The organism is Halolamina sp. C58 (genome assembly GCF_051195095.1).
GTDB lineage: Archaea > Halobacteriota > Halobacteria > Halobacteriales > Haloferacaceae > Halolamina.
Genome location: NZ_JBNTJY010000001.1, coordinates 1206023 through 1260726, shown reverse-complemented (window position 1 = coordinate 1260726; position 54704 = coordinate 1206023). Strand labels below are relative to the sequence as shown.

The following is a 54704-nucleotide window of genomic DNA, read 5'->3' as shown; positions in this document are numbered from 1 at the left end:
AGCCGCCGATGTTCCTCGAGATCCCCTCGAACTACCCGATCAACTGCGTCGGGCCGGTCGTCGACGGCGCCTGTCAGGGGACGCTCCAGTACCCGCTCGGGACGACCCAGAACGGCAAGGACATCTTCAAGATCATCATCTACGGGATGCAGATCAGCATGAAGATCGGCTTCATCGCGACGCTGATCGTCATCACCATCGGCACCGCGGTCGGGACGGTGTCGGCGTACGCGGGCGGCCTCGTCGACGAGGTGCTGATGCGCTGGGTCGACATCCAGCAGTCGTTCCCGACGTTCATCCTCTACCTGCTGATCCTCTACATCTGGGGCGGCGGGCTGTTCCTGTTCATCGTCCTCTTCGGGCTGTTCGCCTGGGAGGGGACCGCACGCTACGTGCGGTCCAACGCGCTCGCGAAGACGGAAGAGGAGTACATCAAGGCCACCCAGCTCAGCGGCGCGAGCACGTACCGGATCATCCGGGCCCACATCGTGCCCAACAGCGCGAGCAGCATCATCACCAACATCACGCTGCTCGTGCCGGCGTTCATCCTCGCGGAGGCACAGCTCGCGTTCCTCGGCCTCGGTGACTCGGCGGTCCCCTCCTGGGGGCAGCTGATCTCTGCGGGCCGCAGCGACCTCGGGTTCGCCCCGTGGATCACGCTGGCGCCCGGGATGTTCCTCTTCTTCACCATCCTGGCGTTCAACTTCCTCGGGGACGCCCTCCTCGACGCACTGAACCCCGAAGCCGACGCGGAGTCAGAATGATGACAGACGAACCACTACTCACGGTCGAAGGACTCACGACGGAGTTTACGACGGACAAAGGAACGCTGGTCGCCGTCGACGGCATCGACTTCGAGATCCCCCGCGGCGAGACGGTCTGTCTCGTGGGCGAGTCGGGGTCGGGCAAGACGGTTGCCAGCGAGTCGATCACTCGCATCGTCCCCACGCCCCCGGGTGAGGTCTCCGGGAGCGTCACGTTCGACGGGCGGGAGGTCACGACGATGAGCGAGTCCGAACTGGAGGAGATCCGCGGCGGGCGGATCGCCCACATCTTCCAGAACCCACAGGACGCGCTCAACCACTGCTACACGGTCGGCTGGCAGATCGTCGAGGCGGTCCAGACCCACGAGCCCGACGTCTCCAAGCAGGAGGCCCGCGAGCGCGCGGTCGAACTGCTCAACGACGTGGGCGTCGCCAACGCCGCCGCGCGGCTGGACGACTACCCCCACGAGTTCTCCGGCGGACAGAAACAGCGCGTGATGATCGCGATGGCGCTGGTCACCAACCCCGACCTGCTGATCGCCGACGAGCCGACGACCGCGCTCGACGTGACGGTGCAGGCCCAGATTCTGAACCTGCTCGAGGATCTGCAGGACGAGTACGACATGTCGATCCTCTTCGTCACCCACGACCTCGGCGTCGTCGCCGGCATCGCCGACCACGTCGTCGTGATGTACGCCGGGAAGGTGATGGAGCGGGGGACCGTCACCGAGATCTTCGAGGACCCCTCCCACCCGTACACGCGGGCGCTGCTCGAGTGTCTGCCCGGGCAGGCCCGCGCCGCGGAGGGGATCCCGGGGACGCTCCCCTCGCCGATCAACCCCCCGGACGGCTGCCGGTTCGCGCCGCGGTGTGACTACGCGGTCGAGGAGTGCACCGCCGGCGAGCAGCCCCCCGAGGAGCCGATCTCGGACACTCACGCCGTCTCGTGTGTCCACTACCAGCAGGGGTACGACCCGTCGACGGTGAAAGAGGAGATCGTCCAAGACGACGGCGCGACCACCGGGGGTGTCACCAGTGACTGACGAACCGCTGGTCTCCGTCCGGAACCTCCAGAAGCACTACCCGATCACCGAGGGGATCCTCTCCCGGCAGGTCGGCGCCGCCAAGGCCGTCGACGGGATCAGCTTCGACATCGCCGAGGGCGAGACGCTCGGACTGGTCGGCGAGTCCGGCTGTGGGAAGTCGACCGCGGCGTCTTCGATCATCCGGCTGGAGGAGGCCACCGACGGCGAGGTCATCTTCAACGGCGGCGGCCGCGCCGGCCGCGAGCGGAACGCCGACGGCACTCACCCCAACGACGTGACGAAGTTCGACGACGAGGAGCTCAAGGCGTTCCGCCGGGACGCCCAGATGATCTTCCAGGACCCCTCCTCGAGCCTCGACCCGCGGATGACCGTCGGGCGCTCGGTCGCGGAGCTGCTGATGGTCCACGGGATGACCGACAAGCAGCGCCGCCGGGAGATCGTCGAGGACCTGCTCGAACGCGTTGGGCTGGAGGCGGACTACTACGACCGCTACCCCCACGAGTTCTCCGGCGGGCAGAAACAGCGCATCGCGCTGGCCCGCGCGCTCGTGCTCAACCCCGAGTTCATCGTGGCCGACGAGCCCGTCTCCGCGCTCGACGTGTCGATCCGCGCGGAGATCCTCTCGCTGCTGAACGACATCCAGGAGGAGTTCGGGCTCTCGATGCTGTTCATCAGCCACGACATGAGCGTCGTCCGCGAGGTCTGTGACCGCGTCGCGGTGATGTATCTGGGCGAGATCGTCGAGATCGGCGACACCGACGAGGTGTTCACCAACCCCCAGCACCCCTACACCGAGGCGCTGCTGTCGGCGATCCCGCGGCCGGACCCCTCGGACCAGCGCGAGAACATCGAGCTCACGGGCACCGTCCCCAGCCCCATCTCCCCGCCGTCGGGCTGTAAGTTCCACACGCGCTGTCACATGGTGATCCAGTCCGACGAGTACGACCTCGAACAGGAGGACTGGCGCGCGGTGCTGACGTTCCGGGACAAGGTCCAAGCCGGCGAAGTCGACCCCGAGGGGATCCGACAGGCGCTCTCCCCGCCCGACGAGGAACCGACGGTCGTCGACGACGAGACGGTCGAAGACGAGCTCAGGATGGAGTTCGACCTACCCGAGACGCTCGCCGACGACGAGGCCGAGGCGATCATCGACCGCGCGCTCGACGCGCTCACGGACGGCGACATCGAGACGGCCGAGACCGAGCTCTCGACGTTCACCACGCCGTGTGAGGAGGAGGAGCCCGAGGAGACCGACCACGGGAACGGCCACCTCTCGGCGTGTCTGCGCAACAAGCCCGACACCGAACACGGCGCGCCGCTCGCGGACGACTGAGCGGCGCGATCAGCGCTCTGCTGCCGTCCGGACCCGTTCCGGCGTGAGCGGCATATCCAAGTGATCGACGCCGACCGCGTCGGCGACCGCGTTCACCAGCGCCGGCGGCGCCGCGATCGTGCCGGCCTCGCCGATCCCCTTCACCCCGAGCTCGTTCTTCGGACTGGGCGTCTCCTTCGCCCGTGCCTCGATGTCCGGCAGGTCACCGGCCCGCGGGAGCGCGTAGTCGAGCATCGTCGACGCCGCCAGCGTGCCGTCCTCGTCGTACGTCGCCCGCTCGGACTGGGCCTGCCCGAGCCCCTGCGCGACGCCGCCGTGGACCTGCCCCTCGACGATCCGGGGGTTGACCCGGACGCCACAGTCGTCGACGGCGACGTAGCGCTCGATCTCGAACTCCCCCGTCTCGGGGTCGACCGCCACCGCGACCGCGTGGCTGCCGAACGTGTAGGCGGTGTCTTCGAGTTCGTAGAACGTCGTGGCTTCGAGTCCCGGCGAGAGCCCGGCAGGGAGCCCCCGTCCGTAGGCGGCGTCGGCCACGTCGGCGAACGAGCAGCCCTCGCCGTCGGCCCGGAACCCCGAGTCGGTCTGCTCGACTTCGGCGGGGTCGGCGTCGAGCTCGTGGGCGGCGATCCGTTCGGCCTTCTGCAGCACGTCCGCGGCGCTCTCGGCGACCGCGTTGCCGCCGACGACCGTGCTCCGGGAGCCGAACGTCCCCGTCCCGGTGGGCACCTTGTCCGTGTCGCCTTCGACGACCTCGATCTCCCCGGGGCCGACCGGGAGCGCCTCGGCGACGATCTGTGCGTAGATCGTCCCGTGACCCTGTCCGTGGTCGTGGGTGCCCGCCGAGACCGTGACGCCGCCGTCGGGGTGGACGCGGACGACGCCGCTCTCGAAACCGCCGCCGGTGCTCTCGACGTAGCCCGCGACCCCGACGCCGCGCAGGCGCCCGTCGTCGTCGCGTTTGCCGCCACTGGGGTAGTCCGCGACGGCGTCGGCGGCCTCGTCGAGTGTGGGCTCGTAGTTCCCGCTGTCGTACGTCGCGCCGACCGCGGTCTCGTGGGGGAACGCGTCGGGGTCGATCAGGTTCCGCCGCCGGAGTTCGACCGGATCGACGCCGAGCTCGTCGGCGGCCACGTCGACGAGGCGCTCGGTGACGTACACCGCCTCCGGCCGGCCCGCGCCGCGGTAGGAGTGGACGGGCGCGGTCGTCGTGAACACACAGCGCGACCGGCAGTAGATCGCGGGGATGTCGTACTGGCTGGCGAGCAGCCGGCCGTACCACCCCGGCATCGCGCCGCCGCCGCCGAGCGCGTAGCCGCCGATGCCGGCGTACGTCTCCGCCCGGAGGCCGAGAAAGCGCCCGTCGGCGTCGAGCGCGAGTTCGGCGGTCGTCCGGTGGTCGCGACCGTGGGCGCCCTCGCGGTAGTTCGCCGAGCGCGTGGCGGTCCACTTCACCGCCTCGTCGAGCTCGCGGGCGGCCCAGGCGGCCATCGCCTCGCCGGGGTGGTGGTGGCCCTTGTGGCCGAACCCGCCGCCCACGTCGGGCGAGATCACCCGGATCTGCCGTTCCGGCTCGCCGAGCGTGTGTGAGAGCTTCCGCCGGTGGCCGTGGGGCGACTGGCTGGTCATCGTCACCGTGAACCCCTCCGTCCGGTCGTACTCCGCGAGCGCCGCACGCGGTTCGAGCGCGCTGGGGATCAGGCGGTTGTTCTCGAGGTCGACGCTGACGATCTCCTCGGCCTCGGCGAACGCGCGATCGGTCGCTTCCCGGTCGCCCAGCTCGCCGACAGCGGCGACGTTGTCCGGCGCCGCCCCGAACAGCGTCGGCCCGTCCTCGTCGGCGGCGGCGCGGGGGTCGGTCTCCACGCCGAGGGGGGCGTACGCCACGTCGACCGCCTCGACGCCGTCGGCGGCGGCGTAGCGGTCCCGCGCGACCACTGCGGCGACGGGCTGGCCGTCGTACCGAACGCGGTCGGCCGCGAGCACGGGGTGGCCCGGCACCTCGCAGTCCAGCGGGTCGGTCCGGACCGGCAGCCGCATCGGCGCGTCGCTGTCGGCCAGATCACCCCACGTGTAGACGGCGATCACGCCGTCGACGGCTTCGGCCGCCCCGACGTCGACCCCCTCGACCCGGGCGTGTGCGTGCGGGCTCCGGACGAACGAGAGCGCCGCGGCCTCCCGCCCGAAGTCGTCGGTGTACGTCGTCTCCCCGCGGAGCGCGCGGGCGTCCTCGCGGCGCAGCGGGCTGTCGCCCACCCCCTCGCCGCCCTCGGCCGCGCCGGGGTCGGCGGTCGCCGGCACCGACCCCTCGGCCTCGATGACGCTCTCCTCGCCGCTCATACGGCCACCCCCTCGCGCCCGACCGCGCGAGCGACCGCGCTCGAGACGGCCGCCTCGGCACACCCCGGTAGCAGCCTGCGGCGCTGGTCGGCGGGGACGACGTGGTCCTCGCGAACCGACCGCTCGACACGCTCGCCCGCCCGTTCGGCCGCGTCCGCGATCGCGGCCACCGGCGCGCCCGCGTCGGCACCGTCGAGCTCGCGCTCGACTGCCGCGAGCCGGACCGGGGCCTCACAGAGGCCGACCGCCGCCACCCGCGGGTCGGTCACGACGCCGTCGACCACCTCGACGCGCGCGGCGACGCCGACCGACGCGTACCCCGTCGACGGGTGCGTTTTCCGGCTGTACGCGCTCCCGGCGGTCGGCGAGAGCGGCAGCGAGATCCGCGTCAGCAGTTCGTCTCCCTCGCGGACGGTCTCGTGGTCGCCGGTCGCGAACTCGCCGGCCGGGACCGTCCGGTCGCCGTCCGGGCCGACGAGGTGGAGCCGCGCGTCGCCCGCGAGCGTCGCCGCGGGGATGTCGCTCGCCGGGTGGGCGGCCGCGAGGTTGCCGCCGACGGTGCCGCGGTTGCGGATCTGTGCGTCGCCCACGGCGCGGGTCGCGTCCAACAGGCCGTCGACCCCCGCCGGGTCGGCGTCGAGCAGGTCGGCGTCGGTCGTCAGCGCCCCGACGGAGAGCCGTTCGGTCGCCCCCTCGTCGGTGACGACGCGTTCCACGCCGCGGAGTTCCGCGAGGCCGCCGAGGTCGACGACCGTCCCCGGGTCGCGCTCGCGGGCTTTGAGCAAGGGGATCAGGTCGTGCCCGCCCGCGAGGGGGATCGCTCCCTCCTCGGCGAGCGCGTCGAGCGCGGCGTCGAGGGAGTCGGGGCGCTCGTAGTCGAACCGCGGCGGGAACATCAGTCCCCACCCCCAGCGGCCGGCCCGTCCCCCGGCGACTCGCCCGCTCCGCCGTCGGTCTCGATCGGTTCGAGCTTCTCGGCCGCGGCCTCGACGGCGTCGATCACGTTCTCGTACCCCGTGCAGCGACAGACGTTCCCCTTCAGCCCCGCGCGGATCTCCTCGCGGTCGGGGTCGGGGTTGTCGGCGAGCAGGTCGCGGCTCCGGAGCACCATCCCCGGCGTGCAGTAGCCACACTGGAGTCCGTGCTCCTCGTGGAAGCTGCGCTGGACCGGGCCGAACTCGGCGTCGGCGCCGGGCTCGGGGACGCTCTCGTCGGCTTCCGCGAGCCCATCGGGCGCCCCCTCGACCCCGCCGACGGTGGTGATCTCGCTGCCGTCGGCCTGCACCGCGAGCACGCAGCAGGACTTGACGATCTCGCCGTCGAGTTCGACGGTGCAGGCGCCACACTTCCCGGAGTCGCAGCCGACGTTCGGCTGGGTGTACCCCCAGTCCTCCCGGAGCGCGTGGACCAGCAGCCGCCGGGCCTCGACGGTCGCCGTCTCGGTCGTCCCGTCGACGGTCGCCGTCACCTCGTGTTCGGACATACCCGTGGGTTGGATCGGAGGACCATATTGGTTGGTGCGGGCCGGCACGGTTGCCGGTGCGTCGCTGCCACACCGCCACCGAGAGGCGTATGCCCGTCGAGACGCAAGCGGGGGTGATGCTCCCCCCGCTGGCCGCCGGCGTCCACGGGCAGGACCCCGCGATGTTCGTCCTGCTCTCGCTGGCGGCCGCGCTGACCGCCGTCGTCGCCGGCGTCGCGATCGCGGCGTTCGTCCGGCGGCGCTCGCGGCGCTACCTGCTGGTCGCGCTGGCGCTGTCGACGCTGCTCGCCCGCAGCGCGGTCGGCGTGGGCGCCTACCTCGGCGCGGTCGGGCCGGGGCTGCACCACACGCTCGAACACGCCCTCGACGTGTCGATGGCGGCGCTGGTGATCGCCGCCGTCTACCTCGTGGGCAAGCCGGCGTACGCGAGCGCGGCCCGGGCCGACGGGGGCGATCGGGACGAGGACGGAGGGGACGAGCCATGAGCGAGCTCCGGGAGCGGCTGCTCGAACACGTCCGCGACCACCCGGGCCGGCACGCCAACGCGCTCGGCCGGGAGTTCGACCTCGCGACCGGGCAGCTCCAGTACCACCTGCGGCGGCTCCGCCGGGCTGGCAGCGTCGTCGCCGACGAGCGGTACGGCCGCGTCCACTACTTCCCGCCGGGGTACGACGAGCGCGAGCGCGAGCGGATCGCGCTCGCCCGGCGGGAGACCGCCCGGGCCGTGCTCGCGGCGCTGCTCGCGGGGGAGGCGCCCGCGGCCGACCTCGCCGACCGCCTCGGCGTCGCCCGGAGCACGCTCTCCTACCACGTCGACCGCCTCCGCGGCGCGGGGCTGATCGACCAGCGCCGCGACGAGCGGGGCCGGGTCCACCTCTCGCTCGCCGACCCCGACGCGACGCGGTCGCTGCTCGCGACGGTCGACCCCGACGCGGGCGACCGGCTGGTCGACCGCTTCACGCGGCTGGTCGACGAGCTACTCGACGGGTAGCGACGGTCTCGACGGCGTTTCGAGAGTCGCACCAGAACCCACTTTCCCGTCGATCCCCTACCGCGAGTATGAGCGACTCCCACGGGATCGACCGCCGCGAGTTCGTCAAGTCCGCGGTCGCGATCGGCGGCGCGGCGGCGCTGTCGGCCTGTCTGAACCGGGGGCCGGAGATCGACGTGCCGCGGGGGCCCGAGGCGCCCGGCTCCGCGTTCCCGGAGCGCCAGCACGCCTGGAACGAGTTCCTCCCGACCACCGAGGCGGGGAACAACCACCACCCGCGACACCGCGTGCTGCTCCCGCTGGACTACGGCGAGGGGACGCCGACCGACGCCGAGCGCGAGACCGTCGAGGCGGCGCTTTCCGGCGTCGAGCGCGCCTACGAGCGCTCGGCCGCGGGGCTGCTCCTGACGGTGAGCTACTCGCCGTACTACTTCGACCGCTTCGACGCCGACCTGCCCGAGAGCGTCGACCTGCCCGAGCCGCGGGCGCTCTCCTCGTTCGAGGACCCGGACCCCGACGACCCCGACGCGATCGTCCACCTCGCGAGCGATCACGGCGAGGTGGTGATGGGCGCCGAGGAGGCGCTGAAAGGCGAACTCGACGAGCTCAACGGCGTTTCCCAGCCCGACGCCGCGCTGACGGACGCGTTCACCGTCCGCGAGCGCCGGACCGGCTTCATCGGCGACGGGCTGCCCGCCGAGAATCAGGACGTCGACGGCGTCCCCGACGACGGGCCCGTCCCGGAGGACGCCCCGCTGTACATGGGGTTCGAGTCCGCCTACGAGGGGAACCAGCCCACCGAGGACCGCGTGACGATACAGTCGGGCCCCTTCGCCGGCGGCACGACCCAGCAGATCTCGACGCTGACGCTGAACCTGACCCAGTGGTACGAGCAGGACAGCCGCGAGCAGCGCGTCGCGAAGATGTTCTGCCCGCATCACGCCGAGAACGACGTGGTCGAGGACGCCGGCGAGAACCTCGGCACCGACCCGCGGATGGACGACTGCGCCGACCCGATGGACAGCGCCCGGCGCGACGGCGTCGTCGGCCACGGGCAGAAGATGGTCGACGTGCGCGAGGACGACGCACCGATCATCCTGCGCCGCGATTTCGACTCGACGGATCAGGGTCGCGCCGGCGTCCACTTCCTCTCGCTGCAGCGCGAGATCGCCGACTTCGTCACCACTCGCGAGGCAATGAACGGCGAGGAGATCGACCGCAACTCCGCGGTCGGCCAGCGCACCAACAACGGGATCCTGCAGTACATCAACACGGTGCGCCGAGGCAACTTCCTCGTCCCCCCGCGCTCGCTGCGGGCGCTCCCGCCCGCGAACCCCGAGGTCGCCGAGGACGGGGAGGTGGCGCATGCGTAGGCGGTCGTTCCTCGCCGGCCTCGGCGCCGCCGGCGCCGTCGGTACTGCGGGCTGTCTGGGGTTCGAACTCCAGTCGGGCAACCGCGAGCCGCCGCTGGTAGAGAACCGCCCGGACGGCGTCTACTACCCCACCCACACCGAGGGGATGCTGATGGGCGGGATGGCGAGCGACGGCGGGTACAGCTGTGCGCTGACGTACAGCTTCCCCCACCGCTTCTGGACGATCACCGGCAGCGACACCACGCAGGTCGAAGTCGGCTCGAACGACGCGCTCCACCTCATGCCGTTCGTCTGGCACAGCGAGACGGGCGTTGTCCCCTCGGACGTGAGCCCGACCGTCGAGATCTCCCGGAACGGCGAGTCGGTGGACAGGAACAACCCGTGGGCGATGCTCTCCCAGAACATGGGGTTTCACTTCGGCGACAACGTCGAACTTCCCGAGCAGGGCGAGTACGACCTGACCGTCACGGTCGGCGAGGGGAGCAGTCGCCGGACGGGATCGCTGGCGGAGGCCGGCTCGGCGGCGTTCGAGTTCACGATCGACTACCAGCGCTCCGAACTGCAGGAGGTGCCGTTCACCGACATTCCCGAGGCCCGGCAGGGGACCCTCGGCGCCGTCGAGCCGATGGAGATGGAGATGGTCCCCGTCAGGCGGGCGCCCGCGGTCGACGCGCTGCCCGGGACGGCTCACGGAACGACCGAGAGCGGTGACGCGGTGCTGGCGGTGACCAGCCTCGACGACGCGACGGCGTTCGACGGCGGGGAAGACCAGCAGTATCTCGCCGTCTCGCCGCGCACGCCGTACAACCGCTTCCCGCTGCCGCTGATGTCGCTGTCGGCGACGTTGACCCGCGACGGCGAGACGGTGTTCGACGACTACCTCTACGAGTGGCTGGATCCCGACCTCGGCGTCCACTACGGCGCGGTCGTCGACGGCGTCGAGTCCGGCGACGAACTCACGATCTCGGTCGGCACGCCGCCGCAGGTCTCCCGGCACGAGGGGTACGAAACGGCGTTCCTGAACATGCCCGACGCGACGCTCACCCTCTGAGCGACCGCGGAGTTCGCTTCTCGACCTCGCGCTACTCTACCCGCCGCACAGAGCGCTGCCCCTCGTGGAGCTTGATCTCGGGAATCTCGTCGGCGGGCTCGAAGCCGAACGTCTCGCCGTAAAAGGCAAGTTCGAGTTCGAGCGCCCGCCGGCTCGCCTCGGCGGTCCGGAACCCGTGGCGCTCCTCGGGGAACAGCGCGTAGGCGTACGGCGTCTCCGTCGCGACCAGCGCGTCCACCATGTCCTCGGCCTGTTCTTGGGGAACGACGCGGTCTTCGCCGCCCTGCAGGAGTAGCAGCGGCGCGTCGATGGATTCGGCGTGGAACGCCGGCGAGCGTTCCTCGTAGGTCTCCCGGGCCTCGGGCAGCGAGCCGACCAGCCCGTCGAGATAGCGCGACTCGAACTTGTGGGTGCCCGTCGCGAGCGCTTCGAGGTCGGCGACGCCGTAGTGGCTCGCGCCGGCGTCGAACGTGTCGTGGAACGCCAGCGCACAGAGCACCGCGTAGCCGCCCGCGCTGCCGCCCGTGATCGCGAGCCGGTCCGGGTCCGCGCGCCCAGTCTCGGCGAGGTACTCGGCGGTGTCGACAACGTCGGCGGTGTCGAGCACGCCCCACTCGCCCTGCAGCGCGTCGCGGTAGTCGCGGCCGTAGCCCGTGGAGCCGCGGTAGTTCACGTCCGCGACCGCGAAGCCGCGGGTGGTGAAGAACTGGATCGCGAGGTTCGCGACGGGCAACGTCTGACTCGTCGGGCCGCCGTGGACCATCGTCACCAGCGGCGGCTCCTCGCCCTCGGGTGCACGCTCGTCGGCGTTCGTCGGCGGGTAGTAGTAGGCGTGGGTCGTCTCGCCGTCGCGGGTGGGCACGTCGACGTGCTCCGGCGCCGAGACCATTCCCGCCTTCAGATCGAGCGTGAACGACTGCCGGAGTCGGGTGGGATCGTCGTCGCCGGGCGTCCAGCGCGCGACCGTCGCGGGCGTCTCGGGGCCGCCGGCGACGAACGCCAGCGCCTCGCCGTCGGTCGCGATCCGGGCGTGAGGGTAGGCTGAGAAGGGGAGGCCGGCCGTCCGGAGTTCGTCGTCCTCGTCGAGCAGGCAGAGCGACCACTCGCCGTCGCTGTTGCGGAGCACCGCGACGCGGCCGTCGTCGAGGAACGCGTACGTCGCCGAGCCGAAGGACCACTGCGGCACGCCGAACTCCGCGTCCTCGGGCGTCCGGTTCCGCGGCTCGTCGTCGCCCGCGGCGTCGATCGCGTAGAGGTTCCACCAGCCCGTCCGGTCCGAGACGGCGTGGAGCCGGCCGTCGGGGCTCCAGCCGGGCTGGAACACCGACTCCTCGGGGCCGCCCAGAACGACGCGCTCCTCGGCGAGCGAGCCGTCGTCGCCCACGTCGGCGACGTGGAGCTCGGTGCCGTCCCACGGCATCCGCGGGTGGTCCCACGTCGTCCACGCGAGCCGCTCGCCGTCGGGGTCGAGCCGCGGGAACGAGTAGAAGTCGTGGCCCGACGCGACGACCGCGGGCGCCTCGCTGCCGTCGGCGGGCAGCGTGACGAGCTCGTTGATCACGTCCTCGGCGTCGTCGCCCTCGTGGCGCTCCCGGACCGCGTAGAGACGGTCGCTGTCGGGGGACACCGCCACGTCGGCGTAGCGGTGAGCGCGTTCGGCTTCCGGCTCCGGCGTGATCGGTTCGGGCTCGCCGCCCTCGTCGAGCCGGTAGAGTCGCTGATCGTCGAACGCGGCGTAGAACACGGTGCCGTCCTGTACCGCGAAGTCGCCGCCGCCGTACTCGTGGACCAGCGTCCGCACGTCGGCGTCCTCGGGCGTCACCTCGACGGGATCGCTACCGTCGCCGTCGGCGCGGACGACCACGCCGCGGCCCTCCTCGTCGGGGCGCCGTTCGAGCCAGTAGACGCTGCCGTCGTCGACCGCGACGGGGCCGAACCGCAGCGTGTCGGCGGCCACGTCGGCCGCGGCGACGGGGGAGTCCCACTCGCCGTACGGAGTTGTAGACATACGCGTCGCTTCGGCGGACGCCGGCTTGACAGTTCGGGTGGGCGAGGGTGTCGCCGATTCGGCGCGGCGTCGCCGAACTGGTGCGGCTCAGTCGCCCACGCCGGCTGACAGCGTGCCGTCACCAGAACGCTTCGCGTTCTGGTTGGCGAACGAGAGCTCCGCTCTCGTAAACGGCGAGATCAGTCACCGTCGGTCCGCAGGTGGTGGAACACGTACGTCTGGGCGTAGCCCGCGTACGCGTCGGGGCCGCTCTCGCCGAACGGCTCGTCGCGTTCGGGCAGGCCGGCGCCGAGGCGCTCCCGGATCGCCCGCGAGGTCTCAGTGTAGTTGCCGCCCTCGCAGTCGGGGAAGTAGTCGCCGATGGCGGTCTTGATCCACGTGTCCAGCGGGATCGCCTGCAGGTAGCCCAGCGAGAACAGCAGCACGCAGTCGGCTACCTTGTCGCCGACGCCGACGAACTGCGTGAGTTCGTCGCGCGCGTCCTCGTACGGCAGCCCACGCGCGTCGTCGGGGTGGGCCTCGCCGGACGCCACCATCTCGGCGGTGCGCTGGACGTACGGCGCACGGTAGCCCAGGCTCAGCTCCCGCAGTTCGTCCTCGGTGCGCTCCGCGAGCGCCTCGGGCGTCGGGTAGGCGTGGAGCGTCCTGTCGCCGAGGTCGACCGGCGTGCCGTACGCCTGCCGGAGCGACCGCTGCATCCCGAAGATCCGGCTCACCCGCATCTGCGCCGAGCAGATAAAGGAGATCAGACAGGGAAAGGCGGGGTCTCGGACGAGCCGCAGCCCGCGGTAGCGGTCGTACGCCCGCGAGAGCAGCGCGCCGTCGTCGGTCGCGTCGTAGATCGCCGCGAGGTCGTCGTCGAGTCTGAGTAGGTGCGTGAGGATCGCTTCGCCGTCGGCCGACGCCGTTGGCGCGGCGGGCGTGCCGTCGTCACCCGCATCGGCCGGAACGCCGCCGGCCTCCCACTCGATCGTCCCGTCGTCGACGTGATCGGACTGCGTCCGATCGGCAGACGAGCGTCGCTCGTCGACGCCGCCGCGCTGCCGGGCGCGGACGACCGTGGGCTGGTCGACGAGTCCCGGCGTCGGCGGGAGGACGGTCTCGTACCACGCGTCGCCGCCGTGGGCGGCGGACTCGGTGTAGCCGTCGCCGTCGGCGCGCTCCCAGAGGTAGCTCTGCCCGCTCTCCAGCGTCGACTGCAGGTCGAACGGTCCGTCGAGCGTCGAAACGTCGATGCGGCCCGACTCCATTATCGGGCGGAGGCCGGCGGCGGGTTTCGGGGTTTCGATCCCGGCGTCGCTGCACGCGACGCGGGGCTCAGCGGTTCCGGCTGACCGGGAAACGGATTCGATCCGGCGCCTCGTTGAAGCGCTCGAGGATCCGTTCGTACAGTCGGTTCCGCGTCCGGGTCGCCCGTCGCGGGTCGACGAGGTAGCGCAGCCGGAGTTCGACCCACGACTCCCGCTGGACGACGTTCACCGTCGGCGCCTCGTCGACGGTGAGCTCGACTGCGGTCTCGCTGAGCTCGTCGCGGTAGCGTTCGACCCGCCGGCGCATCTCGTCGCCGAGCAGCGCCTCGGCCTCCTCGACCATCAGCTCGCGGGCGTAGGGGAGCTCCGTCTCGTAGGCCACCTGTACCGAGAGCTCGTTCCAGACGAACTCGCCGCCGGCGCCGCCGAACGTCGTGAGGTCCGCGGAGAGCACCACGCTGTTGGGGACCGTGACACGCCGGCCGGAGGGCTGATTGGTCGAGACCAACTCCCCGCCGACCTCCCAGAGCGTGGTGACGAGGAAGTCCACCGCGACCACGTCGCCTTTCACGTCGCCGATCCGGACGCGGTCGCCGACGCCGTAGGGCCGCTTGGCGGTGATGTACACCCAGCCGAGCAGCGAGAGGAGGGGCTGCTGGAGCGCGAACGTGATCGCGAAGCCGACGACCCCCAGCGAGAACAGCACGCCGAGCCACTGGTCGGTCAGCGCGCCGAGTACGCCGACGAGGCCGACGACGCCGAACCCCAGCCGCAGGACGTTCCGCAGGTCGTGCTGCCGGCGTTTGGTCGCGTCGCGCGTGAGCCACGAGAGGACGAGCCGGTAGCAGCCGAACACGACGGCCGTGAACGAGAGCGCGAGCAGCGCGCGGGCCACCAGCGGATCGAGCGGCGTGTCGCCGACGGCCACCCCCAGCGGCGTCGCCGTCGAAACGTACCAGCCGGTGGCGCCCGCGGCGACGGCGACCGCGATCGCGCCGAGAAACGATGATCTGCTCACTCTCTCTCGGCGTGTCCGGAAAGGCAAAAACCCCGCGTCGGGCTACCCGTCGAACAGCTTCCGGCCGGCGCCGTCGGCGACGGCGCCCGCGGCGTGCTCCATGGCGTGGCACATCTCGGCGAACGCGGCGGTATCGCGCGTGGAGGGTTGCATGCGACGAACTGACACGACCCTCCCTTGAGTATCTTCGGGGGGTGTGGCACAACGGCTATGGGACGCCCGCCCCCACTCCGTCCCATGACCACGAGCGACTGGGGCGACTGGCTTCCCCGCGCGATCGAGTCGGCCGATCCGGACTCCGTCGCGGTCTGGTATCTCGGCTGTAACGGGTTCGTGTTGAAGGGGAGCGAGGGGACGACGCTGTTCGTCGACCCCTACGTGGGCACCGGCGACCCGCCGCGAACGGTCCGGATGATCCCCGTCCCGTTCGATCCTGCGGACGTGACCGAGGCCGACGCGGTGTTCGCGACCCACGAGCACAGCGACCACGTCCACGGCGAGTCGCAGGCGCCGATCCTCGAAGCCACGGGCGCGCCCTTCGTCGCCCCCGACGCGTCGCTCGCGGCCGCACGCGAGCAACAGTCCTGGGAAGATCGCTGGGCGCTCGACGCCGACCAGTTCCAAGAAGTCGCCGAGGGCGACGTGCTGGAGGTGGGTGAGTTCACGGTCCACGTCGTCGCGGTGAACGACCCCGACGCCGAGCACCCGGTGGGGTACGTGTTCGAACACGAGTCCGGGACGGTGTTCCACCCCGGCGACTCTCGGCCGGCGGACTCCTTCGGGCGGCTGGGCCGGGAGTTCGACATCGACCTCGGGATCGTCGCGTTCGGGAGCGCGGGGATGATCCCGGACAAGGAGACGCGCGAGCCGAAGTACACCAAGTGGTACAACGACGAGAGGGAGGCCGTCGAGGCCGCGAGCGCGCTCCGGGTCGACCGACTGCTGCCGAGCCACTGGGACATGTGGAAGGGGCTCACCGCCGACCCGACCGCGCTCCACGAACACGTCGACTCGTTCGAACACCCGCGTAGCCTCGAACTGGTCGAGATCGGCGACCGCGTCGACCTCTGAGTCCGGGCGATCGGTCCCGAAACCGGGCCGCCAGCCGTTCTCTCCGGGGCGTCGAACGCCCGAGCAACGGACAAATAAAGTGGCTTTGTCGCGCACGAACCAGTATGACCGACGACCCGATCGACGACGTCGACAGAGCGATCCTGTACGCGCTCCAGGAGGACGCCCGAAACATGGCGTCCGGAGATATCGCGGAGCGCACCGGGACCTCCGATAGCACCGTCCGCAAACGGATTCAGCGTCTCGAATCCGACGGCGTAATCAAGGGGTACAGCGCCAGCATCGACTATCAGACGTCGGGCTACCCGCTCCGAATGCTGCTGTACTGCACCGCTGCGATTTCCGAACGTGGCGACCTCGTCTCGGACATTCTGGAGATCGATGGCGTCGTGTCGGTCCAGGAGCTGGTCACTGGCGAACAGAACCTCCTCGTCACCGCGGTCGGCGAGACGGACAGCGACATCACGACCGTCGCACAGGAACTGCTCGACATGGGGCTCACCGTCGCCGACGAGGTCCTCGTTCGGAGCCACGAGACGACGCCGTTCGGGAAGTTCGATCCCGAGACGCAGACCGGAGACGGGTCCTAGACGAGGACACGTTCGACGCCCACGGGGACCGACTGTCTGTACTGGCGCTCGGCAGATCGGCCGAATCACGGTCGAGAACGGACGATGCTGGGTGTCGGCTGGGAGCGCGACACCGCGATCGAATATAACGTTCTTTAATGGGGTATTCGAGAACAGAATGGTAATATAGACATCTTTAACAACCAGTATGTTCAGTATACGGTTGAACGCGACCGAAAGCGGAGTTCTCGAGTGGGGGCTCGGGTGCCGCAGCGTGTCGTACGATAGGCTGAACGATGTCAGGACACAGTTCGAAACCGACGGTCGGAGCGCTCCCGGATACGACGGCGGATTCGCCGTTCGTTCCTGTCGCACTAACGTGGGTCGTGTGGGCGCTGTTCGTCGCGAGCATCGTCGCTCTCGTCGCCAGAATCCGTTTCGGCGACGTGTGGGAGATTCCCGGATGGGTCGCCGTCGACGGCCTGACTGTGCTGATGTGGGTGGTGGTCACCTTCTTCAGCGGAATCGTCCACAGCTACTCGCGCCGCTACATGGCCGGCAGCAGCCACGAAACGAGGTTCTTTCTCGCAACGTTCGGGTTCACTGTGGCCGTAATGGCGCTCCTCGCGGCCGACCACGTCGCACTGTTCGGGGTTCTGTGGCTTGCGATGGGGTTGGTGATGGCCGAGCTCATCGGCATCGACGCAGGCTGGAAACAGGCACAGGCCGCCGCGGCCGTCGCCCGCAAGTACTTCGTCGCCAGTAGCGTCCTGCTCGGGATCGCGCTGACGGCGCTGTGGTCGGCGACCGGCTCGACGACGGTCTCCGGGATCGGTGCGGCCGCCGACACGCTCGGCGGTCCGGTGTGGCTGGTCGCCGCCGCCGCGCTCGTCGGCGCGGCGATGATCCAGTCCGCCCTCATCCCGTTCCACAACTGGCTGCTCTCCTCGATGACCGCACCGACGCCGGCGTCCGCGCTGATGCACGCCGGGTTCGTCAACGCTGGCGGGATCCTGCTGACTCGCTTCGCCCCGGTGATCACGGTCGACTCCACGCTGATGCTCGCAGTGGTCGCCGTCGGCGCGGCGAGCGCCGGCGGCGGGAAGCTCCTGAAGTCGGTCCAGACGGATATCAAATCCCAGCTCGGCTGCTCGACGGTCGGGCAGATGGGCTTCATGATCATGCAGGTCGGGCTCGGCTTCTTCGGGGCCGCGATCACCCACCTCATCCTGCACGGGTTCTACAAGGCCTACCAGTTCCTCAGTTCGGGCGAACAGGTCGAACAGACGAGCCCGAGTGAGACCACCGGGCACACGATCGGCCCGGTGACGAGCGTCGCCGGGTTCGTCGTGGCGTTGCTGACCGGCCTCGCCGGTGGCGTGGTGTTCGCGGTCGTGACGGGGAAGGGGACGAACGTCGACAGCGGCCTCCTGTTGACGTTCTTCGTCGTGTTCACGACGCTCCACGCGGCACGCAGCGCGGTCCAGCACACCGAACTGCCGGCGCTCGCCCGCTACGGGGCGGTCCCGCTGGTGTTCTTCCCCGCGATCGTGATCTACGCCGTCGTCTACGAGGGCGTCTCGGGCCTCCTCTCCGTCAGCATGGCGACGACCGAACTGACGCTGCTCCACGGCGTCGTCGCGGTCAGCTTCGTCGGCGTCTACGTCGCCATCGAGACCGGGGTCCACGAGAACAGCCGGCGTCTCTACGTGGCACTGCTGAACGCCACCCAACCGTCCTCGGACACGCTCCTGACGTCCACGGAGGAGTACAATGAGCACTGAATCCGCCATCCGCGACAGCATCGACGACGCAGCGACCGCCGTCGGCTCCCTCTGGCCCATCCACTCGTTCGTGACGGCCAACCCCCTCGCCGGGTTCGAGGACCAGCCGTTCGGGGAGGCCGTCGAACGGGCAGCGACGCTGTTGGGCGGCCGGGGCTACCCCAGTGCGCAGACGTTCGAAACGGCGCTGGAGCGCGGCCAGATCGACCGGGAGATCCTCGGCCGAGAGATGACCGAGGCAGGCTACGAGAACGACCCCGAAGCGGTACTCGACCGGCTGGCCGACGCGACCGACGACGTGAACGCTGACGCCGACGCTGCCGTGGACCACGTCGACAGGGTGTTGACGAAGTGGTTGTCGGCGTTCCTCGACGAGGAGACCGCCCACTGGTCGATGCCGAACCGCGAGGCGGGGTTCTACGCCGCCTTCCGTGGGATGGCCGAGTACGACGGCGACATCCCCGAGGAGGGGGTCGTCGCCGACCTCCCCGAAACGCCGACCGCGGCTATCGAGGCGGTCTTGGAGTCGTACCCCGAGCAGCAGTGGGAGGCCATCTTCGAGGAGCAACTGGCTGCGCTCCCGGGCTGGGCCGGGTTCATCAAGCAGCGCGCCGGGGACGAGGGCGTCTGGCAGTCGACGTACCCGATCTCGCTGGAGGGCTACCTCGCGGCGCGTCTGGCACTACTTGACGCCGTCGACGCCGCCATCGAACCCTCGAACGACGGCGGCGACGAGCACCCGGCGGACGACATCGCTCAAGCGTTCCTGCGTGCGTGGGAAGCGACCTACCGCGACGAGCTGGTCGGCACCGTCGCGGCTCAGAGTCGCTCGATGGCCGACTGCGATACGTCGGGGCGCCCGGACGCGCAGTTGGTCTTCTGTATCGACACCCGGTCGGAGGTCATCCGTCGTCACATCGAGGCGACGGGCGACTACGAGACTCACGGGTACGCCGGCTTCTTCGGCATCCCGATAGAGTACCGCGAGTACGACGCTGACGTGTCAGTCGACGCCTGTCCGCCGATTCTCGACCCGCAGCATCAGATCGTCGACGTGTCGACCGACGACGACACCCGGGCCCGTCACGACCGCTGGTCCGGCATGCGTGCGGCCGCCGACGAACTCATCGGGACGCTGGAGGCCAACGCCGCCACCGCCTACGGATACGTCGAGACTGCCGGCAGCGGCTACGGGCTCTCACTCGCGGCCCGGACGCTCGTTCCCGGTCGCGTCCACGACCTGCTCGACGCCGCCGCCGGGTTAGTGCCCGACGTCGAGGAGTTCTGTGAGCCGTCGATCGACCACCAGCACGCCGACGCCGGCGACCTGCCGGTCGGGCTGACCCACGAGGAGCGGGTCGAGTACGCCGCGACCGCGTTCGATCTGATGGGGTTCACGGCGTTCAGTCGCCTCGTCGTGTTCACGGGCCACGCCAGCGAGACGGCGAACAACCCCTTCGACTCGAGTCTGGACTGCGGTGCGTGTGCGGGCAACCCCGGCGGCCCGAACGCGCGCGTCCTCGCGAAGCTGTGTAACGACGAGGCTGTCAGGGCCGAACTCCACGACCGTGGGTTCGATATCCCCGAGGACACGGTGTTCGTCGCCGCACAGCACAACACGACGACCGACGAAGTGGAACTGTTCGCCGAGGACGTGCCGGAGAGCCACGCGGACGATCTCGCCCAGCTGCGTGCGGACCTCGCGACGGCTCGCGAGAGCGCGGCGAGCGAGCGCGCCGAAGCGATGGGCGCCGACGGCTCGACCGGCGTCGCCGAGACGGAACGCCGTGCCGCCGACTGGGCCGAGACGCGTCCCGAGTGGGGGCTGGCCGGCAACGCCGGCTTCGTGATCGGTCCCCGCGAGTTGACCAGTGGGTTCGACCTCGACGGGCGTGCGTTCCTCCACTCCTACGACTGGTCGACCGACCCCGACGGGGACGCCCTCGAGGCCATCTTGACCGGCCCCATGGTCGTCACGCAGTGGATCAACGCGCAGTACTACTTCTCGACGGTCGACAACGCCGTCTACGGCAGCGGGTCGAAAGTGACCCAGAACCCGGTCGGGAATGTCGGCGTCTATCAGGGCAACGGCGGCGACCTGATGTCCGGGCTCCCGCTCCAGTCGCTGATGGTCGCAGACGGCGACCCGTACCACCAACCGCTCCGTCTCTCGACGGTCGTCCACGCGCCGGTCGAACGGGTGACGGAGATCCTGACTGACCACGAGGAGCTCACCGAACTCCTCGACAACAACTGGCTCTCGCTGACGGTCGTCGATCCGACGCAGGATCACCGCGCCGTCCAGTACGGCGAGTCCCTGGAGTGGACGCCGGCGGCCGAACGCGCCGAAGCAGATCCGGAGCCGCCGAACGCGCAGGCTGTCGCGGACGACTAGCCGCCGTCCAGCCCCGGCGCGGTCGGGGCATCCGGGCATTCCGTTGCTCCGGCGATCCAGTCCGCCGGCGAAACAGTTAGGGCACTGATCCGAGTAGCGCCGGACGTGTCACGCGGCAAACGACTCTCCGGGCTGGCCGCGCTTGCGCTCGCGGGAGCGACGGCGGTCGTCCTCGCCGAACTCGCCGCGCTCGCGCTCTCGGTTCGTCTCGCCGCGGCCGCCGTCGACGGCTGGCTGCCGGCGTCGGCATCGACGCTCCCGGTGGTCGCGGTCGCCGCGGCGGCCGGCGGTCTCACGGTCGTCGTCGCTCGGCACGCGGACCGCGGGGTGAAGTCGACCGCCGCGGGGGCGGTGCTGATCGCGGCCGCCCCGGTCACCGCCTTCGGCGGCGGCTGTGGGTTCGTCGGCGACGGCGTCAGCCTGTTCCGCAGCGGCGTCCGTCTCGGCGTCGCCGTTCCCCCGTGTGTGACGTTCCTCAACGGCGCGCTACTGGTGCTGGGCTACGGGCTGCTCGCGGCCGGGCTGTGGTTCGCTGTCGCGGAGCGATGGCCGTCGGGCGCCGCCAGTCCACGGTCGCCGGAACGCTCGGATTAGTCCCACGCGATCCGGAACAGCTCCACGTCGATCTCCTCGCGCTCGCGCTCGTGGTGCTCGTACAGCCGCGGGATCTCGAATGCCGCGGCGAACGCGTGGGTCACCTCGCCACCGTGGTCGGCGGCGAACGACTCGACGAACGACTGGCTCCCGGCGTTGTGGATCGAGTAGGAGATCCCCGCGACCGACGCCGCGGTTCGGAGGAACGCCCGGTCGGCGCCCTCGTTGCCCGACTGGGCGCCGAACGGCGGGTTCGTCACGACCGTCGCGACTGAGTCCGCGGGCAGTGGCGCGCGCGTCGCGTCGGCGCGGAGCCAGTCGACTGCGGTCCCGGGCGCGACCGTACGCTCGTTCTCACGGGCGACCGCGAGCGCGTCGCCGTCGCGTTCGAGCCCGAGCACGCGGGCGGGATCGCGGCAAGCCGCCGCGAGCGCGAGGATTCCAGTTCCGGCGCCGAGATCGAGCACCGTCCGACCGGCGATGTCGCCCTGCAGATCCGCGAGGTGGAGAAGATGCGCCGCGAGGTCCGGCGGCGTCGGGTACTGTTCGAGGGTCACGTCGGGGTCGCGAAACCCCGCGAGCCCGTGGAGTCGTTCGGCCAGCGCCCGTTTGCCCATTCAGGCCGCCACGTCGAGGCCGTCGACCGAAAGGGTGACGCCTTCCCGGCGGGCGCGCTCCTCGAGCGCCTCCAGCGCCGGGCGGACTTTCTCGGGGTCGCTCACGTCCTCGACCTCCACGCGGACGATGCCGACGCCGAGGAACGCGCCCGCCCGGACCACGTCACGCAGGCGGTCAGCCTCCTCCTGCGTCGCGAGCGAGCAGTCCTCCGCGAAACAGGCCTCGACCGTGAGTTCGGCGGGCTGGTAGCCTTCGGTGGCGAGTTCGGCCTTCAGCTCCCGCAGGTACTCGGGCGCGGTCGTCGACAGCGACGACGCCGCGAGTTCGACGGGCTCGACGTTCGACGGGCGACAGGAGTCGACTGCCGATTCGACGCGCGTGGGGCTCGTGCTCATACGACTCCATAGCTACTGGTTATCCAAAAAGCTTTCTCAATACGCAGTAGTAATTACTCCCTGTCGACTACCCCCCTCCGGGGCGACGGGCGAGAGGCGGCGAGAATCTCCGGGCGTTCCCCCGTCTATCGATTAGTTCTGTGCTCATATCGAGGACGAAAAAAGCCTTATCTGTCGGGGTCACCAGAAACCTTTTAATGGAACGTCCGAGCCGGGAGCGACAGCGGGAGTCCGAGGACGAGGACGAGTCGGCGGACGAGGTTCTCACCTGCCCGGAGTGTGGGTCAGACGAGGTCGTCACCGACGACGACCAGGGCGAGCTCGTCTGCGACGACTGTGGGCTGGTGCTCGACGAGCGCCAGATCGACCGCGGCCCGGAGTGGCGGGCGTTCAACCACTCCGAGCGCCAGAGCAAGTCTCGGGTGGGCGCGCCGATCACCGAGACGATGCACGACCGCGGGCTGACGACGACGATCGACTGGAAGGACAAGGACGCCTACGGGCGGTCGCTCTCCTCCGAGAAGCGCAGCCAGATGCACCGCCTGCGGAAGTGGCAGGAGCGCATCCGGACGAAGGACGCCGGCGAGCGCAACCTCCAGTTCGCACTGTCGGAGGTCGACCGCATGGCCTCCGCGCTGGGCGTCCCCCGCTCGGTGCGAGAAGTCGCGTCGGTGATCTACCGCCGCGCGCTCAACGAGGACCTGATCCGCGGGCGCTCGATCGAGGGCGTCGCGACCGCGGCGCTGTATGCGGCCTGCCGGCAGGAGGGGATCCCGCGCAGCCTCGACGAGGTCGCGGAGGTCTCCCGCGTCCCCCAGAAGGAGATCGGCCGCACGTACCGCTACATCTCCCAAGAGCTCGGCCTCGAACTCAAGCCGGTCGACCCCAAGCAGTTCGTCCCGCGCTTTGCCTCCGAACTCGGCCTGAGCGAGGAGGTCCAGTCGAAGGCAACCGAGATCATCGACGTCTCCGCCGAGCAGGGGCTGCTCTCGGGGAAGTCCCCGACCGGCTTCGCCGCCGCGGCGATCTACGCCGCCTCGCTGCTCTGTAACGAGAAGAAGACCCAGCGAGAGGTCGCCGACGTGGCCCAGGTGACGGAGGTCACCATCCGGAACCGCTATCAGGAACAGATCGAAGCGATGGGCTTCCGCTAGACCCCTCGCCCGCTCCGACGTTCTTCACTCGGCGTTTCGTTCCGCCACGAACACGATCAGCCGCCGGTTCGTGAGCGCCTGCTCGACCGCGTAGGACTCGTAGCCCGACAGTCGGTCCTCGACCGCGAGCCGATGATCGGGCGTCGTGACGACGACGGGCGGCGGTGAGTCCGGCATCGCGTTCGGCTCGGGGACGCTCGCCGTCTCGGCGCCCGCGCGTTCGAGGTACCACGACAGCGGCAGCCGCGCGGCGAACGCCGCCCGTGCGCGCTCCGGGACGGGCGGGCTGTCGAGCGTCGATTCGTCCTCGACCGCGAGGTCGCTCCCGACGTAGAGCACGTCGGTTCCCCCGTTCCTCCCGACGGTCCCCTCGATCGCCGTGACGGCCGTCCGGTACTCGAATCCGGGCTGGGCGTACCCGGGGAGAGCGTCGTCGGCAGCGGGATCGTCGTACACCTCCCCCGCGACGACTGCACCGGTGTGGACGCCCGCCGCGGAGAGCACCAGAAGCGCCGCGACCACCCGGGCGGCGTCGCCGGCGCTGACGCTCTCGCTGGCGTATCGCCACAGCGCCGCCAGCCCGACGGCCGCGGGGATCGTCGCCGGCGCGAGCACGTGGACCGCGACCCACGGCTCGTTCACCTCCGACGCGACGGGGAACAGCAGCAGCCCGACGCCGGCCCAGTAGGCGGCGAAGTTCACGAGCGGCCGCGACCGACCGGCGTAGCGCTCCCGGAAGAACCCCCAGACGGCGAGGGCGACGACCGGTAACGCCGCCGCCAGCAGCACCGCGGCGGTGCCGGCGACGAACGGGAGCAGCGCGTGGTCGTTGGTGTACGTCGGCGGCGCGTGCCGGCCGAGCACGCGAACCGAGAGGAACCGCTGCAGTGCGCCGACGGTGCCGGCTTCGAGCGCCGTCAACAGCGTCGAGGGCTCGGTGAGGTCGACCCGGCCCCGCGGGAGGTAGAACGCGATCGCGACGACGACGGTGATCGCGGCGGCCCGGAGCAGGGCGACTGACCGCTCGGCAACGCCGTCCGCGATCGACCGAACGCGCTCGCGGAGTGCCGCCGGGGCCTCCCCCCGGACGCGTGCCTCGTCGAGCGTGAGGACGGCGGCGAGCAGCCAGCAGCCCAGCACCGCGAACACGAACCCGGAAGTGGTGAGCGCGAGGCCGACCGCTCCCGCCGCGGCGTACAGCGCGCGACGGCTCCCCCGATCCCACGCACGCCACGCGAAGCCGACGGCGACGAGCGAGAACGCCGCCAGCGGGAGGTCGCCCCGGCGGACGCGGGAGTAGTACAGCAGCGGCGGCGCGAGCGCGAGCAGCACCGCGAGTGCGGTCGTCTCGGCGCCGGAGAGCCCGGTTCGGTCGGGGTCGCGCTGCCGGAACAGCAGCGCGGCGAGCGGGAGCAGCCCGCCGATCAGCGCGACCGGGAGTCGGGCGGCGGCGTCGCTCGTGAGCCCCAGCGCGAACAGCCGACGGCCGACGACGTAGAGGAACGGCCCGCCGGCGACGGGGCGGTACTCGTAGACGCCGGTTTCGAGCGATCGGAGCGTCCAGTAGCCGACCCGGGCCTCGTCCCAGTGGAACGGGCGCGTTCCGAGGCCGACCAGCCGGGCGAGGACGGCCAGCGCCGCCAGCGCGACGACGGCCCGCTCGACCCGATCGAGTCGGCGCATGCCCGTCCCTGCCGCGCGCTGTGGCAAGAAGTTTCGGAAGCGGCCTTGCCGCGAGGGAACGTTCGGAAGCGACTTCCGCCGCGCCGGCAGACCGTCGACCATGAGCGTGCTGGACTCCCTCCCGGACCGCCCGCTGACCGACGCCGAACTCGCCTCGTTGAACCACTCCGACGCGCTCGAGATCGCGGTCGACGTGGCCGACAGCGAGGGCGCCGGCGAGGGGGCGATCGTGGGGCTGCTGCTCGCGACCGACGACTGGGTGAAGGGGCTGGTCTACGAACGGGACGGCTGGCGCGTCGCGGAGACGGTCGCGCTGGGCGACGACGCGAACGCCCGCTACGAGGGGATGCAGACGTGCGAGGCCGCGATCAGGACGGCACTCGACTGAACCGGGGTTTCTAATCCCTTCCCCCCGTGAACTCGGGACGAGATGTACGACGACATCCTCGTTCCCACCGACGGAAGCCCCGCCGCGACCGACGCGATCGACCACGCCGTCTCGCTGGCGGAGACGTACGGCGCCACCATCCACGCGCTGTACGTCGTCGACGCCAGCGCGTTCTCCTCGATCGAGTCCGGCTCCGAACTGGTGATCGACGCGCTGGAGGAGGAGGGCCAGCGCGCGGTCACCGAGGTCGTCGACGCCGCCGAGGCCGCGGGCGTCGAGGTGGAGACCCACGTCGTCTCCGGGACCGCGTACCGCCGCATCCTCGACTACGCCGACAGCGAGGACATCGATCTGGTCGTGATGGGGACTCACGGCCGCAGCGGCGTCGAGCGGTTCCTGCTCGGTAGCGTCACCGAGCGCGTCGTCCGCACCTCGGACGTGCCCGTGCTCACGATCCGACACAAAGCCGAGGACGAGGCGTAGGTCGGATCGGGAAACGCTTTTCTCGACTCCCCACCCAGCCTCGGGGGATGACCGAGCACACCGTGGAGTTCGTCGGCACCGGCGAGACCATCGAGGTTCCCGAGACCCGGCCGATCCTGCAGGTCTGTATCGAGGAGGGGATCGCCCAGGAGTACTCCTGTCGCGTCGGAATGTGTCTGGCCTGTTCCGCGGAGATCGTCGAGGGCGAGGTCGAACAGACCGTCGTCGAACAGCGCGCGCTCACCGAGGAGGAGGCCGAGAACTACGCGCTGACGTGTATGGCCCGCCCCAAGTCCGACCTCAAACTCGACCGCGGGAGCTACCCGCCGAGCATCGAGGACGCCGAGGCAGCCGCCGCCGACGCGGCAGCGGACGACGACTGAACTGCGACAGCAGGCCGCCGAGTTCTATCTTGCCGCGCAGTTGTTCGGCCCGAGTTCGAGGTCCAACGCCGTCTCGTCGTCGACCGTCTCCGTCCCCGAGTTGATCCGGATGATCTGCTCGTCGTTGGCCGGTCGCTCGGGCAGCGATCCGGTCACTCTCTCGACGAACTCGTCCTCCCGAAGCGAGAGCAGGCCGTGTCGCTCTCGGAGGTCGCCGACGGTCGCGACGTACCGACCCGCCCCGTCCGCGCTGGTCGCGCTCGCGACGTGGCCCGGCGCCACCCGCGTCCCGTCCGGCAGATTCAGCAGTTTCGACAGCGATCCGTGGAGCGCTCGGGCCATCGCCTCGACCGCCCCGCCCTCGACGGCGAGATCCGGCCGCGCGACGGCGTCGAGAAACAGCGTGTCGCCCGCGAGCAGCACGTCGCCGTGCTCCTCGTCCGCGATCCGGAACCCTACTCCCTCGGGCGTGTGGCCGGGCAGCTCGATCGTTTCGAGCACCGCGTCGCCCACCGATAGCGTCTCCCCGTCGGCGAGCAGTCGGTCCGGCTCGAACCCGACGCCGCGCTCGCTCGCCCCTGCCGGGAGCGTCACTCGGGCGCCGGTCGCCGCGGCGACGGCGCGGACGCCGCTCACGTGGTCGGCGTGGACGTGCGTGTCGATCGCGTACTGGATCGTGGCGCCGTGAGCCGCCGCGTCCTCGGCGTAGCGGTCGGCGAACGCCCGGAGCGGGTCGATCACCGCCGCCTCGTCGCCCGAGACGAGCAGGTAGCCCAGACAGCCCGAAGAGGGGCGCTGGTACTGGAGCAGCGTCCCGCCCGAGAACAGGAGTTCGACCGCCTCGTACTCGCGGGCCCACGCGTCCATCCCGCCGGCGAGGTTTCGGGCGTCGACGCCCGTTTCGCGGAGCTGGTCGGCGACCTCGGCGCTGGCCTCGCCGACGCCGCAGACGACGAGGATCGGTTCGGGACCGTCCGGGATCAGCTCCTCCGTCGTCCCCTTCGCCCGCGCGGCGATGAACTGCTGGTGGGCGATCTGCACCGCCTCGGCGGCGTCGACGTGCCAGGCCTCGAACTCGTCGCGGTTTCGCACGTCGAGCACGGTGAACGCCCGCCCCTCGCGCTGCCACGCGGCGAGTTCGGCGGCGTCGACGGCCGGCGCCTCGGCCTCCTTCTCGGACATGGGCCGCGATACGGCGGGCGCGGGCAAAACGTCGGCGCCCGGGCCGGGAGACCTTTCCTCGCGCCCGCCGAACTGGGAGTATGGACGGCGCGACGTTCCGCGAGCAGGTGACCGACGCGAAGCGGACCCAGCTGAACCGCCTCGGCTCGAACAAGCTGTTGGTCGCGCTCACGGACGCCGACCTCACCCCCCGGCGCGTGCTCGAAGCCGCCGCTGACTCCGAACACGCCGCGCACACCACCTTCACGGCGTGGGCCGAGGACGAGCCGAACGACCTCGCCCGCGAGACGTTCGCTGCGGTGGCCGAGCGGGAGGCCGACCACCGCGAGCGCGTGCTCGACGCGATGGACGGCGAGTACGAACCCAACGACGGCGGCGCGCTCCACGAGTACCTCCGGGGGCGCGAGGGCGCGGTGCTGCGCGTGGCCGCGGGGATGGTCGGGCGGGGGCTGGTGGCGGATCGGACCCACCAACAGGTGGTCTCCTTCTTCGTCAACGAGGCCGACAACGCCCGCGCGGACCTGTTCCGCGAACTCCGCCGAGAGACGGCATCGGGGACCGAGCGCGGGCTGGAGCTACTGGAGACGCTGTGTGAGTCCGAATCGGACTGGACCGACGCCCGTGACGTGGCGGAGTACACGATCCAAGTGGCGTACGACGACTACGCCGACGCGCTGCGGGGGATGGGCGTCGATCCCAAGCCCGTCTGCTGAGTCGGCGGTTCGCGGTCGAACGACTCCGGCCCAACCTTGAAACGGCTCGCGGAACAAATGCCGCGGGAAGAGCCATGAGCGTGGGACTCCTGAACACCATCTCGGACGCGATCTCCGGGGGGTCCGACGGTGACGACGACGTGTTCACCTACCGGTGTGCGTCGTGTGGCACCGAGTTCGACCTCCCGAAGACGCGCATGATCGGCGTCCGCTGTCCGGACTGCCGTTCGATGGACGTCCGGGACGCCTCCGAGCGCTGAGCCCCGCCCGCCGGTCGACCGCCGGCCGGCCGTTCTCCCAGTTTTCGCGACCGGTGAGCGACGCTGCCGCGCTCCGGCCGTCCCCCGCGATGGACAGCCATATGCGGACCCACACCCAAGCCGGCGTGTGCAGTTCGTGGGCTACGACTCGGGCGACGGAGGGCTGCTACTGGCCGACGAGGCTGGGGTGGAGTACGTCGACCTGACGCCCGGGACCGAACTCGCCTACACGCTCGGCGACCGTCACTGCGCGGGTGTCGTCGACGACGGCGAGCACGTCGCCTGCGACGCCGACGCCGCGCCGTACTGCGACCAGCACAGCCACGTCTGGGTCTGTGCGCGCTGTACCGGCGACTGTCTGAAAGACGAGATGGACTGCTTCGAGGACCACGCGGTGTACCTCGCCGCGTTCGCTCCGGAGACGTTCAAGGTCGGCGTCACCCGCGAGTGGCGCCTCGAAACCCGGCTGCTGGAGCAGGGCGCCGACCGCGCGGCCCACATCCGGACCGTCGACGACGGCCGCGCCGCCCGGCGGATCGAGGCCGGCATCGCCGAGCGAATCCCGGATCGCGTCCGCGTGCCCACGAAGATCGACGGGCTCCACCGCTCCGTCGACGAGGACGCGTGGCAGGGGCTGCTCGCGGAGTTCGACCCGATCGAGACGTTCGACTTCGACCACGGCCTCGATCTCGCGGATCGCCCGGTCGCCGAGACGATGGCCACCGGGACGGTTCGCGGCGTGAAGGGGCGGATCCTGCTGCTCGATCGCGGCGGCAGCACGTACGCCGTCGATCTGCGCGAACTGGTCGGGTACGAGGTCGTCGAGGGGGCGAGCGAGCGCGAGATGCAGTCGAGCCTCGGGGCCTTCGGCTGACCGGAGGGCGACGGTTTATAGGCCCGGCCGTGGAACGGTAGGGCATGATTCCGCTCGACGACGCCGTCACCGCCCGGCTCGAGTCACACGGCGAGCGCTTCGAAGTGCTCATCGACCCCGACGCCGCTCTCGAGATCAAACGCGGCGAGTTCGAGGGCGATCTGGAGGACGTGATCGCCGCGGAGGACGTGTTCGAGAACGCCTCGCGGGGGGACCGCCCCGCCGAAGCGGACTTAGAGGAGGTGTTCGGCACGACCGATCCGCTGGAGATCATCCCCGAGATCGTCGAGCGCGGGGAGATCCAGATCACCGCCGAGCAGCGCAAGGAGATGGAGGAGCAGAAGCACAACGCGCTGGTGAACAAGATCGCCCGGAACGCGGTCAACCCCCAGATGGACAACGCGCCCCACCCGCCGGAGCGCATCGAACGGGCGCTGGAGGAAGCCGGCTTCTCCGTCGACCCCATGGAGCCCGTCGAGTCGCAGGTCGACGACGCGCTCGACGCGCTCCGGCCGGTGATCCCCATCCGCTTCGACGAGATCACCGTCGCGGTTCAGGTACCCGCCGACTACGCGGGCAGCGCACAGGCCAAGATCCGGCAGTACGGCGACCTCGAACGCGAGGAGTGGCAGGCCGACGGCTCCTGGATCGGCGTCGTCACGTTCCCCGCCGGGATGCAGAACGACTTCTACGACATGGTCAACGAGGAGACCAGCGGCGAGGCGGAGACGAGCATCGTCAAGGAGAAAGACGACCTGAAGACGCGCTGAGCCCCGGCCGATGCGATCTTACGCCCGCCGCCAGCCGAGGTAGAACCCCGCGGTGAAGCCCGCGGAGACCGACACCGTCGAGAGGATCGTGTCGAGCCACGACGGGGGCGTTCCGCTGGCGGCGTCCTGTCCGGCGCCCATCAGGCCGGCGGTGAGCTTGTCCCAGTCGACGGAGATGATCTCGCGGGACTCGAGAAACTTGAACAGCGCCAGTTCGATGCCGATCAGCACGGCGATGATCTTGGCGACCTTCTTCGCCGCGAAGCCGACCAAGGCGCCGATCAGGCCACCGGAGCCGGCCTCCACCCCGAGCTGCTGGAAGTCGATGTTGAGCTGTAACGCGACGGGATCCATGGACGCTACTCCGTCGCTCTGGGTTAAGTCGTTTGTGGGACGACAGGCCGACCGTGACACGGCGGTCACGGTCGGTCGCGTGCCGGGGTCTCGATACGTCACAAGACTCATGGCCGACGCCGGCACACTGCCACCCATGAAGCAGTGGCTCCGTGAGCAGGTCGCCCGCGCCTACCAGCGCCTGCTCCGCCGCGAGGGCGACGGCGGCCCATCCCACGTCGCGATCATTCAGGACGGGAACCGCCGCTACGCCCGGGAGCAGGGCGACGACGCCACCGAGGGCCACCGTGCCGGCGCCGAAACGACCGAACAGGTGCTGGAGTGGTGTCAGGACCTCGGCGTGAAGGAGCTCACGCTGTACGCGTTCTCGACGGAGAACTTCAAGCGTCCCCCCGAGGAGCGGGAACACCTCTACGACCTGCTCGAAGAGAAGCTCACCTCGATCGCCGACAACGACCGCATCCACGAGAACGGGGTGGCGATCCGCGCGATCGGCGAGACCGACCGCCTGCCCGATCGCGTCCGGGAGGCGATCCGCTACGCCGAGGACCGCACCGCCGACTACGACTCGTTCCGGCTCAACGTCGCGCTGGCCTACGGCGGCCGGAACGAACTCCTCCGGGCCGCCCGGGACGTGCTGGCGGACGTGGAGGCCGGCGGGCTTGACCCCGCCGACATCGACACCGATCTCGTCGACGACCGCCTCTACGGCCGCGAAGTCCGGGACGTGGACCTGATCATCCGCACCGGCGGCGACGAGCGCACCTCGAACTTCCTCCCGTGGCACGCCAACGGCAACGAGGCTGCGGCGTACTTCTGTGCGCCGTACTGGCCCGAGTTCTCGAAGACCGACTTCCTGCGCGGGATCAGGACCTACCAGTCCCGCGAGCGCTCGTGGCAGCGCACCCGCCGGGAGCGGGCGGCCGCGATCGTGCGCGCGGTCGCGGAGACGGAGCTCGCGGAGGCCCGAACCGTCGCGGGCCGCCTCCGCGAGAAGCTGCCCGGCGCGGCGGCGCCCGAACTCGACGCCGAACTCGACGGCAGCGCCGCGGAGTCGGCGGACTGATCGACTCGGCACGCCGTCAGGCGAGTCGGACGACTGACCGACTCGGCACGCGGGCAGCAGAGTCGGCCGACTATCACTCCCCGAAGCGTCGCTGGCGGTCCTCGAACTCTCGTACTGCCCGGAGGTAGTCCCGTTTTCGGAAGTCCCGCCAGTTCACGTCGGTGAAGTACAGTTCGGAGTACGTCGACTGCCAGATCAGGAAGTCCGAGAGCCGCTCGGCGCCGGTCTTGATCAACAGGTCAGGCTCCTCCGGGAACACGAGGTGGTCGGTCACCGTCTCCTCGTCGACGTTCTCGGGGTCGAGCTCGCCCGCGGCCACGTCCTCGGCCATCTCCCGGACCGCCCGGGCGAACTCCCCGCGGCCGCCGAGGCCGACGTTGATCCGGATCGGGGCGTCGGCGCGCTCGGCGCCGTCCGGGCCCCGGACCGCGACCGCTCGCGGGGCGTCGATCCCGCGGAGCTCCCGGACGAGCGTCGGCACGACCGCCTCGTCGAGCACCGACACCGAGACGGTCACCCGCTCGGCGCCGTAGTCGAACGCCCACTCCAGCGTCCGTTCGAGCGTGTCGTAGGCGCCCTGCTCCAGCAGGTCCCGTTCGGTCAGTACGAGCGCGACGTGGGCCGGCCCGTCGGCGTCGGCGAGGCGGTGGCGGAGGGCGAGGTAGGCGTCGTACGCTCCCACGACTCCCTCTGGGTGGTGCGCGCTCGAAAAGCCTTCGCTGGGCGCTCCAGCCGCGGAACCACACCACAGTGGCGCGGTCGGGGCCGGCGTGGTGTCGGGACCGTTAAGTGGGCGTCGGGGGTAGCCGACGACGTGAACCGGAGGCTCAGGCGTGACGCGGGCTTCGCCGCGGTCTCCCTGCTCGCGCTCGCAGCGCCGCTGCTCGGCCGGGCGACGGCGCTGCCGTTCCTCGCCGTCGCCGGCGCCGCGGCGCTGCTGATCGAGGACGGCCCGCTGTTCGAGCTGTTCGCCCGCCCGCGGGACCGACAGGCCGGCCGCCTGTACGGCCTCGCGGCGTTCTCGCTGTCGGCGGCCGTCCTCGCCGTCCTCGCAGCCCCGCCGGTCGCCGCGACCTACACCATGCCGCTGCCGGCCTTTGCCGCCAGCGTCGTCGCCGTCGGCGTCGGCAACCTCGGCGCCACGGCAGTGCGGGACCGCTTCGAGGAGCAGTTCCTCGTCGTCTCGACGTTCACCGTCGTTGCGTTCGTCGCCGCGCTGCTCGCCCAGCTGGCCGTCGTCGGGCTGGCGGCCGTCCCGGGCAGCCCGGGGAGCGTCGACGCCGGCCTCATGGCGGCCGCGCCGACGTTCACGTTTCACGCCGCGACGGCGGCGCTGGTGGCCGCGATCACTCGCTCGATGCTCTCGCCCGGCGACGCCGGCGCGGTGACGTTCGCGGTCGGCGCGTCGATGCTCGTCGTCGGTGGACTCGCGCCCGCGGTTCACGTCCTCGACGTGGGGCTCGCACTGGCGGTCGCGGTGTTCCTCGGCGGCGTCACCTACGCGACCGGCACCGCCTCCGTCGAGGGGATGCTCTCGGGCGTGCTGCTCTGTCTGGCCGCCATCGGCCTCGGCGGGCCGGGCTGGTTCGTCCTCCTGCTCACCTTCTTCGGCGTGGGGTCGCTCTCGACGAAGTTCCGCTACGAGGAGAAGGCCGACCGCGGCGTCGCCGAGGAGAACGAGGGCGCCCGCGGGCTGGGTAACGTGCTCGGCAACGCCGGGATCGCCCTCGTCGCCGTCGTCGGCTTCGCGGCCGCGCCCGAGCTCCCGGTCGACGCCGACCTGTTCCGGCTGGCGTTCGCCGGCTCGCTCGCGACGGCGACCGGCGACACGCTCTCCAGCGAGATCGGTGGCCTGTTCGACACGCCGCGGCTGGTCACGACCGGCGAGCGCGTCCCGCCGGGCACCGACGGCGCGATCACGTGGCAGGGCGAACTCGCGGGCGTCGTCGGCGCCGCGCTGGTCGGCGTGCTGGCGGTGGCGGTGCTCGGGGCCACTCGCTCGCCGCCGGTCGTGATCGCGCTCGTCACTGCCGGCGGGGTCGTCGGCATGACGGCCGACAGCCTGCTCGGCGCCACCGTCGAGGGCGACCGCCTTGAGAACGAGACGGTGAACCTCCTCGCGACGCTGTCGGGCGCGCTGGCGAGCGTCCTGCTCGCGTTCGTCCTGTGATCCGCGAGGGCCGTCCCGACGACCGGCCGGCCGTTCGCCGCCTCCAGCAGTACCTCCCCGAGCCGGCACCGGAGCTGCTCGACCCGGTCGCCGGCGGCGAACTGCTCGTCGCGGCCGAGGACGGAACGGTAGTCGGCTATCTCCTGTGGTTTCCGGGCGAGCCGACCTACGCCGCCGAGCTTGTCGTCCACCCCGACTACCGGCGGGCGGGCCGCGGCCGCGCGCTGTTCCGCGCCCTGCTCGACCGGCTCGACGCCGGGACCGAGGTGACCTTGCGGGTCGCCGCCGAGAACGACGGCGCCCGGGCGCTGTACGAGGAACTGGGGTTCGAGCGCGTCGCCGTCGAGCCCGACGCGTACGACGAAGGGGCGGGCTACCTGCTGCGTACAGTCGTCGACTGAAGGGCTGCCACGACACGTACGTATACAGGGGAGGAGTCACGAGTGGTGTGTGAAACCATGGCGAAGGATCCGTCCGACTCGCAGGCCGTCAGCTATCTCGCCGAACACGGACCGTCGCCGCGGGAGGAACTGCCGGTACAGCATCTCACGACGAACGTGCGGACGCTGGTCGGGACGCTCAACATCTCGGGCGGCCCGGGCGGCGGCGGGTCGACGGCGGGCGTCGCCGGCGGCCTGACGGGGATCGCGTACCTCCGCGAGGAGCACGACCTCTCGACCGTCGTCGAGGCGTGGCTCGCGGTGAACGAGGAACAGATCGAGCAGCTCCCGGCGGACTCGATCCGTCGCCGGCTCCGCGCGTCGGTGTCCCACGACCAGCGCGACGTGGTCAGCGACGTGCTCTCGGAGGCGGGCTACGAGGTTGACTACGCCGACCGCGGGGGCCGACAGACCGACCCCTTCGAGTGTAGCCTCTGTGGCTCGTCGGTGCCCGACATCGCCGCCCACCTGCAGAACTGTCCCGAACGGTAGCGCCGATCAGGAGAGGAAGCCCTCGACCGGCCGGACGTGCGGGGTCGCGGGCTGTTTGACGAACTCGCCGGTCGAGCGCGCCACCGCGTGCTGGAGATTTCGATCGGCAGCGGCGTCGAGGACGCGCTGATCGAGCTCGCCGTCGAGCACCAGCGCGTGGGCGTCCTCGGCGTCGTCGACGGTCTCGTAGGCGTCATTCGCGGGGGCCTCGGTCAGCGTCGAAAGCTCCTCGTCGAGCAGCCTGACCGTGCCGGCGTTCTCGCCGACGACCTCGCGGACGTGCTCGCCCAGGGTCGGAGTCGCCGGCTCGTCGGCCTCCTCCGTCGGTTCGTCGGACTCCTCCGCCGTCTCCGCCGCGTGATCGACCTGTTCGACGAGCGACTGCTCGGCGATCGCCCCGTCGGTCGCGGCCGTCTTCGACGACCCCTCGGCGTCGGCCGAGCCGTCCGGTTGGTCGTGCTCCACCACGTCGTCGCGGATCGACACCGCGTCGCCGCCGACGATCGGCGGCTCGTCCGCGTTCTCGGGCTCGCGGACCGTGCCGCCGGTCGCGACCTCGCGGGCCGACTCTGCGTCGCCGGCCTCCCGGGCTCGCTCGTACACCTCGTACGGCGTCTTCTCCCGGAGCGCGGCGAGCAGTTCGCCGCGGGGGAGCTCCTCGACGGACTCGCCGTCGGGCGCGAACGCGACGAAGTCCACGTCGCCGACCTGTCCGAGTTCGCGGAGGATCAGCTGGCCGCCGCGGTCGCCGTCGAGGAAGGCGGTCGTGGTCCGCTCGGTGGTGAGCTCGGCGATCTCCTCGGGGACGTTGGTCCCCTCGACCGCGACGGCGTTCTTGACGCCGAATTCGAGCAGGCGGGAGACGTCGGCCCGCCCCTCGACGACGACGACCGCGTCGCCGTCGGCGACGTTCGGGCCGGCCGGGTAGCCCGCGTACTCGGCCATCTCGCCGGCGCGGACCGACTCGCGGACCTCCTCGTGGAGCTCGTCGCTGGTGAGGACGCTCTCCTCGAAGGAGTTCGCGAGCAGTTCCTTGGCGCGCTGGACGACGATGCGGCGCTTGGCGGCGCGGATGTCCTCGATGTCGGTCACCTCGATCCGGGCCTGACAGGGACCGACCCGGGAGATGGTCTCGAGCGACGCCGCGAGGATCGCGGTCTCGACTTTGTCGAGCGAGGAGGCGATCGTCACGTCGCCGAACGACTGGCCGCCCTCGGTCTCGACGCTCACGTCGATGCGGCCGACTTTCGAGGAGTCCTGCAGGTCGCGCAGGTCCATCTCGTCGCCGAGCAGCCCTTCGGTCTGCCCGAACACCGCGCCGACGACGTCGCTTCTCTCGATGACACCGTCCGCCGATAGCTTCGCGTGGATGAGGTATTTCGCTGTGTCTTGCATAGTGAGTGCCCGATCCGGGCTGAATGGTGATGTGAGACGGTCGCTCCGTCCGTCGGAAAACAGGCGTCACGGGAGGATATAGCTGTCGTCGTGCGGGGCGGCCGGCGGTCGCGTGGCTCCAACGGTGACGACCTACGGCGCCACCGTCGCTTCGCCGTACAGCGGTATCGACACCAACAGCAGCGACAGCGCGAGGACGGCGGCGACTGCGGCGACGCTGCGGGCAGTGCCGGTCGGTCGGCCGAAGAGGGTGAAGGTGTGCCGGCCGTCACCACGAGCGACCGCCACTGCGGCGATACCGAGGAGCGATAGCTGGACGACGAACTCGACGTAGCTCGCGGTCTGGCCCAGAGCACCCCTGAACACTGCGACCGTGAGGACCGTCGACGTGAACGTCAGCACCGCGGCACTGACCGTCTCGGCGTCGTCGGCCGCCGCCCGGACGGCCCCGGTCAGTCCGAGGTTGGCGAGTAGTCGGAGAGCCACCAGTGCGGCCACAGCCCACGCCGGCGTCCAGTTCGGGAAGAGCCAATCGAACACGGCGGGTAGTCGGCCAAGAACCTCAAAGCCTTTCGGCCTACTCCCCCGTCAGCGCCTGACTCGCGGGCGAGAACTCGATCGTCTCCCCGAGCCCCTGCTCGACAGCCTTCTCGTACAGCAGGTACGCGCCGGCGACCGTCTCGATCCCGGTGCCGCCGGAGTCGAACACCGTGATCTCCTCGTCGTCGGTCCGCCCTTCGGCCTCGCCGGCGACGACCTCGCCGAGTTCGGCGTGGATGTGCTCCTCATCGACGACTCCCTCATCCAGCGCGTGGAGGAACGACCCGGCGTCCGTCGTCGCCCGATCGCGGAGGTCCGGCACGTATTTCGCCCGCTCGATCGTCGTCGTGTCGAGCTCGCGTTTCTCGGGGTCGTACTGCCCCATCGCGGTGACGTGGGTGCCGGGTTCGAGGTCGTCGCCGTCGAACACCGGCTCGGACGCGGTGGTCGCGGTGATCACCACGTCGGCGTCCTCGACGGCCGCGGCGGAGGAGGCGACCGCGGCGACGGAAGCGTCGAGGCGCTCGTTCATCTCGCCCGCGAACGCCTCGCGGGACTCCTTCGTCGGGGAGAACACCCAGACCGTCTCCAGATCTCTGACTTCGGCGGTACAGCGGAGCTGCCCGCGGGCCTGCGCGCCGGCGCCGATGACGGCGACGCTGTCGGCGTTCTCGCGGGCGAGCGCGTCGACGCCTACCGCCCCCGTCGCGCCGGTCTTGAACGGGTTCATCGACGCGCCGTCGAGCACCGCCAGCGGCTCGCCCGACTCGGCGTCGAACAGCGGCGTCGTGAACCACGCGTCCTCGGCGCCGAAGCCGGCGCTGTACATGTAGCCGCCCATCGCGCCCGTGTCGGGCAGTATCGCGCCGTAGCTCGTGAGCATCCCCGGCGGGTCGCCGCTGCCGAGCTTGGTGCGCGGCTCGGCGGCGGCGCCCTCGCCGCGCTGACGGTACCCCTCACGGACCGCGTCGACGTACTCCGCGGGGTCGGCGAGCCCGTCGACGTCGTCGCTTCGCAGGAACAGCGTCTCGGTCATACGCCGACGGTCGGGGGCGAGCGCCTAAACAGTACTTGCCGCGCGACGACCGGAGACTCAGTCGGCGTTCGTCCCCGGGGGCTCCGAGCGCGGGGGAGCGTCCGACCCCGACCGCTCGTCGACCACCGGGCTCCGGACGAACAGGGCGTGGGCGACTACGACCGTCGACGCCCCGGCCCCGAGGAACAGCGCCCCACGCAAGGGGACCCCGAGGAGCGAGAGCGCTGCCGTCACTCCGACCAACACACCCGGAATCAGGGCGAGTACGTAGTCGTAGTAGCCAGTCATACTCCACGAGGCCGTTTGACGTTATCCGTATTAACTGTTTCCCGTAGCTAATACATAATCAGAACCGTGGTCACTGATACTGTTTTCCGAAATCCTGTGGAACCATCTCGGTGGATTTCTATAACTTATGAATCGGCGGAGCGACTCGCTGGTCGGGAGATCGTCGGCAGAAACCCGGAGAAAAGCGGCGCCGTCAGCGGAGCTTGAACGCGACCCAGCGCCAGCCAGCCAGCGCGACGCCGCCGGTGACCAGCATCACGGCGAGGAAGATCAGCAGCCCCTGATCGAGGTTGGTCTGGAGCAGCCCCCGGAGGAACACGCCGATCACCGCCGCCGGCACCCACGAGCGGACCGCCAGCGGCACCGCGGCCTTCGCCGACTCGGCCGCGCCGGCGGAGTACGCGCCGACGAGGACGCTCGCGACAGCCCAGCCGACGAGGAACGGTGCCGCGGTTTCGAGCAACGCGACCGGCCCCGTCAGGGTGCTGTGTCCGTAGCGCATGCCTATCGCGATCACCGCGACGATCGCGATCACGTCGCCGACCGCCAGCGGCGCGGCCGACCCGTCCACCCGTTTCGAGAGGAACGACTCGCTCATGCCCCCCGGTTTCGCCCCCTCCGTACTGACTCCTTCGCTCTGGACTCACTCGCGCGGGACGCGCCCGGCGACCGTGTAGACGGTCCCGCGATCGAGCACGCGTGACTGCAGCCCGGCACGCGTCAGGTCCCGCGCCGCCGCGTCGACGGCGACGAACTGGGAGTCCATCCCGAACAGCGACTCGCCCACCATGATCGCCCGCCCCGGCAGCGTCGTCGGGTCGAAGTCCCGGATGACCACGACGCCGCCGGGCGCGACGACGCGCGCTGCTTCCCGGATCGCGGCCTCACGGTCGGGCAGGTGGTGGTAGGCGTCCACGACCACTGCGGCGTCGACGCCGTCGTCCCGGAGCGGTAGTCGTCCGGCGTCCGCACGGACGGTCGGGAGCCCGCGCCCTCGCGCGCGATCGAGCATGCCCGCGGACACGTCGGCGACGACGGGATCGTACTCGGAGGTGAGCGCTGCCGCGACACGGCCCGTGCCGCCCGCGAGGTCCAGCACGCGCTCGACCGGGCGCTCCGCGAACGCGAACGCCTCGGTCGCCCAGTCGGTGCGCGAGGGCGGCATCGCCACGTCGTAGAGCCGCGCGACGCGGTCGAAAAAGCGCACGTCGCCGCGGCCCAGCCAGCCGGTCATACCCGTGAGATGGACGCCCGTGGGGATCAACCCGGCGACGGCGAACGCTCATAAGGATCCAGCCGTTTCGATCGGGTATGGAGTTCGCGCTGCTGGGCTGGCCGGCCGCGGGGCCGACGCTCCGTCTGGACTTCCGGGAGTTCAGCTACGCGGGGAAGTTCGTGATGAGCAACACGGGCAAGGCCGTCGCCCGCGACCCGGGCGGCCCGCGCGCCGAGCCGCGCAGCGTCGACGCCGACGTCGAGCGCCACGAGCCCGGAAGCGAGAGCGATCCCTTCGAGCGCGACATCGTCGCCGCCGCCGCGTTCAACGAGGACCGCACCGATCCGGGCGTGCTGTGGATCCGGTACATCACCACCCGCCACGACCGACGCGGGGAGGGGATCGGCGCCCGACTCGCCGCCTTCGTCGCCGAGCGCGCCGAGCAGCGGGGGTACCGCCGCTGCCGGATCGCGGTCAACAACCCCTTCGCGTACCACGCGCTGTACAAGGCTGGCTTCGTGTTCACCGGCCGGGAGACCGGCCTCGCCGAACTGGTGCTCGAACGCCCGGGGCAGCGCGACGCCGCGACGTACCAGTGCGGACTGGACACGTTCCGGACCGACGAGGACCGCGACCTGAGCGACGACGAACACGCGTTCCTCGACCGCCACGAGGGCGACGATGCACCCCCGCTCGTCTCGGCGCCGGAGGAGCCGGCGCCGGAGCCCTGACCGGCCGCGATCCTCCACCTTCAAGCCCGCGCGTCGGCTACCCCGCCCATGGGCAACGCGGATCTCCGCGACGTGGCGGCCATCGAGGACGTCTCCTTCGACTCGCTGTCGGGGAGCGTCGTCGCCGTCGACGCGCACAACTGGCTCTACCGCTACCTCACGACGACGGTGAAGTTCACCGCCGACTCGGTGTACACGACCGACGACGGCGAGGAGGTCGCGAACCTCGTCGGCGTCGTGCAGGGGCTGCCGAAGTTCTTCGAGGCCGACGTGACGCCGGTGTTCGTGTTCGACGGCGGCGTCACCGACCTCAAGAGCGACGAGGTCGAGCGCCGGCGGGAGCAGCGCGAGCAAGCCGAACAGCGCCGACAGGCGGCCGAAGAGGCCGGCGAAGCCGTCGAGGCCGCCAGACTCGACGCCCGGACCCAACGCCTGACGGACACCATCCACGAGACGACCCGGGGGCTGTTCGACCGCCTCGACGTGCCGTACATGGAGGCGCCAGCAGAGGGGGAGGCCCAGTGTGCCCACATGGCCGCCGCCGGCGACGTGGACTACGCCGGCAGCGAGGACTACGACACGATGACGTTCGGCTCGCCGCTGACGCTCAGACAGCTCACCTCGAAAGGGGATCCGGAGCTGATGGACCTCCAGAAGACCCTCGAGAAACACGAGATCACCTACGAACAGCTCGTCGACGTGGCGCTGCTGATGGGGACGGACTTCAACGAGGGGGTCAGCGGCTACGGCCCCAAGACGGCCGTGAAAGCGGTGAAGGAACACGGCGACATCTGGGGCGTGATGGACGCCGAGGACGTGTACGTCGAGAACGCCGACCGCGTTCGGGAGCTCTTTTTCGACCCGCCGGTCACCGACGAGTACGAGCTCGATCTCGACGTGGATCCGGACATCGACGCCGCGAAGCGCTACGTCACCGAGACGTGGGGGGTCGACGCCGGCGAGGTCGAACGCGGCTTCGAACGCATCGAGGAGTCGCTCGTCCAGACCGGCCTCGACGACTGGACGTAGACGCCGCGAGACTACGAAATCGTTTCTTCTCGACATTTCCCCTATCGAGAACAACACCGTCCCAGTCCGGTGGTCGTCGTGTAGCTGACGATAGACTTATCAGGAAACGGTAGTAGAAACTGGTGTGCTACTCGAGCGCGCGCTCACCGTCGGGACCACCCTCGCGCTGCTCGGCTCGTTCGTCTTCTCGCTGGTCGCCGTTCGGGGGTACTGGAACGCCCCGTTCGGCGACGTGCTCCGGCCGCTGCCGGTCGCGTTCGGCGGCTTCCTCGCTGCCGCGATCCCCGGCGCGCTCGGTGCTGCGGTGCCGCTTCGCTACCGCGCGGTCGTCGCAAGCGCTGCCGTCCTCGCGGCGTTCGTGGCCGCCGTCGAGGGCGTGGTCCTGCTCGCGGGGTGGCGCCGGGTATGACCGTGGCCACGCCGGTCGGGCTGCTCGCGCTGCTCGACGCGTTGACGCTCTCGATCACGAGCGCGCTGCTCGTCTATCCCGTCGTTCGTTACTCCAGTAACGTGGCCCACACGGCCGGGTTCCTCGGGCTCGCGACCGCGTTCGTCCTGCTGACGGCGGCGGCCGTCGACGTGCTCCTGTTCGGCGGAAGCCTCCGCGTGTCGGTACTCGTGCTGCTGGCGTCGCTCGCCGCCCTCGTCGGCACCGCGTCGTTCGCGCGGCCGTTCCTGACCGTGCCGATACCCGACGACGAGCCGGAGCCGGCGGCGTTCGACGGTCGGTTCGACGGGGGTGGGAAGCAGTGAGCTTCGGCAGCCGGTCGATGCTGCTCGGGCCCGAAGTCGGACAGGACCAGCCGGCGAACGAGATGCCGGGCGATACGGCGACGCTCCCCGAGGCGTCCGGCCGGCAGGCGCTGGTGACGGTTCCGTCGATGAGCACCGGGCTGACGGAGCTGCCCGAGCGCGGCTTCGAGAACCTCCTCGTCGTCTCGCCTTGGTCACCCGCCCGGGTCGAGTCCGCGCTCCGGGACCGCGGCGTTCCCGTGGGGAACTGCGGCCTGATCCCGCTCAACGGCTCGCCGGTGCGCTACGACGGGCCGCTCTGGACGACCGAGGCCGTCTCGCCCGCGGACCTGACCGGGCTGTCGATGCGCTACTGCGAGGCGATGCGCCACGTCGAACCCGGCGAGGGCTGGGTGCTGATCGACAACGTGCAGGTGTTGCTGATGTACGCCGACGCCGAACGGGTCGTCCGGCTGCTGGACCGCCTCACCCGGCAGGCGCGGGAGCGCGACGTGACGGGCGCGGTCACGGTCGACCGCAGCGCCGTCGAGTCGCGGACGCTCGCGACGCTCGGCCAGCTCGTCGGGACGGTCGTCGAGCGCTAACTCCGGGCCAGTCGGTCGCGACGACGGCCCGCCTCCCGCCCAGACGGCCATCACCGACTGCCTTTTCACCGCGCACGACCGGGGGTAGCGTATGGACACGGACGAACTCGAAGCGACGATCGAGGCCGAGATCCCCGACGCGGAGGCGACAGTCGACCTCCCGCGCGCCCACCACGATCGGAACCACCAGGACGCCCACTTCGCGGCGGTCGTCGTCTCCCCCGCGTTCGAGGGGGAGACGCTGGTCGACCAGCACCAGATGGTGTACGACGCCGTCGGCGACGAGATGACCGACAGCGTCCACGCGCTGGAGATCGAGACGTACACCCCCGAGGAGTACGAGGCGAAGCAGGCCGCCGACGAGGAGTAGCGGGAGCACTTTTCACGCCCGCCGCCGTCGACGGACCATGGCCGCCCCGTCGAGCTGGAACCGCACGACGCTATCCGTCGCGAGCCTCGCGTACGCGGGCATCTTGCTCCTGACGGTCGTCGAGGCGCTGACGACGCTGATCGCCGCGGGCGCGCTGTTCGTGTTCGCGCTCTCGGCTGGCGGCACCGTCCGGCTGGCCGACGAGCACGGGCTGCGCTGGCCGGCGGCCGCTTTCTTCGGCGTCGTCGCGCTCCTGCTCGCGGCGGCGTACTGGCGCGCCGGCGGGAGCGTCGACGCCTTCACGGCGATGATGAGCCACCTGCTCGGGCTGTTCGCCGTCGCCGCCGTCGCGGCGGCGGAGCTGTTCCTCCAAGAGTTGGCCGGGACCCGGAACGCGTAGGCGACGCCGACATCGGAGGCTTTTACGCCGTACCGGCCGATCGGCCGGGCATGAGCGAAGAGGACTACCGAACCGAAGCGGACAGCCTCGGCGAAGTGCAGGTGCCCGCGGACGCCTACTGGGGCGCCCAGACCCAGCGCGCGATCCAGAACTTCCCCATCTCCGACAGCGTGTTCGGCCGGCGGTTCGTCCGCGCGCTCGGCGTCGTGAAGAAGGCGGCCGCGCAGGCCAACCGTGACCTGGGCCACCTCGACGACGAGACCGCCGACGCGATCGTCGCCGCCGCCGACGAGGTGATCGCCGGCGAGCACGACGACCAGTTCCCCGTCGACGTGTTCCAGACCGGTTCGGGCACCTCCTCGAACATGAACGCCAACGAGGTGATCGCCAACCGCGCCGCCGAGATCCTCGGCGCCGAGGTCGGCGACCGCGTGGTCCACCCCAACGACGACGTGAACTTCGGGCAGTCCTCCAACGACGTGATCCCGACGGCGATGCACGTCGCCGCACTGGAAGCCGTCGAGAAGGACCTCACTCCCGCGCTGGAAAGCCTCGCCGACGAACTCGAAGCGAAGGAAGACGAGTTCGACGGCGTGGTCAAGACCGGCCGCACCCACCTGCAGGACGCCACGCCCGTCCGGCTCGGGCAGGAGTTCGGCGGCTACCGCACGCAGGTCGAGAAGGGGCTGGACCGACTGGAGAGCGTCCGCCCGCGACTGGCGGAGCTAGCGCTGGGCGGCACCGCGGTCGGGACCGGACTCAACACCGACCCCGAGTTCCCCGAGCTCGCCGCGGAGTACATCAGCGAGGAGACCGGCCTCGGCTTCCGCGAGGCCGACGACCACTTCGAGGCGCAGGCCGCCCACGACGCCATGAGCGAGGCCCACGGCGCGCTGCGGGTGGTCGCGGGCAGCCTGAACAAGATCGCGAACGACCTGCGCCTGCTCGCCTCGGGCCCGCGGAACGGGCTCGGCGAGATCGAGCAGCCCGAGAACCAGCCCGGGAGCTCGATCATGCCCGGCAAGATCAACCCCGTCGTCGCCGAGGCGGTGAATCAAGTCCACAAGCAGGTCGTGGGTAACGACGCCGCCGTCTCCGCCGGCGCCGCGGAGGGGCAGATCGACCTGAACCTCTACAAGCCGGTGATCGCGCACAACTTCCTCGAGTCCGCGGAACTGCTGAGCAACAGCGCCGAGACGTTCGCCGAGAAGTTCGTCGCGAAGCTGGAAGCGAACGAGGAACACTGCGAGGCACAGGTCGAGCGCTCGATGGCGCTGGCGACGGCGCTCAACCCCGCGATCGGCTACGACAAGGCGTCGAAGGTCGCGAAGAAAGCGCTCGCGGAGGGGAAGTCCGTGAAGGAGGTCGCCGTCTCCGAGGGCTACCTGACCGAGACGGAAGCCGAGGACGTGCTGGATCCGGAGAAGATGACCCACCGCGGGATTCTGGGCGACGAGGACTGAGGCGTCGAGAGCGAGGCGCTGTTTCCTTCACCGGGGAGAAGACACTTACTGCGACCGGTGGTGTCGGACGACGTGAAGAAACACTGGTCCCTGCTGTTCGTCGCCGTCGGCGTCGTCCTCGCCGCCGTCGGCGGCTACTTCCTCTGGGGGGCGTTCGTCTGTTCGACCACGGAGATGGTCTCGGTCGAACCGACCACGGCCGGCTCCGGGGACGAGCCCGTCCCGTTCGACTCCCTCTCCGAGCGCCAGCAGAATGCGTTCTTGCGGGCGCTCGATACCGACGGCCACGTCACCGTCGACGACGACCTCGATCTCCCCTACACCGTCGGCTACGAGGGCGAGTCGTACAGGGTCCTCACGGCCCACGGCGACGGCTGCTGGATCACGGGAGTCCCCGCGATCCCCGTGACCCTGCTCGGCCTCGCGCTCGTCGGCTTCGGCGGCCGGCGACTCCGATCCGGGTAGCGCGAGCCACGCCCAACTGCGACCATTTTTACCCCCTCCGCTCCCCAGACGACCTATGAGCGACGACGCCCGCGACTACGAGGAACTCGGCCTCGTGGCCGGTCTGGAGATCCACCAACAGCTCGACACCGAGACGAAGCTGTTCTGCGACTCGCCGACCGAACTCCGCGAGCCCGAGGAAGCGACCCACACGATCACCCGCGAGCTCCACCCGACCCGGAGCGAGCTCGGCGAGCTCGACGAGGCGGCGATGGAGGAGAGCCGCGTCGACCGCACGTTCGAGTACCTCGCGTACGACACCACCTGTCTGGTCGAGGAGGACGACGAGCCGCCCGCACGGATCGACGAGGAGGCGCTCTCGGTCGCGATGAGCATCGCGGACCTGCTCGACGCCGACGTGGTCGATCAGGCCCACGTGATGCGCAAGCTCGTCATCGACGGCTCGAACACCTCCGGCTTCCAGCGCTCTTTGCTGTTGGCCCAGAACGGCGAGATAGAGACCGACGAGGGGTCGGTGGGCATCACCGACGTGATGCTGGAGGAGGAGTCCGCCCAGCGCGTCGAGGAGACCGAGGCGGGCGTTCGCTACTCGCTTGACCGCCTCGGCATCCCGCTCGTGGAGATCGGCACCGCGCCGGACATCAGTTCGCCCGAGCAGGCACACGAAGCCGCCGAGCACATCGGGATGCTCCTGCGTTCGACCGGCTCGGTGAAGCGCGGGCTCGGCACGATCCGGCAGGACGTGAACGTCTCCATCGCCGACGGCGCCCGCGTCGAGATCAAGGGCGTGCAGGCGCTGGGCGACATCCGCGACATCGTCGCCAACGAGGTCGACAGACAGGTCGAACTGCTCGAAATCCGCGACGAACTGGAGTCCCGCGGGGCCGCGGTGGGCGAGGTCACCGACGTGGCCGAGGTGTTCGACGACACCGACTCGGGCGTGATCCGCGGCGCGCTCGACTCCGGCGGCGAGGTGCTCGCCGTGCCGCTGTACGGCTTCGACGGGCTGGTCGGCCGGGAGATCCAGCCCGACCGACGCCTCGGGACCGAGCTCTCCGACCACGCCAAGCGCGCCGGGGCCGGGGGCATCTTCCACACCGACGAACTGCCCGCCTACGGCGTCACCGAGGCGGAGGTCGCGGAGCTGAAGGCCGCCGTCGACGCCGGCGAGGACGACGCCGTGGCGCTGGTCGCCGCCGACAGCGAGGTGGCCGGACAGGCGATCGAGGCCGCCGCGGACCGTGCCCGGACCGCCATCGAGGGCGTGCCCGAGGAGACCCGCGGCGCGAACGACGACGGGACGACGCGCTACCTCCGGCCCCTCCCGGGTGCGGCGCGGATGTACCCCGAGACCGACGTGCCGCCCGTGGAACCGGACCCCAGCGAGATCGAGACGCCCGAACTCCTGACCGAGCGCGTGGAGCGCTACGCCGACGAGCTCGGGCTGGACGAGGGGCTCGCGGAGCAGGTCGCGTTCGGCCGCCGGATGGTGCTGTTCGAGGAAGCCGTCGCGGAAGGCGTCGACCCCACCTTCGCCGCCTCCACGCTTGAGTCGACGCTCACCGAACTCAGCCGCGACGGCGTCGACGTGGAGAGCATCCGCGACGACGCGCTGCTCGAAACGCTGCTGCTCGTCGAGGAGGGCGATCTCCCGAAGGAGGGCGTCAACCCCGTGCTCACCGCGCTCGCCGCTGACCCCGAACTCACGCCCGAAGAGGCCATGGAGGAGGAGGGCGTCGGCGGCGTGAGCGAGGACGAAGTGCGCGAGGCGGTCCGAGAGGTCGTCGAGCGCAACGCTGAGCAGGTCGAAGAGGAGGGGATGGGCGCGTTCTCCGGCCTCATGGGCGAGGCCATGGGCGCGCTGCGCGGGCAAGCCGGCGGCGACCTCGTGAGCGAGGTGCTGCGCGAGGAGATCCAGAAACGGGCCTGAGGCGGCGCTTCGCCGCCGCGACTACTCGTCGGCGAGCATCTCGACCAGCGTGTCGAGCGAGTAGCTCTCCAGCGGTCGCTGCCCGTCCCGGAGCGACTTGATCACGAACGTCGAGTCGGTGCGGTCGACCTCCTCGACGTCCTCGAACGCCCGAATCAGTCGCTCCACGTCGTCGCTGTCGGGCAGGCGCGCGACGACGACGAAGTCCGTCTCGCCCATCGTGAAGTACGCCTCCGTCACGCCCTCGATCGCGAGTAGCCGTTCGCTCAGCTGTTCGTGGGAGCCGCTGTAGTCCGCCAACACCTCGATGACGACCGTGACGCCGAGCCCCAGCTCGTCGAGGTTCAGGTCGTAGAGGTCGTTCTCGATCACGCCGTCCTCCCGGAGGTTGTTCAGCCGGTAGTGGATCGTCGAGACGGGGATTCCCGTCTCCTCGTGGAGCCGTTCGGGGCTGCCGGTGCCGAGGTCGGAGATCGCCTTCAGCAGGCGCACGTCGCGCTCGTCCATACGCCCCGTTCGAGACCGGAGAGCAAAGGGTTTGGGGGAAAGTGATCGAGAAGACCAATCGAAACCCAGTTTTCTGAATCGAATTCTAAAAACACCACCGCCGGTAGAGACAGGCATAAGTAGGGCAGTCGATTCGTCACAAATACGAATATGAATGCGATTCGCTGGAGTCGCGGCCAACTTTTGGCCGCTCTGTTGTTCGTTTCCCTCGCGTCGATCTGGGGCGGCTCGTTCGTCGCCATCGAGATGGGGCTCGGCTCGGTGCCGCCGCTGTGGTTCGCGGGGCTGCGATATCTGCTCGCCGGGGCAGTGATCTCCGGCGTCGCCGCCGCGACCGGGCGGTTCCGACCGAAAGACCGCTCGGAGTGGCTCTCGATCGCGCTGGTCGGCAGCTTCGTCGTCGCCGGCTACCACGGGCTGCTGTACCTCGGGACGGCGGTGATCTCCGGCTCGATCTCCTCGGTGATCGTCAGCCTCTCGCCGGTGCTCACCACCGTCGCCGCCGGCGCGCTGCTGGCCGACGAGTCCCCCGGCGTGGTCGACGGTCTCGGCCTCCTGTTCGGCCTCGCGGGCGTCGTCGTGATCGCGAACCCCGGCGGGAGCTCGGTCCCGCTCTCGGGCGTCGCGCTGGTGTTCGTCGGCGTCGCGCTGTTCGCGACGGGCTCGGTCGGGCTGCGCGCGCTGGACTCGGGGCTCCCGGCGGCGTCGATGCAGGGCTGGGCGATGCTCGTCGGCTCGACGATGCTCGTCGGCGGCGCCGTCCTCCGCGGCGAACGGTTCCCGACCGGCGTCGTCAGCGGCGACTCGGCGCTGCCGTTCCTCTACCTGGTGTTCGGTGCCGCCGTCGTCGGCTACCTGATCTACTTCGATCTGCTCTCGCGGATCGGGCCGGTCCGGGTGAACTACGTCGCTTACCTCGAGCCCGTGACCGCGGCGATGGCCGCGTGGGCGGTGCTCGGCCGCGCGCCCACGACGACGACTGCGACGGGGTTCCTGCTCGTCGCTGCCGGGTTCGCGCTCGCGACCGTCGACGACCCGCTGGAGCGACTCGGGCTCCGCTCGGAGGGCGTCGTGTACAGCGACCTCTCGGACAACGGCAGCGTCGAAGTCCACTACGCCGACTGAGCGACGCCGGAAGGGCCAACACCACGCCGGCTGAACGGCCGCTGTGACCACCTACTTCGAAGACCTGACCGTCGGCGAAACCGACGAGTTCGGCACCTACGACGTGACCGAAGAGGAGATAGTCGAGTTCGCCGGGCAGTACGACCCGCAGCCGTTCCACACCGATCCGGAGGAGGCGGCCGAGACGATCTACGGCGGGCTCATCGCCTCGGGCTGGCACACCTGCGCGATGACGATGCGGCTGCTCGTCGACGGCCACTTCGACGACAGCGCGGCGATGGGCGCGCGCGGCGTCGAGGAACTGCGTTTCCCGCGACCGGTCCGGCCGGGCGACTCACTATCGGTCCGAACCGAAATACTCGAGAAGACGGTCGATTCTGCGGACCGCGGCACCGCCCGCGTTCGGTCGGAGACGGTAACCGAGAACGACGAGTTGGTGCTCTCGATGACCAGCGAGGTGATGTACGCCCGGCGGTGACGCTCGAACGCCGCCTCAGCGCCGCAGTTGGTCTTCCTCGTCGAGTTCGTCGAGCAGCTCCTTCCGTTCTTCGAGCTGGTCGGTTGCGCGCCGGAGCACGCCCAGCAGCGTCGTGACCTCGCGGTCGGTCGGCTTCACCCGGCCCAGCAGCCGCCGGAACATCCGCTCGGTCTTCTCGTGTTTGTGCTCGCGGTGGCCCATCGCGGTCAGGAACTCGTCCCAGTAGTCGTGCAGCCGCTCGATCTCTTCGGGGCCCGCGCGGTGGGGCTCGGTGTCGGGCAGTTGGGTGCCGTCGTCGAGCGTGAGCTTTCGGAGTTCGTACAGCGTGACCGTCGCCGACTGGCCGAGGTTCATCACGGGGTACGCCTCGCTCGCGGGGATCGAGGCGACCTGATCCAGCCGTTCGAGCTCCTCGTTCGAGAGCCCCTTGTCCTCGCGACCGAACACGAGCGCGACGGGGGCGTCGACGCCGCGGAGCTCCTCGACGAGATCCGCGGGCGTGCTGTAGGGGAACCGGACGTGCTTGCGGCTGTCCTCGCCCGTGATCGCGGTGAAGCCGACCGTGTGGTAGTTCGCACAGAGCTCGTCGAACGTGATCTCCTCGGCGCCGGGGAGCACGTCCTGTCGGGCGTGACCCGCGAACCCGTACGCCTCGCCGTCGGGCTCGATCTCGGGCGGGTCGATCAACAGCAGGTCCTCGACGCCGAAGTTCTTCATCGCCCGGGCGATCGTGCCGACGTTGCCGGGCGTCTGGGCGTCGACGATACAGACCGAGATGTCGGGTGCGGCGCCCTCGCTGTCGGCGCTCCCCGCCCCGTCGTCCGACGGCGCTCCCTCGCTCATCCGCTCCCGGGGTAGTCGGTGTCCAAGTCGAGGTCGGAGACGTCGAGCTCTTCGCCCGCCGCCTCGTCGTCGCTCTCGGGCGCTCGCAGGTCGTAGCGCTTCTCCTCGAACTCGACGGACTGCTCCAGCCGACGCTGGGCCTCCTCGGGGGTGGGGAGGTTCGGCAGCTCGCCCGGCGACTCCTCGACGTGCTCGTCGGGGCCGTACCCCTCGGGCGCGCGGTTGCCGGCGACGAACCACTCGTGGAACTCGTCGCGGAACGTCTCCTCGCCGGCGAGCTCGCTCCCGCCCTCCTCGCGGAACCAGTAGAGGAAGTCCGCCTCGTGTTCGTTACACAGCAGCACCTCGTCCCCGGGCTCGCCGTAGACGATGGCCGCGGGGTTGGCCCGTCGTTTCTCCGCCTCGCCGTGTTCGAGGTAGCAGGCGTCGCAGGGCTGGTCCATCAACAGGCCGAGACGCAGGAGCCGGTTCCGGGCGTCGTCGGGCATCTCGTCCAGCGGCGCCCAGTTCCCGTCGTCGGTGAACACCTCGTCCTCGTCGAACCGCCATCCGCGAAGGCCGACGCTCACTTTCGCCATTACCAGTGGTTCCCGCTTGGCGGCCAAAAAGGGCGCGCTCCCGGCCCGGGGCGGCGCACACGCTCGTTCCCTGCCCGTCGAAGCCGTGGCGGTCGACACGGGGATCGGCGCGGGGGCGTCAGACCGACTCCACGTCGGTGATCTCGAAGCGCGCGCCGCCGGCCTCGCTTTCCGCGACGGAGATCTCCCAGCCGTGCGCGACGGCCAACTGCTTGACGCTCGCCAGCCCGACCCCGTGTTCGCCCTCCTTGACGGTGGTGCCGATCTCGAACACGTCGTCGCGCTCCCCCGCGGGGATGCCGGGGCCGTCGTCGGCGACGTAGAACCCCGTCGGGAGCTCACCGACGGTGACGGTCACCCCCTCGCCGCCGTGCTCGACGGCGTTCTTGAGGAGGTTCTCGAGCAGGCGTGCCAGCGCGCCCTCGTCGGCGTGGACCGTCTGTTCGGTCTCGATGGCGAGGGTCGCTCTCGCGGTCTCGAGGGCGTCCCAAGCCGAACGGCTCGCCGCCCCGAGGTCGACCGCGGTCACGTCGTTCACGAGCTCGCCCTCGCGCATCACGCTCGCGAGGTCGCCGATGAGCTCGTCGAGGCGGTCCAGTGCCGCCTCGGCCTGTTCGAGGTGTTCGGCCTCCCCGGTGTCGCGGGCGAGCTCGACCCGTCCGCGGACGACGTTCAGCGGCGTCCGGAGATCGTGTGAGAGCACGCTGGCGAACTCGTCGAACTGTGCCAGCTGTCGTTTCAGCCGTCGTTCGCGCCGCTGCCGGTCCCGGATGTCCCGTCCGATGCCGGCGACGTAGACGTTCCCGTCGTCGTCGACGATACGGCGTTTCCGGAACTCGAAGGGGATCGTGTCGCCGTCTTTGGTCAGGATCGGCGCCTCCATCGTCGACGAGCCGGTTTCGAGAGCGCGCTCGATGTCCGACTCCACCCGTGGGCGGACCTCGGGCGGGAACAGTTCGAGCGGCGACATCGAGAGCAGCTCCTCGCGGCTGTAGCCCGTCGTCGTCGCCTGCTCGCCCACCCGGACGATGTTCCCCTCGGGGTCGAACAGGTAGAACACGTCGTCGAGCACGTTCAGCGCGTAGTCGAGCAGGTCCTTCGGCACGTCGCGCGAACGGGCGCGTTCGTGGCGCTCGGTCGTGTCCCGGGTCACCTTGAGGAACCCCTTGTGGGTCCCGTCGTCGTCGAACACGGCGCTGATGAGCACTTTCCCCCAGAACCGCGAGCCGTCCTTCCGGACGCGCCACCCCTCGTCCTGCACCGACCCCTCGGCCAGCGCCGTCTCCAGCAGCTCGTCGGGGTAGCCGATCTCGGCTTTCGCCTCGGGGTAGAACACCGAGAAGTGGCGGCCGAGGATTTCCTCGGTCTCGTACCCCTTCAGTCGCTCGGCGCCGCGGTTCCAGCTCGTGACGAACCCCTCGGTGTCGAGCGAGAAGATGGCGTACACCTCGACGGCGTCGATGAACTGCTCGAAGCGCCGCCGCTCCTGTTCGAGCGTCCGCTCGACCTGTTTCTCCTCGGTGATGTCCTGCACCAGACAGAGCAGGGTCCCGTCGTCGGTGTAGGTGAGCGCGTGGTCGACGACCAGCCGCTCGCCGTTCTTGCGTTTCTGGACGCTCTCGCCGCTCCAGCGATCGTTCTCCGGCACCGACGGGAGGATCTCCTCGTGGATCTGCTGGACGTGATCGTCGGGGTAGAGAATCTGCCAGTGCTTCCCGATCATCTCCTCGCGCTCGTAGCCGTACACGTCGGCGTAGGCGGTGTTGACGTACTGGAACGTCCCCTCCTCGTCGAGGAACGCGATCCCCTCGCGGGCGGTCTCGATCGCCGAGAAACCCCGCTCGACCTCCCGGGTCGCGTAGTGCTGCTCGACGGCGTTCTCGACGCGGTGGGCGAGCACGGCGTACTGGTCGGTGCCGCGCTCCTTCTGTAGGTAGTCGGTGACGCCGGCGGAGATGGCGTCGCTGGCGATCTCCTCGCTCCCCTTCCCGGTGAACAGGATGAACGGCACGTCGCGCTCCCGCTCCCGAACCGTCTCGAGGAACTCGAGCCCGTCCCGGCCGGGCATCTCGTAGTCGCTGACGATGCAGTCGACGTCGTCGTCGAGCGCGTCGAGCGCCGCGTCGACGTCCGGCGCCGTGAGAACGTCGAGCCGCTCGCTCTCGCGTTCGAGATAGATCGACACCAGATCACTGAACTCGGGGTCGTCGTCGACGTGGAGCACCGTGATCGAGCGCTGCGCCGGTCCGCCCGGCCCGCTGTACTCGGGCAGCGCATCTGACGGCGAGAGCATGACAGACCGTTAGGAAACGAGTCCCATAACCGTGGGGGAGTAATCCCGACTTCTGGAGTCGAATTCAGGCTTTTTGTCGGTTGATTGTGTCGTGTTCGGTCGGGATGTGAAATACGGTTGATTCTGTCACGGGAACTTGGGCCGGAAGGGATTGTGAACTACGTCGAGACTCGCTCCGCTCGTCTCGCCTCGTTCAAATCCCTTCGAGTTCCGTTCGCGCGAAACGCCGTCTCGCGTCGCTGACGCTCCGCTCGACGGTTTGTTTCGCGCAGAAGCGGGACGGAAGGGATTTGAACCACGGTCGCACGTGCTCGCTTCGCTGCGCGCGTGCTCCCTAGTTCAAATCCTTCCGCGACGCTCTCGGTTTCTCACGTCCGTTCGAAACACGAGAAGCGGGCCGGAAGGGATTTGAACCCTCGACCGACGGATTAAGAGTCCGTCGCTCTCCCTAACTGAGCTACCGGCCCTCACAACCACCTCACGGCGGCCCGATAAAGAGGGTTTCCTTTTCGCCCCGAACCGAACGGTGGACCTTAAGTGTCGTCCCGCGGAAATCCCGGGTAGACATGAGCACCGGGGTCAGTATCTCCTCGATGTCGTCGTACGCTATTCTCGGCTGCGGGAGCGTCGGGCACGCCGTCGCCGAGTCGCTCGACGCCGAGGGGAAGGACGTCCTCATCCTCGACAAGGACGAGGACCGCGTCGAGGCGCTGCGCGATCAGGACCTCAACGCTGTCGTGCAGGACATCGCGACCCCGGGTGTCGTCGACGCCGTCGCGGACCGGGACGTGGTGCTGATCCTCGCCTCCGACGTGGAGGCCAACAAGGCCGCCGTCGAGGCGATCCGGGAGCGCGATGACGACCAGTTCCTCGTCGTCCGCGCCTCCGACCCCGTCAGCGGCGACGAGCTCCGGGAGCTCGGCGCCGACGTGGTGATCAACCCCTCCGAGGTGATCGCCGACTCCGCACTGCGGACGCTGGAGTCCGGCGAGATGGAGTACAAGGCCCGCCAGCTCGCGGAGATCCTCCGCAACGCCGACGGCGACCTCGCGATCCTGACCCACCACAGCCCCGACCCCGACTCGATCGCCAGCGCGGTCGCGCTGCGGGCGATCGCCGAGAGCTACGACGTGGACGCCGACATCCTCTACGACGGCGACATCGGCCACCAGGAGAACCGCGCGTTCGTGAACCTCCTCGGGATCGAACTCACCGACCGCGACGACGCGCCGGCGCTGGAGTCCTACGGCGCGCTCGCGCTGGTCGACCACATGAAAAGCGGCGAGCTGGACATCGACGCGCCGATCGACGTGTTCATCGACCACTACGAGCCCGAGGAGGCGATCGACGCCAGCTTCGTCGACGTGCGGCCGAACGTCTCCTCGACGTCGACGATCCTGACGAAGTACATGCAGGAGTTCGACATCTCCCCGAGCGAGGCGGTGGCCACCGCGCTCCTGTACGGCATCCGGGCGGAGACGCTCGACTTCAAGCGGGACACGACGCCCGCGGATCTCACCGCCGCCGCGTACCTCTACCCCTTCGCGGACCACGAGACGCTCGAACAGGTCGAGTCGCCGTCGATGTCGCCCGAGACGCTGGACGTGCTCGCCGAGGCAATCCAGAACCGCGAGGTGCAGGGGAGCCACCTGATCTCCAACGCGGGGTTCATCCGCGACCGCGACGCGCTCACGCAGGCCGCCTCGCATCTCCTCAATCTGGAGGGGATCACCACGACCGCGGTGTTCGGCATCGCGGAGGACACGATCTACCTCTCGGCGCGCTCGAAGGACATCCGGCTCAACATCGGCAAGGTGCTGCAGGACGCGTTCGGCGAGATCGGCGAGGCCGCCGGCCACTCCACGCAGGCCAGCGTCGAGATTCCCCTCGGTGTGTTCGGCGGGATCGAGACGACCGAAGAGAACCGCGATACGCTGCTCAGCCTCGCCGAGGAGGCGGTTCGCCGGAAGCTGTTCGAGGCGATGGGCGTCGAAGGCGAGACGTCGAACGGCTCCTGAACCGCGGCTCCCCGTCGTCCGTCGAAGGAGTCGACCGCGGCGACGACCGCCGTGAGAACAGGACGACTTACGCCAGCGTCTCCTCGGCTTCCTCGGGCCCGCGGAGCCGCTCGATGATGTCGTTGATGAGGATCACGTCGCCGACCGCGCGCACCCAGCGGTAGGGG

At 70.2% G+C, this 54704-nt stretch carries 60 protein-coding genes and 1 tRNA gene (2 of these 61 running past the window's edge); 37 read left to right on the top strand and 24 right to left on the bottom strand.

From position 1 onward, the window contains the following. The 3 genes in view from ACQUSM_RS06690 to ACQUSM_RS06680 are tightly spaced (each overlapping or abutting the next) and all read left to right on the top strand, a layout consistent with a single transcriptional unit that may run on beyond the window. Positions 1-764, top strand: the 3' portion of a protein-coding gene (locus ACQUSM_RS06690) for an ABC transporter permease (protein ID WP_435116993.1). 457 nt of this gene lie to the left of the window's left edge; 764 of the gene's 1221 nt are visible here — the last part of the coding sequence; its start codon lies beyond the left edge, outside the window; the stop codon is at positions 762-764. Beyond that, positions 761-1807, top strand: coding sequence for an ABC transporter ATP-binding protein (locus ACQUSM_RS06685; protein WP_435116991.1), 1047 nt, complete (start codon positions 761-763; stop codon positions 1805-1807). Before ACQUSM_RS06690 ends, ACQUSM_RS06685 begins: the two co-directional genes overlap by 4 nt. After that, positions 1800-3143 carry an ABC transporter ATP-binding protein gene (locus tag ACQUSM_RS06680; RefSeq protein ID WP_435116989.1) on the top strand — a complete coding sequence of 448 codons (1344 nt, stop codon included), beginning with the start codon at positions 1800-1802 and terminating at the stop codon, positions 3141-3143. Before ACQUSM_RS06685 ends, ACQUSM_RS06680 begins: the two co-directional genes overlap by 8 nt. Positions 3144-3152: 9 nt before the next feature. Here the strand turns inward: ACQUSM_RS06680 and ACQUSM_RS06675 are convergent, their stop codons facing one another. The 3 genes from ACQUSM_RS06675 to ACQUSM_RS06665 are packed head-to-tail and all read right to left on the bottom strand — an operon-like array spanning position 3153 to position 6966. After that, a complete protein-coding gene (locus ACQUSM_RS06675) occupies positions 3153-5483 on the bottom strand; it encodes a xanthine dehydrogenase family protein molybdopterin-binding subunit (RefSeq protein WP_435116987.1) in 2331 nt (776 codons plus the stop codon). After that, the gene (locus ACQUSM_RS06670) at positions 5480-6379 is read right to left on the bottom strand and encodes an FAD binding domain-containing protein (RefSeq protein WP_435116985.1); all 900 of its coding nucleotides are present in this window, start codon (positions 6377-6379) and stop codon (positions 5480-5482) included. Before ACQUSM_RS06670 ends, ACQUSM_RS06675 begins: the two co-directional genes overlap by 4 nt. Then, positions 6379-6966: a (2Fe-2S)-binding protein gene (locus tag ACQUSM_RS06665; RefSeq protein WP_435116983.1), complete on the bottom strand. Its 588-nt coding sequence runs from the start codon at positions 6964-6966 to the stop codon at positions 6379-6381. The genes ACQUSM_RS06670 and ACQUSM_RS06665 overlap by 1 nt, the downstream gene beginning before the upstream one ends. 89 nt (positions 6967-7055) lie before the next feature. Between ACQUSM_RS06665 and ACQUSM_RS06660 the strand changes: the two genes are divergently transcribed. From ACQUSM_RS06660 to ACQUSM_RS06645, 4 genes are all read left to right on the top strand, one after another. Next, positions 7056-7451, top strand: a complete 396-nt coding sequence (locus ACQUSM_RS06660; RefSeq protein WP_435116981.1) for a DUF7471 family protein — start codon at positions 7056-7058, stop codon at positions 7449-7451. Next, on the top strand, positions 7448-7957 hold the full coding sequence (locus tag ACQUSM_RS06655; RefSeq protein ID WP_435116978.1) for a winged helix-turn-helix transcriptional regulator: 510 nt from the start codon (positions 7448-7450) through the stop codon (positions 7955-7957). Before ACQUSM_RS06660 ends, ACQUSM_RS06655 begins: the two co-directional genes overlap by 4 nt. Before the next feature lie 68 nt (positions 7958-8025). Continuing rightward, positions 8026-9330, top strand: coding sequence for a DUF7405 family protein (locus tag ACQUSM_RS06650; protein ID WP_435116976.1), 1305 nt, complete (start codon positions 8026-8028; stop codon positions 9328-9330). Further along, on the top strand, positions 9323-10381 hold the full coding sequence (locus ACQUSM_RS06645; RefSeq protein ID WP_435116974.1) for a DUF7350 domain-containing protein: 1059 nt from the start codon (positions 9323-9325) through the stop codon (positions 10379-10381). The genes ACQUSM_RS06650 and ACQUSM_RS06645 overlap by 8 nt, the downstream gene beginning before the upstream one ends. Before the next feature lie 31 nt (positions 10382-10412). Here the strand turns inward: ACQUSM_RS06645 and ACQUSM_RS06640 are convergent, their stop codons facing one another. The 3 genes from ACQUSM_RS06640 to ACQUSM_RS06630 form a co-directional block, all read right to left on the bottom strand. Next, on the bottom strand, positions 10413-12389 hold the full coding sequence (locus tag ACQUSM_RS06640; RefSeq protein ID WP_435116972.1) for a S9 family peptidase: 1977 nt from the start codon (positions 12387-12389) through the stop codon (positions 10413-10415). Between the two features lie 179 nt (positions 12390-12568). After that, positions 12569-13639 carry a DNA-3-methyladenine glycosylase 2 gene (locus tag ACQUSM_RS06635; protein ID WP_435116970.1) on the bottom strand — a complete coding sequence of 357 codons (1071 nt, stop codon included), beginning with the start codon at positions 13637-13639 and terminating at the stop codon, positions 12569-12571. Between the two features lie 67 nt (positions 13640-13706). Beyond that, positions 13707-14657 carry a mechanosensitive ion channel family protein gene (locus ACQUSM_RS06630; RefSeq protein ID WP_435116968.1) on the bottom strand — a complete coding sequence of 317 codons (951 nt, stop codon included), beginning with the start codon at positions 14655-14657 and terminating at the stop codon, positions 13707-13709. A gap of 237 nt (positions 14658-14894) precedes the next feature. Here ACQUSM_RS06630 and ACQUSM_RS06625 point away from each other — a divergent pair, with 237 nt between their 5' ends. The 5 genes from ACQUSM_RS06625 (at position 14895) to ACQUSM_RS06605 (ending at position 21070) form a co-directional block, all read left to right on the top strand. Then, positions 14895-15728 carry an MBL fold metallo-hydrolase gene (locus tag ACQUSM_RS06625; protein ID WP_435116966.1) on the top strand — a complete coding sequence of 278 codons (834 nt, stop codon included), beginning with the start codon at positions 14895-14897 and terminating at the stop codon, positions 15726-15728. A 104-nt stretch (positions 15729-15832) separates the two neighbouring features. Then, the gene (locus tag ACQUSM_RS06620) at positions 15833-16318 is read left to right on the top strand and encodes an Lrp/AsnC family transcriptional regulator (protein ID WP_435116964.1); all 486 of its coding nucleotides are present in this window, start codon (positions 15833-15835) and stop codon (positions 16316-16318) included. 275 nt (positions 16319-16593) lie between these two features. Beyond that, the gene (locus tag ACQUSM_RS06615) at positions 16594-18081 is read left to right on the top strand and encodes a proton-conducting transporter transmembrane domain-containing protein (protein ID WP_435116962.1); all 1488 of its coding nucleotides are present in this window, start codon (positions 16594-16596) and stop codon (positions 18079-18081) included. Further along, the gene (locus tag ACQUSM_RS06610; protein WP_435116960.1) at positions 18071-20476 is read left to right on the top strand and encodes a DUF2309 domain-containing protein; all 2406 of its coding nucleotides are present in this window, start codon (positions 18071-18073) and stop codon (positions 20474-20476) included. Before ACQUSM_RS06615 ends, ACQUSM_RS06610 begins: the two co-directional genes overlap by 11 nt. A gap of 105 nt (positions 20477-20581) precedes the next feature. Continuing rightward, positions 20582-21070 (top strand): hypothetical protein, encoded by a 489-nt coding sequence (locus tag ACQUSM_RS06605; protein ID WP_435116958.1) that lies wholly within the window; start codon positions 20582-20584, stop codon positions 21068-21070. On the opposite strand, the gene ACQUSM_RS06600 is transcribed toward ACQUSM_RS06605, so the two are convergent. After that, entirely contained in the window at positions 21067-21687 is a 621-nt protein-coding gene (locus ACQUSM_RS06600; RefSeq protein ID WP_435116956.1) for an METTL5 family protein, read from the bottom strand. The genes ACQUSM_RS06605 and ACQUSM_RS06600 overlap by 4 nt on opposite strands. Then, positions 21688-22083: a hypothetical protein gene (locus tag ACQUSM_RS06595; RefSeq protein ID WP_435116954.1), complete on the bottom strand. Its 396-nt coding sequence runs from the start codon at positions 22081-22083 to the stop codon at positions 21688-21690. A 197-nt stretch (positions 22084-22280) separates the two neighbouring features. On the opposite strand from ACQUSM_RS06595, the gene ACQUSM_RS06590 reads away from it, so the two are divergent. Beyond that, the gene (locus ACQUSM_RS06590; RefSeq protein ID WP_074877039.1) at positions 22281-23237 is read left to right on the top strand and encodes a transcription initiation factor IIB; all 957 of its coding nucleotides are present in this window, start codon (positions 22281-22283) and stop codon (positions 23235-23237) included. Between the two features lie 24 nt (positions 23238-23261). On the opposite strand, the gene ACQUSM_RS06585 is transcribed toward ACQUSM_RS06590, so the two are convergent. Further along, the gene (locus ACQUSM_RS06585; RefSeq protein ID WP_435116951.1) at positions 23262-24920 is read right to left on the bottom strand and encodes a flippase activity-associated protein Agl23; all 1659 of its coding nucleotides are present in this window, start codon (positions 24918-24920) and stop codon (positions 23262-23264) included. A 100-nt stretch (positions 24921-25020) separates the two neighbouring features. Between ACQUSM_RS06585 and ACQUSM_RS06580 the strand changes: the two genes are divergently transcribed. From ACQUSM_RS06580 to ACQUSM_RS06570, 3 genes are read left to right on the top strand one after another with little or no spacing between them, the layout of a single operon-like run. Then, positions 25021-25308: a hypothetical protein gene (locus tag ACQUSM_RS06580; protein ID WP_435116949.1), complete on the top strand. Its 288-nt coding sequence runs from the start codon at positions 25021-25023 to the stop codon at positions 25306-25308. 42 nt (positions 25309-25350) lie between these two features. Next, the gene (locus ACQUSM_RS06575) at positions 25351-25791 is read left to right on the top strand and encodes a universal stress protein (RefSeq protein WP_435116947.1); all 441 of its coding nucleotides are present in this window, start codon (positions 25351-25353) and stop codon (positions 25789-25791) included. A gap of 47 nt (positions 25792-25838) precedes the next feature. Continuing rightward, on the top strand, positions 25839-26174 hold the full coding sequence (locus ACQUSM_RS06570; protein WP_435116945.1) for a 2Fe-2S iron-sulfur cluster-binding protein: 336 nt from the start codon (positions 25839-25841) through the stop codon (positions 26172-26174). A 24-nt stretch (positions 26175-26198) separates the two neighbouring features. Here ACQUSM_RS06570 and ACQUSM_RS06565 read toward each other — a convergent pair whose 3' ends face one another. After that, the gene (locus tag ACQUSM_RS06565) at positions 26199-27356 is read right to left on the bottom strand and encodes an MBL fold metallo-hydrolase (RefSeq protein WP_435116943.1); all 1158 of its coding nucleotides are present in this window, start codon (positions 27354-27356) and stop codon (positions 26199-26201) included. Between the two features lie 80 nt (positions 27357-27436). On the opposite strand from ACQUSM_RS06565, the gene ACQUSM_RS06560 reads away from it, so the two are divergent. The 4 genes from ACQUSM_RS06560 (at position 27437) to ACQUSM_RS06545 (ending at position 29973) form a co-directional block, all read left to right on the top strand. Next, the gene (locus ACQUSM_RS06560; protein ID WP_435116941.1) at positions 27437-28069 is read left to right on the top strand and encodes a rubrerythrin family protein; all 633 of its coding nucleotides are present in this window, start codon (positions 27437-27439) and stop codon (positions 28067-28069) included. A gap of 74 nt (positions 28070-28143) precedes the next feature. Beyond that, positions 28144-28329 carry a hypothetical protein gene (locus ACQUSM_RS06555; protein ID WP_435116939.1) on the top strand — a complete coding sequence of 62 codons (186 nt, stop codon included), beginning with the start codon at positions 28144-28146 and terminating at the stop codon, positions 28327-28329. A 127-nt stretch (positions 28330-28456) separates the two neighbouring features. Beyond that, complete coding sequence (locus ACQUSM_RS06550; protein ID WP_435116937.1) at positions 28457-29203, top strand: DUF2797 domain-containing protein; 747 nt, start codon at positions 28457-28459, stop codon at positions 29201-29203. Between the two features lie 44 nt (positions 29204-29247). Beyond that, entirely contained in the window at positions 29248-29973 is a 726-nt protein-coding gene (locus tag ACQUSM_RS06545; protein ID WP_435116935.1) for a ribosome assembly factor SBDS, read from the top strand. Between the two features lie 18 nt (positions 29974-29991). On the opposite strand, the gene ACQUSM_RS06540 is transcribed toward ACQUSM_RS06545, so the two are convergent. Beyond that, a complete protein-coding gene (locus ACQUSM_RS06540) occupies positions 29992-30327 on the bottom strand; it encodes an FUN14 domain-containing protein (protein WP_435116933.1) in 336 nt (111 codons plus the stop codon). Between the two features lie 136 nt (positions 30328-30463). Here ACQUSM_RS06540 and uppS point away from each other — a divergent pair, with 136 nt between their 5' ends. Beyond that, positions 30464-31393, top strand: coding sequence for a polyprenyl diphosphate synthase (gene uppS / locus ACQUSM_RS06535; protein WP_435116931.1), 930 nt, complete (start codon positions 30464-30466; stop codon positions 31391-31393). A 73-nt stretch (positions 31394-31466) separates the two neighbouring features. Here uppS and ACQUSM_RS06530 read toward each other — a convergent pair whose 3' ends face one another. Continuing rightward, the gene (locus ACQUSM_RS06530) at positions 31467-32075 is read right to left on the bottom strand and encodes an undecaprenyl diphosphate synthase family protein (protein WP_435116929.1); all 609 of its coding nucleotides are present in this window, start codon (positions 32073-32075) and stop codon (positions 31467-31469) included. Positions 32076-32207: 132 nt separating this feature from the next. Here ACQUSM_RS06530 and ACQUSM_RS06525 point away from each other — a divergent pair, with 132 nt between their 5' ends. Genes ACQUSM_RS06525 through ACQUSM_RS06515 form a run of 3 tightly spaced genes read left to right on the top strand, consistent with a single transcriptional unit; the run spans position 32208 to position 34495 of the window. Further along, positions 32208-33563 carry a DUF92 domain-containing protein gene (locus ACQUSM_RS06525; RefSeq protein ID WP_435116927.1) on the top strand — a complete coding sequence of 452 codons (1356 nt, stop codon included), beginning with the start codon at positions 32208-32210 and terminating at the stop codon, positions 33561-33563. Further along, complete coding sequence (locus ACQUSM_RS06520) at positions 33560-33964, top strand: GNAT family N-acetyltransferase (RefSeq protein WP_435116925.1); 405 nt, start codon at positions 33560-33562, stop codon at positions 33962-33964. The genes ACQUSM_RS06525 and ACQUSM_RS06520 overlap by 4 nt, the downstream gene beginning before the upstream one ends. Before the next feature lie 57 nt (positions 33965-34021). Next, positions 34022-34495, top strand: a complete 474-nt coding sequence (locus tag ACQUSM_RS06515; protein WP_435116923.1) for a hypothetical protein — start codon at positions 34022-34024, stop codon at positions 34493-34495. A 6-nt stretch (positions 34496-34501) separates the two neighbouring features. Here ACQUSM_RS06515 and dnaG read toward each other — a convergent pair whose 3' ends face one another. From dnaG to ACQUSM_RS06485, 6 genes are all read right to left on the bottom strand, one after another. Beyond that, positions 34502-35890 (bottom strand): DNA primase DnaG, encoded by a 1389-nt coding sequence (dnaG, locus tag ACQUSM_RS06510; protein WP_435116921.1) that lies wholly within the window; start codon positions 35888-35890, stop codon positions 34502-34504. Between the two features lie 132 nt (positions 35891-36022). Continuing rightward, positions 36023-36430, bottom strand: a complete 408-nt coding sequence (locus ACQUSM_RS06505; protein ID WP_435116918.1) for a hypothetical protein — start codon at positions 36428-36430, stop codon at positions 36023-36025. A gap of 37 nt (positions 36431-36467) precedes the next feature. Next, the gene (locus ACQUSM_RS06500) at positions 36468-37466 is read right to left on the bottom strand and encodes an ornithine cyclodeaminase family protein (RefSeq protein ID WP_435116916.1); all 999 of its coding nucleotides are present in this window, start codon (positions 37464-37466) and stop codon (positions 36468-36470) included. A 57-nt stretch (positions 37467-37523) separates the two neighbouring features. Further along, positions 37524-37754 (bottom strand): hypothetical protein, encoded by a 231-nt coding sequence (locus ACQUSM_RS06495; protein ID WP_435116914.1) that lies wholly within the window; start codon positions 37752-37754, stop codon positions 37524-37526. 193 nt (positions 37755-37947) lie between these two features. Next, positions 37948-38352 (bottom strand): DUF3054 domain-containing protein, encoded by a 405-nt coding sequence (locus tag ACQUSM_RS06490; RefSeq protein WP_435116912.1) that lies wholly within the window; start codon positions 38350-38352, stop codon positions 37948-37950. 45 nt (positions 38353-38397) lie between these two features. Further along, a complete protein-coding gene (locus ACQUSM_RS06485) occupies positions 38398-38988 on the bottom strand; it encodes a class I SAM-dependent methyltransferase (protein ID WP_435116910.1) in 591 nt (196 codons plus the stop codon). A gap of 77 nt (positions 38989-39065) precedes the next feature. Here ACQUSM_RS06485 and ACQUSM_RS06480 point away from each other — a divergent pair, with 77 nt between their 5' ends. The 10 genes from ACQUSM_RS06480 (at position 39066) to gatE (ending at position 46695) form a co-directional block, all read left to right on the top strand. Then, positions 39066-39701, top strand: coding sequence for a GNAT family N-acetyltransferase (locus ACQUSM_RS06480; protein ID WP_435116908.1), 636 nt, complete (start codon positions 39066-39068; stop codon positions 39699-39701). A gap of 48 nt (positions 39702-39749) precedes the next feature. After that, positions 39750-40730 carry a flap endonuclease-1 gene (gene fen, locus ACQUSM_RS06475; protein ID WP_435116906.1) on the top strand — a complete coding sequence of 327 codons (981 nt, stop codon included), beginning with the start codon at positions 39750-39752 and terminating at the stop codon, positions 40728-40730. Between the two features lie 124 nt (positions 40731-40854). Beyond that, entirely contained in the window at positions 40855-41139 is a 285-nt protein-coding gene (locus ACQUSM_RS06470; protein WP_435116904.1) for a hypothetical protein, read from the top strand. Beyond that, positions 41136-41483 carry a hypothetical protein gene (locus ACQUSM_RS06465; protein ID WP_435116902.1) on the top strand — a complete coding sequence of 116 codons (348 nt, stop codon included), beginning with the start codon at positions 41136-41138 and terminating at the stop codon, positions 41481-41483. The genes ACQUSM_RS06470 and ACQUSM_RS06465 overlap by 4 nt, the downstream gene beginning before the upstream one ends. Continuing rightward, positions 41480-42067: a DUF7504 family protein gene (locus ACQUSM_RS06460; protein WP_435116900.1), complete on the top strand. Its 588-nt coding sequence runs from the start codon at positions 41480-41482 to the stop codon at positions 42065-42067. The genes ACQUSM_RS06465 and ACQUSM_RS06460 overlap by 4 nt, the downstream gene beginning before the upstream one ends. 91 nt (positions 42068-42158) lie before the next feature. Continuing rightward, on the top strand, positions 42159-42437 hold the full coding sequence (locus tag ACQUSM_RS06455) for a BolA family protein (RefSeq protein WP_435116898.1): 279 nt from the start codon (positions 42159-42161) through the stop codon (positions 42435-42437). Positions 42438-42474: 37 nt separating this feature from the next. Next, on the top strand, positions 42475-42837 hold the full coding sequence (locus ACQUSM_RS06450) for a hypothetical protein (protein ID WP_435116896.1): 363 nt from the start codon (positions 42475-42477) through the stop codon (positions 42835-42837). Between the two features lie 50 nt (positions 42838-42887). After that, positions 42888-44300, top strand: coding sequence for a class II fumarate hydratase (locus tag ACQUSM_RS06445; RefSeq protein ID WP_435116894.1), 1413 nt, complete (start codon positions 42888-42890; stop codon positions 44298-44300). A gap of 72 nt (positions 44301-44372) precedes the next feature. Beyond that, a complete protein-coding gene (locus ACQUSM_RS06440) occupies positions 44373-44765 on the top strand; it encodes a hypothetical protein (protein WP_435116892.1) in 393 nt (130 codons plus the stop codon). A gap of 55 nt (positions 44766-44820) precedes the next feature. Then, positions 44821-46695: a Glu-tRNA(Gln) amidotransferase subunit GatE gene (gene gatE, locus ACQUSM_RS06435; RefSeq protein WP_435116890.1), complete on the top strand. Its 1875-nt coding sequence runs from the start codon at positions 44821-44823 to the stop codon at positions 46693-46695. Positions 46696-46716: 21 nt separating this feature from the next. Here the strand turns inward: gatE and ACQUSM_RS06430 are convergent, their stop codons facing one another. Next, positions 46717-47202, bottom strand: coding sequence for an Lrp/AsnC family transcriptional regulator (locus tag ACQUSM_RS06430; protein WP_435116888.1), 486 nt, complete (start codon positions 47200-47202; stop codon positions 46717-46719). Between the two features lie 195 nt (positions 47203-47397). Here ACQUSM_RS06430 and ACQUSM_RS06425 point away from each other — a divergent pair, with 195 nt between their 5' ends. Both ACQUSM_RS06425 and ACQUSM_RS06420 read left to right on the top strand, forming a co-directional pair. Beyond that, on the top strand, positions 47398-48327 hold the full coding sequence (locus ACQUSM_RS06425) for a DMT family transporter (RefSeq protein WP_435116886.1): 930 nt from the start codon (positions 47398-47400) through the stop codon (positions 48325-48327). A gap of 43 nt (positions 48328-48370) precedes the next feature. Further along, positions 48371-48805: a MaoC family dehydratase gene (locus ACQUSM_RS06420; protein WP_435116884.1), complete on the top strand. Its 435-nt coding sequence runs from the start codon at positions 48371-48373 to the stop codon at positions 48803-48805. A gap of 15 nt (positions 48806-48820) precedes the next feature. On the opposite strand, the gene ACQUSM_RS06415 is transcribed toward ACQUSM_RS06420, so the two are convergent. The 4 genes from ACQUSM_RS06415 to ACQUSM_RS06400 form a co-directional block, all read right to left on the bottom strand. After that, positions 48821-49648, bottom strand: a complete 828-nt coding sequence (locus ACQUSM_RS06415) for an RNA methyltransferase (RefSeq protein ID WP_435116882.1) — start codon at positions 49646-49648, stop codon at positions 48821-48823. Next, a complete protein-coding gene (locus ACQUSM_RS06410; RefSeq protein WP_435116880.1) occupies positions 49645-50226 on the bottom strand; it encodes a hypothetical protein in 582 nt (193 codons plus the stop codon). Before ACQUSM_RS06410 ends, ACQUSM_RS06415 begins: the two co-directional genes overlap by 4 nt. 118 nt (positions 50227-50344) lie before the next feature. Next, positions 50345-52519 carry a PAS domain S-box protein gene (locus tag ACQUSM_RS06405; RefSeq protein ID WP_435116878.1) on the bottom strand — a complete coding sequence of 725 codons (2175 nt, stop codon included), beginning with the start codon at positions 52517-52519 and terminating at the stop codon, positions 50345-50347. Between the two features lie 393 nt (positions 52520-52912). Continuing rightward, positions 52913-52986, bottom strand: a tRNA-Lys gene (locus tag ACQUSM_RS06400). Positions 52987-53085: 99 nt separating this feature from the next. Here ACQUSM_RS06400 and ACQUSM_RS06395 point away from each other — a divergent pair. Next, on the top strand, positions 53086-54537 hold the full coding sequence (locus ACQUSM_RS06395) for a DHH family phosphoesterase (protein ID WP_435116876.1): 1452 nt from the start codon (positions 53086-53088) through the stop codon (positions 54535-54537). 67 nt (positions 54538-54604) lie between these two features. Here the strand turns inward: ACQUSM_RS06395 and ACQUSM_RS06390 are convergent, their stop codons facing one another. After that, on the bottom strand, positions 54605-54704 hold the 3' end of the coding sequence (locus ACQUSM_RS06390; RefSeq protein WP_435116874.1) for a PRC-barrel domain-containing protein. 191 nt of this gene lie beyond the right edge of the window; the window shows 100 of its 291 coding nt (coding positions 192-291); its start codon lies beyond the right edge, outside the window — the gene reads right to left on this strand; its stop codon occupies positions 54605-54607.

Bases quoted from the DNA above. Each gene is read 5' to 3' on its own strand.
- ACQUSM_RS06685 (WP_435116991.1), top strand. From the start codon at position 761: ATGATGACAGACGAACCACTACTCACGGTCGAAGGACTCACGACGGAG.
- ACQUSM_RS06675 (WP_435116987.1), bottom strand. From the start codon at position 5,483: ATGAGCGGCGAGGAGAGCGTCATCGAGGCCGAGGGGTCGGTGCCGGCG.
- ACQUSM_RS06670 (WP_435116985.1), bottom strand. From the start codon at position 6,379: ATGTTCCCGCCGCGGTTCGACTACGAGCGCCCCGACTCCCTCGACGCC.
- ACQUSM_RS06665 (WP_435116983.1), bottom strand. From the start codon at position 6,966: ATGTCCGAACACGAGGTGACGGCGACCGTCGACGGGACGACCGAGACG.
- ACQUSM_RS06660 (WP_435116981.1), top strand. From the start codon at position 7,056: ATGCCCGTCGAGACGCAAGCGGGGGTGATGCTCCCCCCGCTGGCCGCC.
- ACQUSM_RS06655 (WP_435116978.1), top strand. From the start codon at position 7,448: ATGAGCGAGCTCCGGGAGCGGCTGCTCGAACACGTCCGCGACCACCCG.
- ACQUSM_RS06650 (WP_435116976.1), top strand. From the start codon at position 8,026: ATGAGCGACTCCCACGGGATCGACCGCCGCGAGTTCGTCAAGTCCGCG.
- ACQUSM_RS06645 (WP_435116974.1), top strand. From the start codon at position 9,323: ATGCGTAGGCGGTCGTTCCTCGCCGGCCTCGGCGCCGCCGGCGCCGTC.
- ACQUSM_RS06640 (WP_435116972.1), bottom strand. From the start codon at position 12,389: ATGTCTACAACTCCGTACGGCGAGTGGGACTCCCCCGTCGCCGCGGCC.
- ACQUSM_RS06635 (WP_435116970.1), bottom strand. From the start codon at position 13,639: ATGGAGTCGGGCCGCATCGACGTTTCGACGCTCGACGGACCGTTCGAC.
- ACQUSM_RS06625 (WP_435116966.1), top strand. From the start codon at position 14,895: ATGACCACGAGCGACTGGGGCGACTGGCTTCCCCGCGCGATCGAGTCG.
- ACQUSM_RS06620 (WP_435116964.1), top strand. From the start codon at position 15,833: ATGACCGACGACCCGATCGACGACGTCGACAGAGCGATCCTGTACGCG.
- ACQUSM_RS06615 (WP_435116962.1), top strand. From the start codon at position 16,594: ATGTCAGGACACAGTTCGAAACCGACGGTCGGAGCGCTCCCGGATACG.
- ACQUSM_RS06610 (WP_435116960.1), top strand. From the start codon at position 18,071: ATGAGCACTGAATCCGCCATCCGCGACAGCATCGACGACGCAGCGACC.
- ACQUSM_RS06600 (WP_435116956.1), bottom strand. From the start codon at position 21,687: ATGGGCAAACGGGCGCTGGCCGAACGACTCCACGGGCTCGCGGGGTTT.
- ACQUSM_RS06595 (WP_435116954.1), bottom strand. From the start codon at position 22,083: ATGAGCACGAGCCCCACGCGCGTCGAATCGGCAGTCGACTCCTGTCGC.
- ACQUSM_RS06590 (WP_074877039.1), top strand. From the start codon at position 22,281: ATGGAACGTCCGAGCCGGGAGCGACAGCGGGAGTCCGAGGACGAGGAC.
- ACQUSM_RS06585 (WP_435116951.1), bottom strand. From the start codon at position 24,920: ATGCGCCGACTCGATCGGGTCGAGCGGGCCGTCGTCGCGCTGGCGGCG.
- ACQUSM_RS06580 (WP_435116949.1), top strand. From the start codon at position 25,021: ATGAGCGTGCTGGACTCCCTCCCGGACCGCCCGCTGACCGACGCCGAA.
- ACQUSM_RS06575 (WP_435116947.1), top strand. From the start codon at position 25,351: ATGTACGACGACATCCTCGTTCCCACCGACGGAAGCCCCGCCGCGACC.
- ACQUSM_RS06570 (WP_435116945.1), top strand. From the start codon at position 25,839: ATGACCGAGCACACCGTGGAGTTCGTCGGCACCGGCGAGACCATCGAG.
- ACQUSM_RS06565 (WP_435116943.1), bottom strand. From the start codon at position 27,356: ATGTCCGAGAAGGAGGCCGAGGCGCCGGCCGTCGACGCCGCCGAACTC.
- ACQUSM_RS06560 (WP_435116941.1), top strand. From the start codon at position 27,437: ATGGACGGCGCGACGTTCCGCGAGCAGGTGACCGACGCGAAGCGGACC.
- ACQUSM_RS06555 (WP_435116939.1), top strand. From the start codon at position 28,144: ATGAGCGTGGGACTCCTGAACACCATCTCGGACGCGATCTCCGGGGGG.
- ACQUSM_RS06545 (WP_435116935.1), top strand. From the start codon at position 29,248: ATGATTCCGCTCGACGACGCCGTCACCGCCCGGCTCGAGTCACACGGC.
- ACQUSM_RS06540 (WP_435116933.1), bottom strand. From the start codon at position 30,327: ATGGATCCCGTCGCGTTACAGCTCAACATCGACTTCCAGCAGCTCGGG.
- uppS (WP_435116931.1), top strand. From the start codon at position 30,464: ATGAAGCAGTGGCTCCGTGAGCAGGTCGCCCGCGCCTACCAGCGCCTG.
- ACQUSM_RS06515 (WP_435116923.1), top strand. From the start codon at position 34,022: ATGGCGAAGGATCCGTCCGACTCGCAGGCCGTCAGCTATCTCGCCGAA.
- dnaG (WP_435116921.1), bottom strand. From the start codon at position 35,890: ATGCAAGACACAGCGAAATACCTCATCCACGCGAAGCTATCGGCGGAC.
- ACQUSM_RS06500 (WP_435116916.1), bottom strand. From the start codon at position 37,466: ATGACCGAGACGCTGTTCCTGCGAAGCGACGACGTCGACGGGCTCGCC.
- ACQUSM_RS06495 (WP_435116914.1), bottom strand. From the start codon at position 37,754: ATGACTGGCTACTACGACTACGTACTCGCCCTGATTCCGGGTGTGTTG.
- ACQUSM_RS06490 (WP_435116912.1), bottom strand. From the start codon at position 38,352: ATGAGCGAGTCGTTCCTCTCGAAACGGGTGGACGGGTCGGCCGCGCCG.
- ACQUSM_RS06485 (WP_435116910.1), bottom strand. From the start codon at position 38,988: ATGACCGGCTGGCTGGGCCGCGGCGACGTGCGCTTTTTCGACCGCGTC.
- ACQUSM_RS06480 (WP_435116908.1), top strand. From the start codon at position 39,066: ATGGAGTTCGCGCTGCTGGGCTGGCCGGCCGCGGGGCCGACGCTCCGT.
- fen (WP_435116906.1), top strand. From the start codon at position 39,750: ATGGGCAACGCGGATCTCCGCGACGTGGCGGCCATCGAGGACGTCTCC.
- ACQUSM_RS06465 (WP_435116902.1), top strand. From the start codon at position 41,136: ATGACCGTGGCCACGCCGGTCGGGCTGCTCGCGCTGCTCGACGCGTTG.
- ACQUSM_RS06455 (WP_435116898.1), top strand. From the start codon at position 42,159: ATGGACACGGACGAACTCGAAGCGACGATCGAGGCCGAGATCCCCGAC.
- ACQUSM_RS06450 (WP_435116896.1), top strand. From the start codon at position 42,475: ATGGCCGCCCCGTCGAGCTGGAACCGCACGACGCTATCCGTCGCGAGC.
- ACQUSM_RS06445 (WP_435116894.1), top strand. From the start codon at position 42,888: ATGAGCGAAGAGGACTACCGAACCGAAGCGGACAGCCTCGGCGAAGTG.
- gatE (WP_435116890.1), top strand. From the start codon at position 44,821: ATGAGCGACGACGCCCGCGACTACGAGGAACTCGGCCTCGTGGCCGGT.
- ACQUSM_RS06430 (WP_435116888.1), bottom strand. From the start codon at position 47,202: ATGGACGAGCGCGACGTGCGCCTGCTGAAGGCGATCTCCGACCTCGGC.
- ACQUSM_RS06415 (WP_435116882.1), bottom strand. From the start codon at position 49,648: ATGAGCGAGGGAGCGCCGTCGGACGACGGGGCGGGGAGCGCCGACAGC.
- ACQUSM_RS06410 (WP_435116880.1), bottom strand. From the start codon at position 50,226: ATGGCGAAAGTGAGCGTCGGCCTTCGCGGATGGCGGTTCGACGAGGAC.
- ACQUSM_RS06405 (WP_435116878.1), bottom strand. From the start codon at position 52,519: ATGCTCTCGCCGTCAGATGCGCTGCCCGAGTACAGCGGGCCGGGCGGA.
- ACQUSM_RS06395 (WP_435116876.1), top strand. From the start codon at position 53,086: ATGAGCACCGGGGTCAGTATCTCCTCGATGTCGTCGTACGCTATTCTC.